This is a genomic window from Streptomyces sp. NPDC003635 (genome assembly GCF_053587635.1).
Map to the genome: position 1 here is coordinate 57,672 of NZ_JBSFOK010000007.1, position 56,557 is coordinate 114,228.

The 56,557-nt window shown below is 70.9% G+C and carries 53 protein-coding genes (2 of these 53 only partly in view); 10 read left to right on the forward strand and 43 right to left on the reverse strand.

The features are described from left to right. The 3 genes from pyrH to rpsB all read right to left on the reverse strand — a co-directional run. On the reverse strand, nt 1-244 hold the 5' portion of the coding sequence (gene pyrH, locus ACWDRW_RS09130) for a UMP kinase (protein ID WP_451721655.1). Its footprint begins 515 nt before the window's first position; 244 of the gene's 759 nt are visible here — the first part of the coding sequence; the start codon lies at nt 242-244; its stop codon lies off the left edge, out of view. A 185-nt stretch (nt 245-429) separates the two neighbouring features. Continuing rightward, entirely contained in the window at nt 430-1,266 is an 837-nt protein-coding gene (gene tsf / locus ACWDRW_RS09135; RefSeq protein ID WP_451721656.1) for a translation elongation factor Ts, read from the reverse strand. A 134-nt stretch (nt 1,267-1,400) separates the two neighbouring features. Beyond that, a complete protein-coding gene (gene rpsB, locus ACWDRW_RS09140; RefSeq protein ID WP_451721657.1) occupies nt 1,401-2,294 on the reverse strand; it encodes a 30S ribosomal protein S2 in 894 nt (297 codons plus the stop codon). A gap of 271 nt (nt 2,295-2,565) precedes the next feature. Here rpsB and ACWDRW_RS09145 point away from each other — a divergent pair, with 271 nt between their 5' ends. Next, on the forward strand, nt 2,566-3,144 hold the full coding sequence (locus ACWDRW_RS09145; RefSeq protein WP_451721658.1) for a M23 family metallopeptidase: 579 nt from the start codon (nt 2,566-2,568) through the stop codon (nt 3,142-3,144). Nucleotides 3,145-3,166: 22 nt separating this feature from the next. Here the strand turns inward: ACWDRW_RS09145 and ACWDRW_RS09150 are convergent, their stop codons facing one another. The 18 genes from ACWDRW_RS09150 to proS all read right to left on the reverse strand — a co-directional run bounded on the left by ACWDRW_RS09150 (nt 3,167) and on the right by proS (nt 17,841). Next, complete coding sequence (locus ACWDRW_RS09150; RefSeq protein ID WP_451721811.1) at nt 3,167-3,724, reverse strand: TetR/AcrR family transcriptional regulator; 558 nt, start codon at nt 3,722-3,724, stop codon at nt 3,167-3,169. A gap of 72 nt (nt 3,725-3,796) precedes the next feature. Next, a complete protein-coding gene (gene whiG, locus ACWDRW_RS09155) occupies nt 3,797-4,639 on the reverse strand; it encodes an RNA polymerase sigma factor WhiG (protein ID WP_451721659.1) in 843 nt (280 codons plus the stop codon). Nucleotides 4,640-4,921: 282 nt separating this feature from the next. Further along, nucleotides 4,922-6,082 carry a DNA-processing protein DprA gene (gene dprA / locus ACWDRW_RS09160; RefSeq protein WP_451721660.1) on the reverse strand — a complete coding sequence of 387 codons (1,161 nt, stop codon included), beginning with the start codon at nt 6,080-6,082 and terminating at the stop codon, nt 4,922-4,924. Then, nucleotides 6,079-7,704: a YifB family Mg chelatase-like AAA ATPase gene (locus ACWDRW_RS09165; RefSeq protein ID WP_451721661.1), complete on the reverse strand. Its 1,626-nt coding sequence runs from the start codon at nt 7,702-7,704 to the stop codon at nt 6,079-6,081. Before ACWDRW_RS09165 ends, dprA begins: the two co-directional genes overlap by 4 nt. Next, the gene (locus ACWDRW_RS09170) at nt 7,704-8,066 is read right to left on the reverse strand and encodes a YraN family protein (protein ID WP_451721662.1); all 363 of its coding nucleotides are present in this window, start codon (nt 8,064-8,066) and stop codon (nt 7,704-7,706) included. The genes ACWDRW_RS09165 and ACWDRW_RS09170 overlap by 1 nt, the downstream gene beginning before the upstream one ends. 116 nt (nt 8,067-8,182) lie before the next feature. Continuing rightward, nucleotides 8,183-8,491: a DUF2469 domain-containing protein gene (locus tag ACWDRW_RS09175; RefSeq protein ID WP_003965949.1), complete on the reverse strand. Its 309-nt coding sequence runs from the start codon at nt 8,489-8,491 to the stop codon at nt 8,183-8,185. Nucleotides 8,492-8,547: 56 nt separating this feature from the next. Continuing rightward, on the reverse strand, nt 8,548-9,078 hold the full coding sequence (locus ACWDRW_RS09180; protein ID WP_451721663.1) for an NUDIX hydrolase: 531 nt from the start codon (nt 9,076-9,078) through the stop codon (nt 8,548-8,550). Between the two features lie 43 nt (nt 9,079-9,121). Then, a complete protein-coding gene (lepB, locus tag ACWDRW_RS09185) occupies nt 9,122-9,895 on the reverse strand; it encodes a signal peptidase I (RefSeq protein ID WP_451721664.1) in 774 nt (257 codons plus the stop codon). Nucleotides 9,896-9,959: 64 nt separating this feature from the next. Continuing rightward, nucleotides 9,960-10,928 carry a signal peptidase I gene (gene lepB, locus ACWDRW_RS09190; protein ID WP_451721665.1) on the reverse strand — a complete coding sequence of 323 codons (969 nt, stop codon included), beginning with the start codon at nt 10,926-10,928 and terminating at the stop codon, nt 9,960-9,962. Next, nucleotides 10,810-11,910 carry a signal peptidase I gene (gene lepB / locus ACWDRW_RS09195; protein ID WP_451721666.1) on the reverse strand — a complete coding sequence of 367 codons (1,101 nt, stop codon included), beginning with the start codon at nt 11,908-11,910 and terminating at the stop codon, nt 10,810-10,812. The genes lepB (ACWDRW_RS09190) and lepB (ACWDRW_RS09195) overlap by 119 nt, the downstream gene beginning before the upstream one ends. Then, entirely contained in the window at nt 11,903-12,619 is a 717-nt protein-coding gene (gene lepB / locus ACWDRW_RS09200) for a signal peptidase I (protein ID WP_451721667.1), read from the reverse strand. The genes lepB (ACWDRW_RS09195) and lepB (ACWDRW_RS09200) overlap by 8 nt, the downstream gene beginning before the upstream one ends. A 45-nt stretch (nt 12,620-12,664) precedes the next feature. Next, complete coding sequence (gene rplS, locus ACWDRW_RS09205) at nt 12,665-13,015, reverse strand: 50S ribosomal protein L19 (protein ID WP_128435180.1); 351 nt, start codon at nt 13,013-13,015, stop codon at nt 12,665-12,667. Between the two features lie 132 nt (nt 13,016-13,147). Next, nucleotides 13,148-13,981 carry a tRNA (guanosine(37)-N1)-methyltransferase TrmD gene (trmD, locus tag ACWDRW_RS09210; protein WP_451721668.1) on the reverse strand — a complete coding sequence of 278 codons (834 nt, stop codon included), beginning with the start codon at nt 13,979-13,981 and terminating at the stop codon, nt 13,148-13,150. Beyond that, nucleotides 13,981-14,532, reverse strand: a complete 552-nt coding sequence (rimM, locus tag ACWDRW_RS09215; RefSeq protein ID WP_451721669.1) for a ribosome maturation factor RimM — start codon at nt 14,530-14,532, stop codon at nt 13,981-13,983. Before rimM ends, trmD begins: the two co-directional genes overlap by 1 nt. Before the next feature lie 93 nt (nt 14,533-14,625). After that, nucleotides 14,626-14,865: an RNA-binding protein gene (locus tag ACWDRW_RS09220; RefSeq protein WP_003973401.1), complete on the reverse strand. Its 240-nt coding sequence runs from the start codon at nt 14,863-14,865 to the stop codon at nt 14,626-14,628. Between the two features lie 2 nt (nt 14,866-14,867). Then, nucleotides 14,868-15,290 carry a 30S ribosomal protein S16 gene (gene rpsP, locus ACWDRW_RS09225; protein ID WP_451721670.1) on the reverse strand — a complete coding sequence of 141 codons (423 nt, stop codon included), beginning with the start codon at nt 15,288-15,290 and terminating at the stop codon, nt 14,868-14,870. A gap of 276 nt (nt 15,291-15,566) precedes the next feature. After that, entirely contained in the window at nt 15,567-16,169 is a 603-nt protein-coding gene (locus tag ACWDRW_RS09230; RefSeq protein ID WP_451721671.1) for a hypothetical protein, read from the reverse strand. A 259-nt stretch (nt 16,170-16,428) separates the two neighbouring features. Next, nucleotides 16,429-17,841, reverse strand: coding sequence for a proline--tRNA ligase (proS, locus tag ACWDRW_RS09235; protein ID WP_451721672.1), 1,413 nt, complete (start codon nt 17,839-17,841; stop codon nt 16,429-16,431). Between the two features lie 198 nt (nt 17,842-18,039). Between proS and ACWDRW_RS09240 the strand changes: the two genes are divergently transcribed. Both ACWDRW_RS09240 and ACWDRW_RS09245 read left to right on the forward strand, forming a co-directional pair. After that, nucleotides 18,040-18,897, forward strand: a complete 858-nt coding sequence (locus tag ACWDRW_RS09240) for an SAM-dependent methyltransferase (protein ID WP_451721673.1) — start codon at nt 18,040-18,042, stop codon at nt 18,895-18,897. A gap of 168 nt (nt 18,898-19,065) precedes the next feature. Continuing rightward, nucleotides 19,066-19,674 (forward strand): hypothetical protein, encoded by a 609-nt coding sequence (locus ACWDRW_RS09245; RefSeq protein WP_451721674.1) that lies wholly within the window; start codon nt 19,066-19,068, stop codon nt 19,672-19,674. 61 nt (nt 19,675-19,735) lie between these two features. Here the strand turns inward: ACWDRW_RS09245 and ffh are convergent, their stop codons facing one another. From ffh to nsdA, 5 genes are all read right to left on the reverse strand, one after another. Then, on the reverse strand, nt 19,736-21,286 hold the full coding sequence (gene ffh / locus ACWDRW_RS09250) for a signal recognition particle protein (RefSeq protein WP_451721675.1): 1,551 nt from the start codon (nt 21,284-21,286) through the stop codon (nt 19,736-19,738). Between the two features lie 83 nt (nt 21,287-21,369). Then, nucleotides 21,370-23,817: a [protein-PII] uridylyltransferase gene (locus tag ACWDRW_RS09255; RefSeq protein WP_451721676.1), complete on the reverse strand. Its 2,448-nt coding sequence runs from the start codon at nt 23,815-23,817 to the stop codon at nt 21,370-21,372. Nucleotides 23,818-23,853: 36 nt separating this feature from the next. Next, nucleotides 23,854-24,192: a P-II family nitrogen regulator gene (locus ACWDRW_RS09260; RefSeq protein WP_003997576.1), complete on the reverse strand. Its 339-nt coding sequence runs from the start codon at nt 24,190-24,192 to the stop codon at nt 23,854-23,856. Next, nucleotides 24,189-25,529, reverse strand: a complete 1,341-nt coding sequence (locus ACWDRW_RS09265; protein WP_451721677.1) for an ammonium transporter — start codon at nt 25,527-25,529, stop codon at nt 24,189-24,191. Before ACWDRW_RS09265 ends, ACWDRW_RS09260 begins: the two co-directional genes overlap by 4 nt. Nucleotides 25,530-25,842: 313 nt before the next feature. After that, complete coding sequence (gene nsdA, locus ACWDRW_RS09270; protein ID WP_451721678.1) at nt 25,843-27,324, reverse strand: transcriptional repressor NsdA; 1,482 nt, start codon at nt 27,322-27,324, stop codon at nt 25,843-25,845. A gap of 458 nt (nt 27,325-27,782) precedes the next feature. Here nsdA and ACWDRW_RS09275 point away from each other — a divergent pair, with 458 nt between their 5' ends. Continuing rightward, nucleotides 27,783-28,439 (forward strand): bifunctional DNA primase/polymerase, encoded by a 657-nt coding sequence (locus ACWDRW_RS09275; protein WP_451721679.1) that lies wholly within the window; start codon nt 27,783-27,785, stop codon nt 28,437-28,439. A gap of 295 nt (nt 28,440-28,734) precedes the next feature. Here the strand turns inward: ACWDRW_RS09275 and ftsY are convergent, their stop codons facing one another. Continuing rightward, nucleotides 28,735-29,946: a signal recognition particle-docking protein FtsY gene (ftsY, locus tag ACWDRW_RS09280; protein ID WP_451721680.1), complete on the reverse strand. Its 1,212-nt coding sequence runs from the start codon at nt 29,944-29,946 to the stop codon at nt 28,735-28,737. A 105-nt stretch (nt 29,947-30,051) separates the two neighbouring features. On the opposite strand from ftsY, the gene ACWDRW_RS09285 reads away from it, so the two are divergent. Continuing rightward, a complete protein-coding gene (locus tag ACWDRW_RS09285; protein WP_451721681.1) occupies nt 30,052-31,020 on the forward strand; it encodes an LLM class flavin-dependent oxidoreductase in 969 nt (322 codons plus the stop codon). Nucleotides 31,021-31,104: 84 nt separating this feature from the next. Here ACWDRW_RS09285 and ACWDRW_RS09290 read toward each other — a convergent pair whose 3' ends face one another. The 4 genes from ACWDRW_RS09290 to ACWDRW_RS09305 all read right to left on the reverse strand — a co-directional run bounded on the left by ACWDRW_RS09290 (nt 31,105) and on the right by ACWDRW_RS09305 (nt 37,394). After that, nucleotides 31,105-32,520: a sugar porter family MFS transporter gene (locus ACWDRW_RS09290; RefSeq protein ID WP_451721682.1), complete on the reverse strand. Its 1,416-nt coding sequence runs from the start codon at nt 32,518-32,520 to the stop codon at nt 31,105-31,107. Nucleotides 32,521-32,706: 186 nt separating this feature from the next. Continuing rightward, a complete protein-coding gene (gene smc / locus ACWDRW_RS09295) occupies nt 32,707-36,318 on the reverse strand; it encodes a chromosome segregation protein SMC (RefSeq protein ID WP_451721683.1) in 3,612 nt (1,203 codons plus the stop codon). Between the two features lie 213 nt (nt 36,319-36,531). Further along, nucleotides 36,532-36,735, reverse strand: coding sequence for a hypothetical protein (locus ACWDRW_RS09300; RefSeq protein ID WP_009327638.1), 204 nt, complete (start codon nt 36,733-36,735; stop codon nt 36,532-36,534). Between the two features lie 377 nt (nt 36,736-37,112). Next, complete coding sequence (locus tag ACWDRW_RS09305; RefSeq protein ID WP_451721684.1) at nt 37,113-37,394, reverse strand: acylphosphatase; 282 nt, start codon at nt 37,392-37,394, stop codon at nt 37,113-37,115. Between the two features lie 187 nt (nt 37,395-37,581). Between ACWDRW_RS09305 and ACWDRW_RS09310 the strand changes: the two genes are divergently transcribed. After that, the gene (locus ACWDRW_RS09310; protein ID WP_451721685.1) at nt 37,582-38,679 is read left to right on the forward strand and encodes a CAP domain-containing protein; all 1,098 of its coding nucleotides are present in this window, start codon (nt 37,582-37,584) and stop codon (nt 38,677-38,679) included. Nucleotides 38,680-38,740: 61 nt separating this feature from the next. Here ACWDRW_RS09310 and ACWDRW_RS09315 read toward each other — a convergent pair whose 3' ends face one another. Beyond that, a complete protein-coding gene (locus ACWDRW_RS09315) occupies nt 38,741-39,331 on the reverse strand; it encodes a flavodoxin family protein (RefSeq protein ID WP_451721686.1) in 591 nt (196 codons plus the stop codon). 108 nt (nt 39,332-39,439) lie between these two features. On the opposite strand from ACWDRW_RS09315, the gene ACWDRW_RS09320 reads away from it, so the two are divergent. Further along, entirely contained in the window at nt 39,440-39,841 is a 402-nt protein-coding gene (locus ACWDRW_RS09320) for a winged helix-turn-helix transcriptional regulator (RefSeq protein ID WP_451721687.1), read from the forward strand. On the opposite strand, the gene mutM is transcribed toward ACWDRW_RS09320, so the two are convergent. The 8 genes from mutM to ACWDRW_RS09360 all read right to left on the reverse strand — a co-directional run bounded on the left by mutM (nt 39,814) and on the right by ACWDRW_RS09360 (nt 48,002). Then, complete coding sequence (gene mutM / locus ACWDRW_RS09325; RefSeq protein ID WP_451721688.1) at nt 39,814-40,674, reverse strand: bifunctional DNA-formamidopyrimidine glycosylase/DNA-(apurinic or apyrimidinic site) lyase; 861 nt, start codon at nt 40,672-40,674, stop codon at nt 39,814-39,816. The genes ACWDRW_RS09320 and mutM overlap by 28 nt on opposite strands. 78 nt (nt 40,675-40,752) lie before the next feature. Continuing rightward, the gene (gene rnc / locus ACWDRW_RS09330; RefSeq protein ID WP_451721689.1) at nt 40,753-41,553 is read right to left on the reverse strand and encodes a ribonuclease III; all 801 of its coding nucleotides are present in this window, start codon (nt 41,551-41,553) and stop codon (nt 40,753-40,755) included. 7 nt (nt 41,554-41,560) lie between these two features. Then, the gene (rpmF, locus tag ACWDRW_RS09335; RefSeq protein WP_003951102.1) at nt 41,561-41,734 is read right to left on the reverse strand and encodes a 50S ribosomal protein L32; all 174 of its coding nucleotides are present in this window, start codon (nt 41,732-41,734) and stop codon (nt 41,561-41,563) included. 2 nt (nt 41,735-41,736) lie between these two features. Further along, complete coding sequence (locus ACWDRW_RS09340) at nt 41,737-42,381, reverse strand: YceD family protein (RefSeq protein WP_451721690.1); 645 nt, start codon at nt 42,379-42,381, stop codon at nt 41,737-41,739. Nucleotides 42,382-42,513: 132 nt separating this feature from the next. Then, a complete protein-coding gene (locus ACWDRW_RS09345) occupies nt 42,514-43,596 on the reverse strand; it encodes a cell division initiation protein (protein WP_451721691.1) in 1,083 nt (360 codons plus the stop codon). 58 nt (nt 43,597-43,654) lie between these two features. Further along, nucleotides 43,655-44,134, reverse strand: a complete 480-nt coding sequence (gene coaD / locus ACWDRW_RS09350) for a pantetheine-phosphate adenylyltransferase (RefSeq protein WP_451721812.1) — start codon at nt 44,132-44,134, stop codon at nt 43,655-43,657. A gap of 26 nt (nt 44,135-44,160) precedes the next feature. Beyond that, entirely contained in the window at nt 44,161-44,748 is a 588-nt protein-coding gene (rsmD, locus tag ACWDRW_RS09355; protein ID WP_451721692.1) for a 16S rRNA (guanine(966)-N(2))-methyltransferase RsmD, read from the reverse strand. Between the two features lie 107 nt (nt 44,749-44,855). After that, nucleotides 44,856-48,002: a helicase-related protein gene (locus ACWDRW_RS09360; protein ID WP_451721693.1), complete on the reverse strand. Its 3,147-nt coding sequence runs from the start codon at nt 48,000-48,002 to the stop codon at nt 44,856-44,858. Between the two features lie 188 nt (nt 48,003-48,190). Here ACWDRW_RS09360 and ACWDRW_RS09365 point away from each other — a divergent pair, with 188 nt between their 5' ends. Both ACWDRW_RS09365 and ACWDRW_RS09370 read left to right on the forward strand, forming a co-directional pair. Next, the gene (locus ACWDRW_RS09365; protein WP_451721694.1) at nt 48,191-50,026 is read left to right on the forward strand and encodes an HSP90 family protein; all 1,836 of its coding nucleotides are present in this window, start codon (nt 48,191-48,193) and stop codon (nt 50,024-50,026) included. Then, on the forward strand, nt 50,026-52,959 hold the full coding sequence (locus ACWDRW_RS09370; RefSeq protein WP_451721695.1) for a tetratricopeptide repeat protein: 2,934 nt from the start codon (nt 50,026-50,028) through the stop codon (nt 52,957-52,959). The genes ACWDRW_RS09365 and ACWDRW_RS09370 overlap by 1 nt, the downstream gene beginning before the upstream one ends. A gap of 51 nt (nt 52,960-53,010) precedes the next feature. On the opposite strand, the gene ACWDRW_RS09375 is transcribed toward ACWDRW_RS09370, so the two are convergent. Further along, on the reverse strand, nt 53,011-54,672 hold the full coding sequence (locus ACWDRW_RS09375) for a DAK2 domain-containing protein (RefSeq protein ID WP_451721696.1): 1,662 nt from the start codon (nt 54,670-54,672) through the stop codon (nt 53,011-53,013). Between the two features lie 256 nt (nt 54,673-54,928). Between ACWDRW_RS09375 and rpmB the strand changes: the two genes are divergently transcribed. Beyond that, nucleotides 54,929-55,114 (forward strand): 50S ribosomal protein L28, encoded by a 186-nt coding sequence (rpmB, locus tag ACWDRW_RS09380; protein ID WP_003993230.1) that lies wholly within the window; start codon nt 54,929-54,931, stop codon nt 55,112-55,114. A gap of 92 nt (nt 55,115-55,206) precedes the next feature. On the opposite strand, the gene thiD is transcribed toward rpmB, so the two are convergent. Next, nucleotides 55,207-56,001 (reverse strand): bifunctional hydroxymethylpyrimidine kinase/phosphomethylpyrimidine kinase, encoded by a 795-nt coding sequence (gene thiD, locus ACWDRW_RS09385; protein ID WP_451721697.1) that lies wholly within the window; start codon nt 55,999-56,001, stop codon nt 55,207-55,209. Next, nucleotides 55,998-56,557: the 3' portion of a thiamine-phosphate kinase gene (locus ACWDRW_RS09390; protein ID WP_451721698.1), read on the reverse strand. The gene runs 409 nt beyond the window's last position; only the last 560 of its 969 coding nucleotides appear in the window; the start codon falls outside the window, past its right edge — the gene reads right to left on this strand; its stop codon occupies nt 55,998-56,000. Before ACWDRW_RS09390 ends, thiD begins: the two co-directional genes overlap by 4 nt.

Here is a 56,557-nt window from a genome sequence, read left to right on the forward strand (position 1 = left end):
CGGAGCGGGCGCGGTCCATGCCGCGCTGCTGGAGCTCGGCGCCGCGGAAGAAGTTGCCGCCGCCGATGACGACCGCGATCTCGGCCCCGTCGCGCACGACGGCCGCGATCTCGCGGGCGATCTTGTGCACCACGTCCGGGTCCACGCCGAGGCCCCCACCGCCGGAGAAGGCCTCTCCGGACAGCTTCAGCAGATACCGGCCGCGTACTTTGCCGTCGTCGCTCTTCTGGGCCTTGGTGGTCATCGGATTCTCACTTCTTTCAACGGGTCGCACATACGAGAAGGCCATTGCCGTTGGGAACTGGTTCGCATCCCATGCGCGGCAATGGCCTCCTCGTCAGATCTGCTGTCGTCCGCCAGCCCTGTGACGGCGTACGCGGACGACTGCTGTCGACCCTATCGGGGTCGTGCGTCGATCGCGGTACGGACTCAGATGCCGACCTTGATGCGCGTGAAGCGCTTCAGGGTGACACCGGCCTCTTCCAGGACCTTCTGGACCGACTTCTTGTTGTCGAGCGCGTACGGCTGACCGAGCAGCGTGGCGTCCTTGAAGAAGCCGTTGAGGCGACCCTCGACGATCTTCGGCAGGGCGGCCTCGGGCTTGCCCTCGGCGCGGGTGGTCTCCTCGGCGACGCGACGCTCGGACTCGACGACCTCGGCCGGCACGTCCTCCTTGGAGAGGTACTTCGGCGCGAAGGCGGCGATGTGCTGGGCGACACCCTTGGCCAGGTCGGCGTCGGCCTTGTCCAGCTCGACCAGGACACCGATCTGCGGGGGCAGGTCGGGCATGGTGCGGTGCATGTAGGAGTACACGAAGCCGTCGGCGTACTGCGCGAAGCGGTCGAGGACGATCTTCTCGCCGAGGTTGGCGTTGGCCTCGTCCACGAACGCCTGGACGGTCTTGCCGGCCTCGATCTCGGAGGCGAGCAGCGCCTCGATGTCGGCCGGGGAGGTGGCGGCGACGTGCTGGGCGATCTGGTTGGCGACGGCCTGGAACTTCTCGCCCTTGGCGACGAAGTCCGTCTCGCACTTCAGCTCGACCAGGACACCGGAGGTGTTGTCGTCGGCGATGAGGGACACCACGGCGCCGTTCTCGGCGGAGCGGCCCTCGCGCTTGGCGACGCCCTTCTGGCCCTTGATGCGGAGCGCCTCGACGGCCTTGTCGACGTTGCCCTCGGCCTCGTCCAGCGCCTTCTTGCAGTCCATCATGCCGGCGCCCGTGAGCTCACGAAGCTTCTTGACGTCGGCGGCGGTGTAGTTCGCCATGAGTCGTTAAGTCTTTCTCGAAGTCGGAAGATCTACCCGATCCACGAACCACATGTGGATGTGGAGACGTGGACCTATGGGTGAACGGCGGGGGCGAACCGGATGTCGCCGCCCCCGCCGTCAACGCTTACGGGTCAGGCCTGCTCGGCGTCCGCGGCCTTCTCGCCCTCGGCGGCCGGAGCCTCGGCGGCCGGCGCCTCAGCAGCGGGGGCCTCAGCAGCGGGGGCCTCGGCAGCCGGGGCCTCCTCGGCCTTCTTCTCACCCTCGAGCAGGTCGCGCTCCCACTCGGCGAGCGGCTCGCCCGCGGCCTTCTCGCCCTTGCCCTCCGTCGCCACGCCGGAACGGGCGATGAGGCCCTCGGCGACGGCGTCGGCGATCACACGGGTGAGCAGGGTGACGGAGCGGATCGCGTCGTCGTTGCCCGGGATCTTGTAGTCGACCTCGTCGGGGTCGCAGTTGGTGTCGAGGATGGCGACGACCGGGATGTTGAGCTTCCGGGCCTCACCGACCGCGATGTGCTCCTTCTTGGTGTCCACGATCCAGACGGCGCTGGGCACCTTCTGCATCTCGCGGATACCACCGAGGGTCTTCTCGAGCTTGGCCTTCTCACGCGAGAGGACCAGGAGCTCCTTCTTGGTCAGACCCGAGGCGGCCACGTCCTCGAAGTCGATCTGCTCGAGCTCCTTGAGGCGCTGCAGACGCTTGTAGACGGTGGAGAAGTTGGTGAGCATGCCGCCCAGCCAGCGCTGGTTGACGTAGGGCATGCCGACGCGGGTGGCCTGCTCGGCGATGGCCTCCTGCGCCTGCTTCTTCGTGCCGACGAACATGACCGTGCCGCCGTGGGCGACGGTCTCCTTGACGAACTCGTAGGCGCGGTCGATGTACGACAGCGACTGGAGCAGGTCGATGATGTAGATGCCGTTGCGCTCGGTGAAGATGAAGCGCTTCATTTTCGGGTTCCAGCGACGGGTCTGGTGACCGAAGTGGACGCCGCTCTCCAGCAGCTCCCGCATCGTGACGACGGCCATGGCCGTATCTCCTTGAATTTCTCGGTTGTGCCGCGGGTGCCGGACGGCTCCCGCGCCTGACGCCCACATGCGCCGTGCCACGAAGGACCGAGGAGCGCTGACACAGGTCGTTTTGTCGACCCGAGTCGGGGCGTGCGAAGTCGACCCGGTGACCCGGATCGCCAGAAGAAGTGTACGGGACCGAGAAGGCACCGGGTGACGCCGCTGTCCACAAGCGGGGCGCGGTCCACAGATCACGCCATGATCAGCGGCTTGCCGGAACGCTGGGCGCATGCGAGCGAAACGATGCGCGAGTACGGCGGCACTGACGCTGGCGGCGGCACTGGTACTGCCCGCCGCGCGCCCGCAGGCCCCCCTGTCCCCCGCCCACACGGCCACGACCTCGGTCCCACCGGTGGCCGAAACCTGGCCGGTGCCCCACCCCAGGATCCTCCGCGGCTGGGACCCTCCGCCGACGCCGTACGCCCGAGGCCACAGAGGAGTGGACCTGGCGGCCCCCGAGGGCACACCAGTACGGGCGGTAGCCCCGGGCCTCGTGTCCTTCGCGGGCAAGGTGGCGGGCAAGGACGTCGTGTCGATCGAACTGACGAACACCGGCACACCACCACTGCGCACGACGTACGAGCCGATCACGGCGGAGGTGAGGAAGGGCGACGAGGTCAAGGCAGGTCAGACGGTCGGAACCGTCGGCACGTTGTCCGCCACCACGCCCCACTGCCCGACGAGCTGCCTGCACTGGGGCGCCCTGAGAGGCGAGACCTACGTGAACCCCCTGTCCCTGCTGCCCCCGCACCTGCTGAACAGGGGCCCGTCGAGACTGCTGCCCGTACTGGGAGTACCGCTCCCGTAGAAGATGCGCGAGCCGCGGGCGGTCAGCCCCGAACCCCCCGGAGCGCCATCGACACCGCCGCGTCCGTGATCGCCGAAGGCTCCTCCGCCGCCCCCAGCTCGATCCGCCGCACAGCCGCGTCCACGACCCCCTGCAAAAGCATCGCCGCCAGCCGGGGCTCCGCGTGCCCCAACGCCCCCAACGCCTCGACGATCATCGCGACCAGCCCACCGTGCGCGGCCCGGATCTTCTCCCGGGCCCCCGCGTCCAGCTCGCTCGCGGAGATCGCGACCACGGCCCGATGCCGCCGGTCCCCCACCAGCGCCAACTGCGCCCGCACATAGGCCTCGATCTTGGCCTCGGCCCCGTCCGCCGCGGCCATCGCCGCCGAGACCTCCGCCGCCCAGACCGGGAAGTCGACCTCGCACAGCTCCTCGACGACAGCGGCCCGGGACCGGAAGTACTCGTACACGGACGACCGCGCGAGCCCCGTCCGCTCGGCGAGGGCCGGGAACGTCAGCGCCTCCGTACCACCCTCGGACAGCAGAGAACGAGCCGCGTCCAGCAGGGCGGCTCGCTGCATCGACCGGTGCTCGGCCACGGAGGCCGCTCGAATCCTTGGCACGCCGTCCACTCTACGGACGCGCCACCCCGGACGGGAGTCACCCGGTGCTCACCGCCCGAAACTGGCCAGCTTCGCGCGCAGCTGAAGCACCGACTTGGTATGGATCTGACTCACCCGGCTCTCGGTCACCCCGAGCACGTTCCCGATCTCGGCGAGCGTGAGCCCTTCGTAGTAGTAGAGCGTCACCACGGTCTTCTCCCGCTCCGGCAGGGTGTTGATGGCCCGGGCCAGAAACCGCCGCAGCTCCCGGTCCTCGGCCACCTCCACGGGGTTGTCCGCGGCGGTGTCCTCCAGGGTGTCCATGACGCTCAGGCCGTCCCCGCCCTCACCCCCCACATGCAGCAGTTCCTCCAGCGCCACCACGTTGGCCAGCGACAACTGGCTGAAGACCGAGTGGAGTTCGTCCACCGCGATCCCCATCTCGGCGGCCACCTCCCCCTCCGACGGCGTCCGTCTGAGCCGCGCCTCCAGCGTCGCGTACGCCCGCTCCACGTTCCGCGCCTTCTGCCGTACCGACCGCGGAATCCAGTCGAGGGCCCGCAGCTCGTCGATCATCGCGCCCCGGATCCGGGTGATCGCGTACGTCTCGAACTTGATCTCCCGGTCGATGTCGAACTTCTCGATCGCGTCGATCAGTCCGAACACGCCCGAGGACACGAAATCGGCCTGCTCCACATTGGGCGGCAGCCCGACGCTCACCCGTCCCGCCACGTACTTCACGAGCGGCGAGTAGTGCAGGATCAGCTGCTCGCGCAGCCGCTCGTCCCCCGTCGCCTTGTACGACCGCCACAGCTCGTCGAGTGTCGAGGGAGCCGGCGGCCGCACGCTGCCACCGTCGCGGGCGGCTGGGGGGATCGCCGCCCGGTCGGACCCGGAGGTGTGCTGGGGCATTCGTCGCCTTGTGCCGTTCTGCCGTGAAGTGCGGGTGCCTGGGTGAGCTGTCGGTCTGGTACGGGTCTGGTGCCGAGGTGCCGTTCTGCACCGGAATTCACGTGAGCGTAGCGTGACTGGAGTGTCGCGGTGTGCGAAGGCCGGGGCGGGGAGGCGCCGCAGATACGTTCCGCTGGGCGTCCCCCCGAGGCATGGCGGTCGCTCTGTGTGATCACCCCGAGACACCAACTGCGGGAATTTCCAAGGGCGTCGCTGTTCCCCCGGACGGCCGAACACGCTCGGTCAGCATGGACTCCGACCGCCGCGCACCGAGATCAACGCCTGGCGTGTCAACTTCCAGCCGTCGCCGTGTCGTTCGACGTAACCGAGTGCTCGTAGCTCGTACAGCCGGGCGACGGCGTCGTCCACGGTCGTCTGCGCCCCGCGGGCGATCTCGTCCGGCTCGGCGGCGCCGCTCCCGGGCAGCGCGGCCAGTACCCGGCGGGCACCCGGCGCCAGCAGATCGCGGGGCAGGACGGGTCCGCGCCGGTCGGGGGCCAGCTCGCCCATGTCCCCGACGAGCTCGACGACGTCCGCGGCGTCGGTGACCAGGACGGCTTCCCCGCGCAGCAGTTCGTGCACCCCCGCGGAGAGTGCACTGGTCGCCGGACCCGGTACCCCTATCGTGTGGCGCCCCAACCGCTGGGCAGCCCGCGCCGTCGCGAGCGACCCGCTGCGGTGCGCGGCCTCGACGACGACGGTGCCCCTGGTGAGGGCGGCGATCACCCGGTTGCGGACGATGAATCTGCTCGGCGTCGGATGATCCCCGGGTGGCAACTCCCCGATGACCAGGCCCTGTTCCGCGATTCTGGTGATCAACTGGGTGTGTCCTCGCGGATAGGCCCGATCGACCCCGCAGGCGAGGACGGCGGCGGTGGCGCCGCCGCAGGCGAGGGCTCCGCGGTGGACGGCGCCGTCGATGCCGTAGGCCCCGCCGGACACGACCACCCACCCCCGCTCGGCGAGCCCCGCGGCGAGGGTGGCGCCCATGTGAGCGCCGTACTCGCTGCAGGCCCGGGCGCCGACGAGGGCGACGGAGCGCAGCGCCCACATCCGCAGACTGGGCCTCCCGCGCACCCAGAGCCCCAGGGGCCGGGCGTCCCCCAGATCGTCGAGCTGCCGGGGCCACTCCCCGTCCCCCGGGCGGACGAACCGAACCCCGGCCTCCCGGGCGACCCCGAGATCCCGCTCGGGCTCGGCCCGCTCCGCCCGAGCCACCAGCCCGGCCCACCGCCGCTCGGTCACCCCGGGAGGCCGCTCCCCCGCCTCCCGCAACCGCCGCACGACCTCCCGAGCCCCGAACTCCCGAACCCACCGCCCGCCGACCTCGTCCCCTGGCTCCAAAACCCGAGCGAGGAAGACGCGGGCGTACAGCTCCCCGTCCGGATCGTCGCCACTCCTCATGTCAACGCACCGATGGCCATGGGAACCCCTCGGGGGACCCCGGTCCGCAGTTGCAGCGCCAGGGCGACGTCGGTCGCGTCGGGCCGGTCGTGGCCGACGAGGTCGGCGACGGTCCAGGCGACGCGGAGGACACGGTCCAGGCCGCGGGCCGTCAGCACGCCACGCTCCAGATTGCGCTCCGCCTCGTCCATCGCACCGGGCTCGGCGTGCCAGCGGCTGCGCAGTTCCCTGCCCGGCACCTCGCTGTTCGTCCGCCACGGCGTACCGGACAGACGGGCCGCCGCCCGCTCCCTGGCCCCTCGTACCCGGGCGGCGACCGTCGCCGTGGACTCGCCCCGGGCGCCGCGCTCGGCGAGTTCGGCGCGCGTGACCCGGTCCACCTCGACCCGCAGGTCGACCCGGTCGAGCAGCGGCCCGGAGAGCCGGGCCTGGTAGCGCCGGACCGCGGTGGGCGGGCACTCGCAGAAGTCGTCGTTGAGGGAGAACCTTCCGCACGGGCAGGGGTTGGCCGCAAGCACCATCAGGAACTTCGCCGGGAACCGGACGACGCCGGCACTGCGTGCGATAACGACGTGCCCGGACTCCAGCGGCTGCCGGAGCGCGTCGAGGGCCTGGCTGCTGAACTCCGGTGTCTCGTCCAGGAACAGCACGCCTCGGTGGGACAGCGACACGGCACCGGGACGCGCGATGCCGGGGCCGCCGCCGACCAGTGCCTGCATGGTCGCCGAGTGGTGCGGGGCACAGTAGGGCGCCACGTCGATCAGGGGCTTGCCGGGAGGCAGCAGACCCGCCACCGAGTGCACGGCCGTGACCTCCAGCGACTCCTCCCTCGCCAGCCGGGGCAGGATGGCGGGCAGTCGCTCGGCGAGCATGGTCTTGCCCGCTCCGGGAGGCCCCTCGAGGAACAGATGGTGCCCGCCCGCCGCCGCGACCTCCACGGCCGTACGGGCCGAGAGCTGGCCCACGACGTCGGCGAGGTCATGGCCCACGTCGTGCTGAGCCGCTCCGGCACTGTGCATCCCCGTGGCCGCGCCGGTGCCCGGCACCCGCAGTCCGGCGAGCAGCGGATCGGGGCGGCCCGGCTCGTCCGGTTCCTCCTCGGGCACGGGTTCGTCCGCCAGTACGGCGATCAGCTGGCGCAGACTGCGCACCCCGAGCACGGAGACTCCCGGCACGAGCGAGGCCTCGGCGGCGGCGCAGTCGGGCACGACCACCTGTTCGTAGCCGGCGTTGGCCGCGGCCAGCACCGCCGGAAGGATGCCGCGCACCGGCCGCACCCGGCCGTCGAGGCCCAGTTCCCCGATCATCACGATGTCGGCGAGCACCCGGGGATCGATCCGCTCGGCCGCCCCGAGGACCGCGCAGGCCACGGCGAGGTCGAAGCCGCTGCCCGCCTTGGGCACCGACGCCGGACTGAGCCCCACCGTCAGCTTCTTCTGTGGCCATTCGGCCCCCGAGTTCACCACGGCCGCCCGAACCCGGTCCCGGCTCTCCGTCAGGCTCTTGTCGGGCAGGCCCACCAGGGTGAAGGCGGCGACGCCCGGCTCCAGGTCCGCCTGGACCTCGACGACCACTCCCTCGACGCCCACCAGGGCGACCGAGCAGGTGCGTGCGAAACCCATCACGCCACCCCCCGGACGTGTTCCACCACGGGGGCGCCCCGCCCGGGAAGCAGGACTCCGACCACGTCGATGCGGACGCCGCCGGGTGGTGCTCCTCCGTGGGACTGGATCCAGCGTTCGGCCAGGTGTCGCAGGCGTTCCGCCTTCTCGGGGGTCACCGCGGCCATCGGGTGCTCGAAGCAGTCGCCCCTGCGGGTCTTCACCTCGCAGACGACCAGCGCGTCCCCGTCCCGCGCCACGATGTCGATCTCACCGGTCCGGCCACAGCGCCAGTTGCGCTCCAGGACCGTCATCCCGGCCTCGGCCAGCCGCCTCGCGGCCAGCCCCTCGCCGTACCTGCCCAGTGCACTGCGTGCGTTCATGTCGGCACCACCTCCGGCACCGACGATCACGCATCCGCCCCCAAGAAAAGGATCTTGGTGGACAACCCGCTACCTGTGGACAACTCCGTCACCCGGCAGCGGGGCGGTCAGCCACCTCACCCGCCCGGGAGCTCCAGATCGCTCTTGTTCAGCTCCTCAATGTTCACGTCCTTGAACGTGAGCACCCGCACCTGCTTCACGAACCGAGCCGGCCGGTACATGTCCCAGACCCACGCGTCGGCCATGGACACCTCGAAGAACACCTCTCCCTGGACCGAGTGCACCTGCATCTCGTAGTCGTTGGTCAGGTAGAAGCGCCGCTCGGTCTCGATCACGTATTTGAACAGACCGACGACATCGCGGTACTCCCGGTAGAGCTTGAGCTCCATCTCGGTCTCGTACTTCTCGAGGTCCTCGGCGCTCATGGCATGTTCCCCTTCAGCCGTGCGATCCCACCATTGTGCGCCAGTCCCGCGAGCCCCTAGACGATTTCGGTGTCAAGGGTCACGGGCCCGGCCGGGGGACCTTCGTCGAGCAGCCTGCGCAGCAGCTCGGCGAGTCTGGTCGGATACACCGTCTCATGTGCCCGGGTCAGTTCCTGACACGTCCACCAGCGCGCTCCGGCGACACTGCGGCGCTCCAGCTCGGTGAGGCCCTGGGCCTCGACGGCCGTCTGCGTCGTGCGGGCCAGGTAGTACCACTCGTCCTGGTCCCAGCGGCGTCCCGCGAACGGGAACGAGCACCGCCGTCGCCACAGCACCGGCCCGAGCTCGACCTCGGTGATGCCGGTCTCCTCCGCGAGTTCCCGCAGAGCGGCCTCTTCGCGCGTCTCGTCGCCCTCGATGCCACCACCGGGCGTGAACCACCAGTCGTCGCTCACGTCGTCCGGCTCATGACCGTGCAGCAGGAGAATCCGGTCCGAGGGATCCAGGAGCACGACCCGGGCGACCTTGCGCACCTCACCCGCCGCGTCCGTCTCAACAGCCGCACCCGAACCCACACCCGCATTCACGCGTGTACCCGCGTCCGCCTCCACACCCGTGCCCCCCGCGTTCTCAGCGAGCACCCGCGGGCTCCGTCCGCACACGCGACCGCGACCGCGCCAGCACCTTGGCCACAGGCCCGTACGCCCCACCGCCGAGCACCAGCACCGCACCCACCACGATCAGCGCGATCATCGTCCGCAGCGGCCCCGGCGAGGAGAGCGCGCCCAGCTTCTCGAACCCCGTGGGGCTCTCCAGCATGCCGTCCATCGGCCAGACCACGGCGTCCACCCGGGCCGTCACCGCGTCCCGCGCCACGGTGCCGTTCGCCGCGTCCGTGAGGTGCGCCGTGGAGTCCAGCGAGCCGGACCGCTCGTCACCGAGCAGGAACAGGCGCCCCTCGGGCACGGTCACCGTCGGGAAGTTCTGGATCTCGGCCAGGCTGCCCTCGGGCAGATACGGTTCGTCGATCTTCTTGCCGTCAACGGTCAGCTTGCCGTCCGTGCAGCAGGCGACGGTGTCACCGCCGACGGCCACGACCCGCTTGACCACGGGCGCGTTCGCCCAGTTCGCGTCCTTGAACACCACGACGTCCCCGCGGCGGATGTCGTCGCCGTCGATCCGCTCGGCCAGCACCCGCTCACCGGCATCGATGGTCGGCGTCATGGAACTGGTGGGCACGGTGTACGGCCGGTAGACCACGGCAGCCCAGGCGAAGCCGCCCAGGAACAGCACCAGGCCCAGCGCCACGGCAAGTCCGGACAGTCGCTGTCCGGTCCTGCTGCCCGCCGGGCCGTTGCCTCCCCCGCTCTGCGGGGCCGTACGCGTCGTGCTCTCGCCACCCATGGGTCCGCACCCTACCCGGGGGTACGCCCCCGGGTCAGCCCATGGTCTGGATCACTCGGCCGGATCAGCGGGCGTCCTGACGGGCCCGCTTGCGGCGCCACAGGGCGAGCGGGACGACGCCGGCGAGGGCGAGTCCCTCGGGCGCGACGGCCACCGCCTTGGCGCTGAGGTTCTGGTCGAAGGTGTCCGGAACCGGCAGGGTGTCCCAGCGGTTGATCGGCCAGGCGACCACGATGGCGCGTCCGACGACCTTGTCGACCGGCACCATGCCCTTGTTGGCGTCCGCCTGGTTGTAGCGCGAGTCCCGGGAGTTCTGCCGGTGGTCGCCCATGACCCAGATGAAGCCCTCGGGCACCTTCACCTTGAACTGGCCGCCCTGGTCGTCGACGCTGCACGGTGTGTTGCCGGGGTAGACGTAGGACGACTCGTTCAGCGCCTTGCCGTTGACCTTCAGCGGTCCGGTGCCCTTGCACTCGACGGTGTCGCCGCCGACACCGATGACCCGCTTGATCAGGTCCTTCTCCTCCGCGGAGGGCATCAGGCCGATCCAGCTGAGGAAGGTCTGCAGGGCGTTGGGGTCGGCGGTGGGCTCGCCGGCCAGCCAGTTGTCGGGGTCGTGGAAGACGACGACCTCGCCGCGCTCGGGCTCCGAGCCGAACCAGGGCGTGAGCTTGTCGACCAGGACCCGGTCGCCCTGCTGGAGGGTGTTCTGCATCGAGTCGGACGGGATGGAGAAGGCCTGCACCAGGAAGGTCTTGATCAGCAGCGCCAGCACCAGCGCGATACCGATCAGGATGGGCAGCTCCTTCCAGAAGGAGCGGGGCTTCTTCGCCTGGGGGGTCGCGTCGCCGGGCCCCTGGCCGTCCGTGCGGCTCTGCTCCCCGGACGTCGTGCCCTCCTCGCCCGGGGTGGAGTCACTCCCGGAGGTCCCGGAGGTCACGGCGCCGTCCACGGCCGGGTCGGCCGCTCCCGCGGGGCGTCCGCGGTCCTCGCCGTCGTGCCCGGATCGTGCGCCAACCGCCACATCCCCCACGCCAACTCCTTACTCTGTGCCGCTGCCTGCCCCAGAGACGGTGCAGGCCCACCACTCCCATAACGAGCGGGAGTTCCGCAGGGCTCGGGAGTCGGACGATTCCGTTCGGATCGTCGGAGGCAACCCTATGCGACAGGCGGGGAGCCGCGGTCGACCCGGTGGCCGAGTCGGAGACGGATGCGTAGGTTTCCGGTTCGTCCAGGGCACCCCAGCGGCCCAGGGGCCAGGCGATGACCATGGCGCGGCCCACCACCTCGTCCTCGGAGACCGTGCCGCCGTTCTGGTCCTGGTGCACGCGGGAGTCCGCGGAGTCGGCCCGGTGGTCGCCCATGACCCACAGCCGCCCTGGGGGAACGGTGATGTCGAACTCGGTCTGGGAGGGGGCGTTGCCGGGGAAGAGGTAGTCGGTCTCCTCCAGGGGGACCCCGTTGACCGTGACCCGTCCCTGCGTGTCACAGCACTTGACCCGGTCACCGCCCACCCCGACGACCCGCTTGATGAGGTCCTTCTCGTTGTCGGACGGCAGCAGACCGATGAAGGTGAGCCCTTCCTTGATCTGCTTGACGACGACGGGGTCCTCCTTCTTGGCGACGGGCTGCTCGTCGTTGAGCCAGCCGCCCGGGTCCTTGAAGACGACGACGTCCCCGCGCTGCGGCTTGGACCCGAACCAGGGGGTGAGCTTGTCGACCAGCACCCGGTCGCCGACCTGGATCGTCTGCTCCATCGAGCCGGACGGGATGACGAAGGCCTGGACGAGGAAGGTCTTGAGGACGAGGGCTATCAGCACCGCGACACCGACGAGGAGCGGTATCTCCTTGATCGCGCTGCGTCGGCGGCGCCGCTTGACCTTGCGCTGGAGCTTGCGCCGGTCGGCGCGGCTGCGGCCGCCCGCCGGTCCGACGGAGGCACGCCGGATCCCGGTGGGGAGCAGGTCCTCGGCCGCGCTGCTGGGCGCCCCGCGAGGCTTTCCGCGGTTACCCATGGGCACCGTCCGGTGCCGGCACACGCGCGTACGCGGCGGGACGCTCCAGGCGGGTCCAGTGGGAGGCGGGCCAGAGGATCCAGTCGGCCCGGCCGACGACCTCGCCGACGGGGATCATGCCCCCGCCCGGGGAGCCCAGGTGGTCGCGTGAGTCGCTGGAGGCGCCGCGGTGGTCGCCGAGGACGAAGAGGGTGCCCTCGGGCACGGCGACGTCGAAGGAGACGCGGGACGCGCCGTCCCCCGGGTACAGGAACGCCGACTCGTCGACCGACCGGCCGTTCACCTGGATCCTCCCCTTCTTGTCGCAGCAGACCACGTGGTCTCCCCCCACACCCACAACGCGCTTGATGTAGTCCGCGTCCCCGAAATACCCGGTTCCGTCGAACACCACGACATCGCCACGCTGCGGCTGGGCACCGAAACGGTACGCCAACTTATTTACGAGAACACGGTCCCCGATCCTCAATCCGCGCTCCATGGATCCGCTGGGGATCTGGAAGGGCTGCGCCACGAAAGTGCTGAACAGCAGCAGGAACAGCAGGCAGACCAGCAGGGTCAGGGTGATCCGTCCGCCCGGCAGCCAGGCGGAGATCCGCGACACGATCCCAGGACGCGACGGGTCCAACGCGAAACGCGACCGGCCCTCCGTACCGCGCTGGGCGGGTTCGGAGGAGCGGTCGCGTTCCGGCTGCTGTGCTTCGGTGTCCATCGGAGCCAGATGCTATCCGGCTCCGCCATGACCACCCGAGAGCGCTCAGTTCTCGCGCTTCTCCTTGATCTTCGCGGCCTTGCCGCGCAGGTCACGGAGGTAGTACAGCTTGGCGCGGCGCACGTCACCCTTGGTGACGAGCTCGATCTTCTCGACGATCGGGGTGTGCACCGGGAAGGTGCGCTCGACGCCGACCGAGAAGGAGACCTTGCGGACCGTGAAGGTCTCGCGGACACCGGCGCCCTGGCGGCGGATCACAACGCCCTTGAACTGCTGCACACGGGAGCGGTTGCCCTCGATGACGCGGACGTGGACGTTGACGGTGTCACCCGGGCGGAAGGCCGGGACGTCGCTGCGCAGCGACGCGGAGTCGACGGAGTCGAGCAGGTGAGACATTTCGTCTGCTTTCTTCGCCCATGCCACAGGTCATAGGCGGGAGCTGGTTTCCAAAGGGATGCTGTTCGCGTCGGGGCGGGCGTCGTGTCCCCCTGTGGCAGGGGCGCACGCCGGACGGCGCACAACAGCGACCTATTCTTCCACGGCGTCCGGCCTGCGCCAAAATCGGCCGTGGGGCTCCCCCTCCGGATCGGGCGACCAGCCCAGGATGGAGAGCATCTCGCGGTCCTTCTTGTCGAAGGCCTTGGGGTCGCAGCGCTCGATCAGGTCCGGTCGGTGGGCCGTGGTGCGCTTGAGGGCCTCGTCGCGCCGCCAGCGGGCGATCTTGCCGTGATGGCCGCTGAGCAGCACGTCCGGGATGTCGCGGCCGCGCCACTCGGGCGGCTTGGTGTACACGGGCCCTTCCAGCAGATTGGCCATGGCGCCGGGCGCGAAGGAGTCGTCGCGGTGGGACTCGGCGTTGCCGAGGACCCCGGGCAGCAGCCGGGCCACGGCCTCGGTGATCACCAGGACGGCCGCCTCGCCGCCGGCGAGGACGTAGTCGCCGATGGACACCTCGTAGACCGGCATCCGGGTGCCGTACTCGTCGATGACCCGCCGGTCGATGCCCTCGTAGCGGGCCGGGGTGAAGATCAGCCAGGGGCGCTCGGAGAGCTCCACGGCGAGTTCCTGGGTGAACGGGCGGCCGCTGGGCGTGGGCACGATCAGCGCGGCTGCGTGGGAACCGGTCTCGTAGCCCTCCGCCAGTACGGAGTCCAGCGCGTCACCCCAGGGCTCGGTCTTCATGACCATGCCGGGACCGCCGCCGTAGGGCGTGTCGTCGACCGTGTTGTGCCGGTCGTAGGTCCAGCCGCGCAGATCGTGCACCTGGACGTTCAGCTGTCCACGCGCGCGCGCCTTGCCGACCAGGGAGACGTTCAGGGGCTCCAGGTACTCGGGGAAGATCGTGACGACGTCGAGGCGCATTACGACGCGTCCCCCGAGTCCCGCGAGGAGGCGATCTCGGCCTGGTCGTCGATGAGCCCGGGCGGTGGGTCGATGACCGCCCTCTGCTCCTCCAGGTCGATCTCGACGACGATCTCCTGGACGAAGGGGACGAGCACCTCGCTGCCGTCGGCCCGCTCCACGATGAAGAGGTCCTGCGAGGGCAGATGGGAGATCTCGGTGATCCGCCCGACCTCCACGCCGTCCTTGGTCACGACGTCGAGGTCCATGAGCTGGTGGTCGTAGTACTCGTCCTCTTCCTCCGGCAGCTCCTCCGGATCGACCTCGGCGATCAGGAGGGTGTTGCGGAGGGCCTCGGCGGCGGTGCGGTCCTTCACGCCCTCGAAGCGCAGGAGCAGACGACCGCTGTGGACCCGGCCGGTCTCGATGGTGAGCGGGCCTGTGGAGGCGGGGTCCGTCAGCAGCACGGCACCGGGCGCGAGCCGCAGTTCCGGCTCGTCGGTGCGGACCTCGACGGTGACCTCGCCCTTGATGCCGTGGGCACGGCCGATACGAGCGACTACCAGCTGCACTGTGCTTGTTCTCCAGGACGACGAGTGGATACGACTACGGGCCGGGGACGGCCCAGTGGCCCTCCCCGGCCCGAGCCGGTGCTGCGTTCGGCGTCAGCGGACGTGGTCCACGTCGACGAGGTCGACGCGGACACCGCGACCGCCGATGGCGCCCACGACGGTACGCAGAGCGCGTGCGGTGCGGCCGTTGCGGCCGATCACCTTACCGAGGTCGTCGGGGTGGACCCGGACCTCGAGCACGCGCCCGCGGCGCAGGTTGCGGGAAGCGACCTGCACATCGTCAGGGTTGTCGACGATGCCCTTCACGAGGTGCTCGAGAGCCTCCTCGAGCATGCTCAGGCCTCGGCCGACTCGGACTCAGCCGCGGGGGCCTCGTCCTTCTTCTCCGCCTTCTTCTTCTGGGTGATGGCCTCACCCTTGCCCTCGTCGTCGCCACCGAGGGCCTCGAACGAGGGGCGCGCCTTCTTGGGCTCGGCGACGAGCAGCGGAGCCGGGGCGGGCTCGCCCTTGAACTTCTGCCAGTCGCCGGTCTTCTTCAGGATGGCGAGCACGGGCTCGGTCGGCTGCGCGCCGACACCCAGCCAGTACGCGACGCGCTCCTCGTCGACCTCGATGACCGACGGGTTGTACGTCGGGTGGTACTTGCCGATCTCCTCGATCGCACGGCCGTCACGACGGGTGCGGGAGTCGGCGACGACGATGCGGTAGTGAGGCGAACGGATCTTGCCCAGACGCTTCAGCTTGATCTTGACTGCCACGGGAGTGGGTTCTCCTGGATTTGACGTGGTTGGGCACGGCGAGAATGCCGCGTGGGGTTGCGGTACCCGAGTGCCCGATGGACGCGTCAGCCGGAGGAGAGAGGGGTCCTGTGCGGCTGTCGAGTACAGCTAGCCATTGTGCCACACCCCGCGCCTGCCCTCGGACCGAGGGCAGGCGGGCATGGCGGAGGCGCACCCGGCGCGGAGGTGAGGTACGTCGGGTGCGCTGTGCGGCGCCCGCCGAGGAGGGCACGGCTGCCACGAGCAGCCGTGGCCTCAGCTCGCCGCCGCGCCCACCACCTCGGGGATCCGGAACGGCTTCCCGCAGCCGCCGCAGACAATCGGGGCCTGGGCCAGGACGGACGGGACGACCCGGACGTTGCGTCCGCAGTCGCAGACCGCCTTGACCCGGACGCCGCCGCCGGAGGAGCCGTGCCGGGCCGCCGGACCGCGGAAGCTGCGGGCCGTGTCCGCCGATGTCGCCGCCGTGTGCGCCTTCAGCGCGCGCTGGAGGCGCTCGATCGTCGGACGGTAGCGGCGCTTGGCCTCCGGGTTGAGCGTGACCAGCGAGAAACCGCTGCTGGGATGCGGTTCGTCGGGGTGGTCCAGCCCCAGCTCCTCGGCGATGGCGAGGAACCTGCGGTTGTGGTAGCGGCCGGCACGGGAGGTGTCGCGCACTCCACGGGCGGCGGCGATGCCGTGCACCGCCTCGTGGAGAAGGCGTTCGAAGGAGAGCTCGTGCCCGCACGCGGACGACGACTCTCCGATCAGGGACTCTGGCGCGGCGAGATCCGGCAGCTCGGGGTGGTGCCGCTGAATGTCGGCCCACGCCTGCGCCAGCTCTGCGGCGAGAACAGGTGGTGTCTGTGTCGTGCTCACGTAATGACAACGAGCCGGAGTGCCCGTGTGTTCCGATTCCGGGCCATCCCAAATAATTTGCACGTACCCGTCAGTTGCCGCTGATGCGTCCTGACGAGGGCGGGTGCGCTGATCTGCGGAGAAGCCGCACAGCTCACCACAAGGTGGTGCGTAGTCTGACGTACGCACCGGCGCGTACGCCGTCTCCGCGCCACGGGGTACCAGTGTCCCTCGGAGGCGCAAGAGGCCTTTCGGTCGCTCTCGCGCCTCCTGTCTCGTATCAGTAAGCGCGCGCGACGATCGCGACGTTACCCGGCGCGTCCTCGTCCGCCGGCACCGACCCGTCCTCGGCGAGCAGACACCGTACGGTCACCGAGTGCTCGGCGAGCCTGGCCTCGCCCGCCTCGCCGAGCACGGCCCAGGGGATCCGCGCCCACCCGCTCGCGGCGGCCTCGACGGCCTCCTCGATGCTGGACACCTCGGCCGTACGGGCCTCCCGCCGCTCCCGGGACTGCTTCAGCAGCAGCGCCTGGTCGTCCTCCAGCATCCCCGGCAGCAGGTCCATGAGGGACTCGACGGCCACCGGCGCCTTGCCGCCCGGGATCCGGCGGGCCACCATCGCGGTGCCGTTCTCCAGGTCGCGCGGCCCGATCTCGATCCGCACGGGCACGCCCTTGAGCTCCCAGTCGACCGCGCGCCGCCCGAAGGGGGTGTCCGTACGGTCGTCGACCTGCACCCTCAGGCCCGCCGCCCGCAGCCGGTCGCCGATCTCGCGGACCTTGGCCAGAACCGGCTCGTCACCCTTGATCGCCAGGACGACGACCTGGGTCTGCGCGAGGCGGGGCGGGACCCGCAGGCCGTTGTCATCTCCGTGAGTCATCACCAGGGCGCCGATCATGCGGGTGGTCGAACCCCAGGAGGTCTGCCAGACGAGTTCCTGCCTGCCGTCCTTCGACAGGTACGAGGTGTTGAAGGCCCTGGCGAAGTTCTGGCCCAGCTCATGGCTGGTGACCATCTGGAGCGCCTTGCCGTCGCCCATCATGCTTTCGAGGGTCAGGGTGTTGATGGCCCCCGCGAAGCGCTCCTTGACCGTCTTGCGACCGGAGACGAAGTCCATCGCGAGGACGTTGCGCAGGAAGTCGCCGTAGACCTCGCTCTGGATACGGGAGGCGAAGTCCCGGGCCTCCTCGTAGGTGGCGTGCGCGGTGTGGCCCTCCTGCCAGAGGAACTCCGTCGTCCGCAGGAAGAGACGGGGCCGCAGCTCCCAACGGACCACGTTGGCCCACTGGTTGATCAGCAGGGGCAGGTCGCGGTAGCTCTGCACCCATTTCGAGAAGTAGTCATTGATGATCATCTCGGAGGTGGGCCGGACGACCGCCGGCTCCTCCAGCTCCTTGCCGCCGCCGTGCGTGACCACCGCCAGCTCGGGCGCGAAGCCCTCGACGTGGTCGGCCTCCTTGGCGAAGTACGACTGCGGGATCAGCAGCGGGAAGTACGCGTTCTGGGTGCCCGTCTCCTTGATGCGGGCGTCCATCTCCGCCTGCATCCGCTCCCACAGCCCGTACCCGTACGGTCGGATCACCATGGTGCCGCGCACCGGGCCGTTGTCGGCCAGCTCGGCCTTGTTGATCAGATCCTGGTACCAGCGCGGGAAGTCTTCGGCCCGCGGGGTGAGAACGGGTGCTTTCGCCATGGCGCGATGGTACGGGCGGACGTTGCCGGAATGTGAATTCTCGCCACAGGCGCGGTCCAGCCACAAGCAGGGCCCGACGACCCCTGGACGCGGGGTCGAGCGCGGAGTTTCCTGGCATACGGGGGGAGAGCGAGCGCACGTCACGGGGGCTACGGAATACGGCACAACGGCAACTCTCGGCGGATTGGGGCGCTTTCGATGACACCTACGCTCGTGCGGCATCACCTGTCTCACACGGGATCCACGCCCCGTGTGGACCTGTGGGCACGCGCGCGTGACTGGTCGGAGATCCAGGAGCGGATGCTTGTCCCGCTCTACGAGGCAGTCCATGAACGGCTCGAAGTGGGCCCCGGCACGCGGCTGTTGGGCCTCGGCTGCGGCTCCGGGCTCGCCCTGCTGATGGCGGCGGCCCGGGGGGCCGCGGTGACCGGTGTCGAGCCGTCCTCCCCGGAACGGCTGGCCCTGGCCCGGCAGCGGCTGCTGCCGGAGGCCGGGGGCGCGGGCGGGCGGGCCGGCATCCGGCTCACGGACGGCTCACCGGGGGACGCGGCCGACGCGGAGACGCCCGCGTACAGCCTGGTGACCGCTTTCGAGCCCATCGGGTGCCTCGCGGGCGACTCGGAGGGACTCGGTGAACTGCTGCAAGGGGCGAAGCCACTCGCCGAGCGGGGGGCGCCCGTGGTGCTGGCCGGCTGGGGTCCGCCGGAACGCTGCGCCACGTCGTCCGTGCTGCGCGTGGCCACCAAACTGGCCGAACCGCTGCGCAGCGCGGGCAATTGGCGGCCCGCTCTTCGTGACGACCTGGAGGAGGTCGCCCTGCGGGCGGGCCTGCGCCTCGACGGCTCCGGACGCGTGGCGTGCCCCTTCGGGTACGCCGACGTCGACAGCGCCGTACGGGGGCTGCTGTCGACCGGGCTGTTCGACCCGGCGATCTCCGCGACCGACCCGGCGCAAGTGGACAAGGAGCTGACGGAGGCACTGCACCCGCATCAACGGCCCGACGGGACCGTGTGGATGACGAACATCTTCCGGTACCTCATCGCCCGGGTCCCCTAAGTCGCGTGCCCTGACGCCACGTTCGGGGCACAAGAGTTCCTGGCAATGCACGTGTGAATGGTGTGAAGAAAGCGAAGCGGGACCCCTCTCGCTTCGCTGAACTGCACGCCCTCCCCTTAGCCTGACGAACCGCTCGGGGGAACTACACATCTGCATACAGGAGCTGTTGTGCTGTACCGCAAGACCGCGCTGCGTCTGGCCGCGCCCGTCGCCGTCCTCGCCCTGGCGCTCACCGCCTGCTCGGGCGGGGACGACGAGGCCGACGCGAAGAGCCCGGCCACCTCGCAGGCGAAGGCCTCGCCGTCGACTTCGCCGGAGCCGTCCTCCGGCGGCGCGATGAAGACCGGCGAGAGCGCCACGGGGACGTACGAGGAGGACCCGGGGAAGGTCACGTACGAGATCCTCGCGCAGCGGGTCGACGTGGGCACCGAGGCCGAGGCCGCGCGGGCGGTGTCGGACCCGAAGGACGCCGAGGGGCTCGTCCTGGCCGTCGCCCACGTGAAGTTCACGCACAAGGGCGGTCCGACGCTGCCCGACTCGCCCCAGGTCGGCGACGAGACCACGGTCTGGGCCGACGGACAGCGCGGCTCGATCCTCATCGGCGCCGCCGAGGACGCGGCCGGCTGCGAGGACCCGTACGACGTGGAGGGCTGGAAGCAGGGCGAGAGCCACACCTTCTGCGAGACCTACCTGGTGCCCGCCGACGCGAAGAACGTCGAGGTGCACTGGCAGGAGGCCGAGGGCGAGCCGTACGTCTGGACGTTCCCGAACAGCTAGCCGGAACGGGCGAGGGCGCCCCTGGTGACCAGGGGCGCCCTCGTTGCCGTGGAGCCGGATGTCAGCCCATGAACTTCTTGAACTCGTCCGGCAGTTCGAAGTCCTGCGGAGCCTGCTGACCGGGCACGCCGAAGGCGCCGCCCTGGGCCGCCGCCGCGCGCCGCGCCGCCTCCTCCTGCTCCTGCTGCTTGCGCTTCATCGGGTTGCCGGAGCGCTGCTTGCCCTTGGCCTTCTTCGGCTGCTTCTTCGTCCGGCCGGGACCGCCACCCATGCCCGGCATCCCGGGCATACCCGGCATACCGCCACCCTGGGCCATGCGGGACATCATCTTGCGGGCCTCGAAGAACCGTTCGACGAGGTTCTTCACCGCGCTGACCTCGACACCGGAGCCCTTGGCGATACGGGCGCGGCGGGAGCCGTTGATGATCGTCGGTTCCTGGCGCTCGGCCGGGGTCATCGACTTGATGATCGCGGCGGTGCGGTCGACGTCCCGCTCGTCCAGGCTGTTGATCTGGTCCTTGATCTGACCCATGCCGGGGAGCATGCCGAGCAGCTTGCTGATGCTGCCCATCTTCCTGACCTGTTCCATCTGGGACAGGAAGTCGTCGAGGGTGAAGTCCTGGCCCTTCTTGGAGGCCAGCTTCTCCGCCATCTTCTGGGCTTCGGCCTGGTCGAAGGTCTTCTCCGCCTGCTCGATCAGGGTGAGCAGGTCACCCATGTCGAGGATGCGGGAGGCCATCCGGTCCGGGTGGAAGGCGTCGAACTCGTCGAGCCTCTCGCCGTTCGACGCGAACATGATCGGCTTGCCGGTGATCTGCCGGATCGACAGGGCGGCACCACCGCGGGCGTCACCGTCGAGCTTGGAGAGCACCACGCCGTCGAAGCCGACGCCGTCGCGGAAGGCCTCGGCGGTGTTGACCGCGTCCTGACCGATCATCGCGTCGACGACGAAGAGGATCTCGTCCGGCGAGACCGCGTCCCGGATGTCCGCGGCCTGCTGCATCATCTCCTGGTCGATGCCCAGGCGGCCGGCGGTGTCGACGATCACGATGTCGTGGACGCGGGACTTCGCGAACTCGATGGAGTCCTTGGCGACCTTGACCGGGTCACCGACGCCGTTGCCCGGCTCCGGCGCGTAGACCGCGACCCCGGCGCGCTCGGCGACGACGCTCAGCTGGTTCACGGCGTTCGGCCGCTGAAGGTCACAGGCGACCAGCAGCGGCGAGTGGCCCTGCTCCTTCAGCCACCGGCCGAGCTTGCCCGCGAGGGTGGTCTTACCGGCACCCTGCAGACCCGCCAGCATGATCACGGTGGGCGGCTGCTTGGCGAAGCGCAGGCGCCGGGTCTCACCGCCGAGGATCGTGACGAGCTCGTCGTTCACGATCTTCAGGACCTGCTGCGCCGGGTTCAGCGCCTTGGAGACCTCGGCACCGAGGGCCCTTTCCTTGACGTTCTTGATGAACGTCCGCACGACCGGCAGGGCGACGTCGGCTTCGAGGAGCGCGATGCGGATCTCGCGCGCGGTGGCGTCGATGTCCGCCTCGGAGAGCCGTCCCTTGCCGCGCAGGTTCTTGAAAGTCGCTGAGAGGCGATCGGAGAGAGTATCGAACACGGCGCTCGCGGTCCTCGGGGTCGGTGGCAGCTGGGAATCGCCCTCAAGGGTATCCCGGCGGCACCAGTCGCCGGGATCCCTGTTCAGCCCCGCAGGGTTTCCTCCAGCTTCCGGGCCACCGCCGAGGCCTCCTCACGCGGGAGCGGGGCGCCTTCCGGGCCTGTGACATAGAACGCGTCCACGGCGTTCGCGCCCAGCGTGCTCACGTGCGCGCTGCGGACCCGCACGCGGGCGTCCTCCAGGGCCCGCCCGATCCGGAAGAGCAGTCCGGGGGCGTCCTGGGCGCGGACCTCGATGACCGTGGCCAGGCGGGAGGCGGCCGGGTGGACCGTCACCCTGGGCGGCGGCGCCACCACGCCCCGGCGGCGGGGATAGGCCGCGTCCCGCTCCGCCAGGCGGCCCGCGATGTCCAGGCTGCCGTCCAGGGCCCGGACCAGGTCCGCGCGCAGCCGGGCGGCCTGCGGCAGGGAGCCGTACTCAGCGGCGACCCGCCAGTTCAGCAGCAGGACCGAGCCCTCGACGCCGTCGGGGAGGTCCAGGGCGCGCAGTTCCGCGGTGCGCACGGTGAGGCGGTGCACGGCGAGGACCCCGGAGACCGCGGGCAGCACGCCGGGCTGGTCCGGTACGGCGATCAGCAGCTCCACGCCGAGCGGTTCCGGGTCGCCGGCCGGCTGGTCGTCCGCCGGGGGCTCGGTCTGGGCGCGCAGGGCCAGGACCGGGCTGCCGGTGGCGACGGCCTCGATCGCGAGCCGCTCCTGCTCGGCGGTGGGCGCGGCGGCCTCCGGTTCCGCCGGGGCGTCCCCGGAGAGCACGGCCGAGACCCGCTTGACCAGGTCGGCGACGAGGGATCCGCGCCAGGTCGACCAGGCGGCGGGACCGGTCGCCAGCGCGTCCGCCTCGGTCAGCGCGTGCAGCAGCTCCAGCGTGGACTGGGTGCCGACCGCGTCGGCGACCGCGCGGACCGTGGCCGGGTCCTCCAGATCACGCCGGGTGGCGGTGTCGACGAGCAGCAGGTGATGCCGTACGAGAGCGGCGAGTACGGCGACGTCCTCGCGGTCGAAGCCGATGCGGGCCGCGACATCGCGCGCGATGATCTCCCCGGCCACCGAGTGGTCGCCGGGCCAGCCCTTGCCGATGTCGTGCAGCAGCGCGGAGACCAGCAGCAGGTCGGGGCGCTGGACCCGCCGGGTGAACTCGGAGGCGCGCACCGCGGTCTCGATCAGGTGCCGGTCGACGGTCCAGATGTGCACGGCGTTTCGCTGCGGGCGGCAGCGCACCCGCTCCCAGTCCGGGAGAAGACGGCTGATCAGCCCTTCCGCCTCCAGCGCCTCCCAGACCTCGATCGTGGGGCGCCCCGAGCCGAGCAGGGTGACGAGCTGTTCGCGGGCCTCCGCGGGCCAGGGCGTGGGCAGGGCGCGGGTGGTGGCCGCCAGGCGCCGTACGGCGTGCAGGGAGAGCGGGAGTCCGGCCTGCGCGGCGGCGGCCGCGGCCCGCAGGGGCAACACCGGGTCGCGCTCGGGGCGCGCGGCGCGGGCGAGCACCACCTCGCCGTCCTGTTCGACGACGCCCTCGGCCAGCGGGGAGCGCTCGGCGACCGGCTTGCCGCCGCCCAGCATGGCGCGCAGCCGCGGTCGCACGGCGCGCGACCGCAGCACACGCCCTACTTCACGCCAGGTGACGTCACTGGCGTACGAGATGACCCGCGCCGCCTCGTAGACCTGCCGCAACAGGGTGTCGGCGTCGAGCAGGCCCAATTCGGCCGCGACCTGGTCCTGTTCCTGGAGCGCGAGCCGGTCGGTCGCGCGCCCGGTGGCCAGGTGCAGGGCGTCCCGCACGTCCAGCAGCCGGCGCCGGGCGTCGTCGAGGCCCTCACGCGGGGCGTCGGCCAGCCAGGACGCGGCGACGGCGCGCAGGATCGTGGCGTCCCGCAGTCCGCCCCGGGCCTCCTTGAGGTCGGGTTCCAGCAGGTACTGCAACTCGCCCTGACGCTCGGCGCGTTCGGCGGTGAGTTCCTGGAGTTCGGGCAGCCGTTTGGGGGCCTGGTTGCGCCAGTCGGCCAGGACCGCCGTCCGCAGTCCCGCGGTCAGACCGAGGTCGCCCGCGATATGGCGGGCGTCCAGGAGGCCGAGTTGGACCTTCAGGTCGTCCCCGGCCGTCTTACGGGCCTCGGCGGGCGTCCGTACCGAGTGGTCGAGGGCGAGCCCGAGGTCCCAGACGGGATACCAGATCCGGTCGGCCAGGGCGGCGACGTCGTCCGCGTCGGCGCCGTCGTGCAGCAGGAGCAGGTCCAGATCGCTGCGCGGCGACAGCTCGCCCCGGCCGTAACCCCCGACGGCGACCAGGGAGACCCCGCGCAGCCCCTCGGCTCCGGCGGCGAACAGGCCGGTGAGCCAGTCGTCGGTGAGTTGCGCGAGGGCGGTACGGCGCGGCGGCCCGGACCGCGCCTCCTCGGTGAGGAGGCGCAGCCGGGCCGCCGCATAGCCGCTGGGTCCCGAGTCCTCTGCATCGTGCTGTACGTCCGTACTCGTCACCCAGCAACTCCTGTTCCTGTTTTTACGCGCGTCCGATCAGAGCGCGTCAGGCCCGCGCTCGCCGGTACGGACCCGTACGGCCGTCTCGACCGGCAGGGACCAGACCTTGCCGTCACCGATCTTGCCGGTGCGGGCGGCCTTGACGATGACGTCGATCAGCTGCTCGGCGTCGTCGTCCTCGGCCAGCACCTCGATACGGATCTTCGGGACCAGGTCGACGGTGTACTCGGCGCCCCGGTAGACCTCGGTGTGGCCCCGCTGCCGACCGTAGCCGCTTGCCTCGGTGACCGTCAGGCCGTGCACGCCGAAGGCCTGGAGGGCTTCCTTGATCTCGTCGAGCCGGTGCGGCTTGACGACGGCGGTGATGAGCTTCATGCGTCCACCTTCTTGCTCGCAGTGTCGGCGACCGGGGCCTGGGCGGTGGTCCGGGCCGCGCCGCCGCCGGCACCGCTGAAGTCGTATGCGGTCTCGGCGTGCTCGGCCTGGTCGATGCCGGCCACCTCGTCGTCCTCGGGGACCCGCATGCCGAGCGTCTTGTCGATGACGAAGGCGAGGAGTGCGGAGACCACGAGGGAGTAGGCGAGGACGGCACCGACACCGGCGCACTGCTTCCAGAACTGCTCCAGGCCACCGCCGTAGAAGAGGCCCTCGACCTCGGACTGGCCCTTGCCGCTGGCGAAGAAGCCGACGAGCAGGGAGCCGACGATGCCACCGACCAGGTGGACGCCGACGACGTCGAGCGAGTCGTCGTAACCGAGCTTGTACTTCAGGCCGACCGCCATGGCGCAGAGGAGACCGGCGATGGCACCGACGAAGATCGCGCCGACCGGGGACACCGCACCGCCGGACGGGGTGATGGCGACCAGACCGGCGACGGCGCCGGAGGCCGCGCCCAGCGTGGTGAAGGCGCCGTGCCGGATCTTCTCGTAGGCGAGCCAGGCGAGCATGGCGGCGGCGGTGGCGACCTGCGTGTTGACGAACATCAGCGCGCCGACGCCGTCGTCGTTGCCGAGCCAGGAACCGGCGTTGAAGCCGAACCAGCCGAACCACAGGAGCCCGGCGCCGAGCATGACCAGCGGGAGGCTGTGCGGGCGCATCGGGTCCTTCTTGAAGCCGACGCGCTTGCCGATGACCAGGATCACGCCGAGGGCCGCGGCACCGGCGTTGATGTGGACGGCCGTACCACCGGCGAAGTCGATGACGCCGAGGTCGAAGGCCCAGCCGCCGGAGGGCGCCCAGACCCAGTGCGCGACCGGGAAGTACACGATGCAGGCCCACAGCGTGATGAACAGCGCCCAGGCGCTGAACTTCACCCGGTCCGCGAGCGCACCGCTTATCAGGGCGGGGGTGATGATCGCGAACATCAGCTGGAACACGGCGAAGACGTAGACCGGGATGTTGTAGATGTCCCACAGTTCGGCGTTGCCGACCCCGCTGAGTCCGACGTAGTCGGAGGTCCAGCCGATGAGCCCGCCGTGCGAGTCACCGAAGGCGAGGGAGAACCCGAAGAGCACCCACAGGATGGTGATGATCCCCAGGCTGATGAAACTCATCATCAGCATGTTCAGGGTGCTTTTGACGCGGACCATGCCTCCGTAGAAGAAGGCGAGTCCCGGTGTCATGAGCATCACCAGGGCGGAGCAGATGAGCATGAAGCCTGTGTTGGCGGCAGAGAGCTCCGTCTCTGCGGCAAGCGTGATGGCTGGTGCCATCGGCGTCTCCTCGTCGTTGGTACGGCCCCGTGCGGGCGAAGCCTGAGCGGATTGAGGGGTGGGCCGGTTATGCGCCATGAGATTGGCGCAGCGCGGTTTCGGTGGAAGCCCCTCGTTGTTTCGCCGCCGTGACGAAGGCGCCGTGGGTGTTACGCATCGATGAACTGCCGGATTCAGCGCCCGTCGATCGTTATCGTGGCGCAACCTTCGCAAGGAGGTATGGGCCGGCCGCGGACGGCCTTCCGATGACCTGGCATGGGGGAGCCGAGTCGGGCAGTTCGGGAGGGCCGGCCGCGGCCGGGGTTCAAGGGATTCAGACGGCTTCCGCGGTCTCCGGGAGTTCCACGGCGAGCCGGTCCGTCAGGTCCACGACCTCGTGCAGATCACCGAAATCGCGTACGGCCGTGTCGACCGTCTTCCGGATCCGGGTGTTGACGCGCTCCGAGCGCACCTTCTTGGCGATCTGCATGGCCTCGGTCGCGTACTGCGCGCTGCGCTCGGGCTCGCGCCGGAGCAGATGGACGGTGGCCATGCCGATGAGGTTCAGCGCGTAGGACCGCTGGTGCTCGGAGTCCTTGGCGAACAGGTCGACCGCCCGCTGCATCAACGGCTCGGCGAGCGAGGCGTACGTCGGGCTGCGGCCCGCGACATAGGCGAGATCGCGGTAGGAGTGGGAGTTCTCGCCGTACAGCTCGGCCTCGGAGAAGAAGCGGATCCAGTCGGGATCGGGCTCGTCCCATTCCTCGGCCTCGCCGAAGGTGTCCTCGGCCATCCGCACCGCCCGCTTGCACTTGCCGGGCTGCCCCATGTTGGCGTACGCGCGGGCCTCCATCGCATACAGCATCGACTGGGTGCGCGGGCTCGCGCAGTCACGGCTGCCGTACTGGGCGAGGTGGACCAGTTCCAGGGCGTCGTCGGGCCGGCCGAGGTGGATCATCTGGCGGCTCATGCTGGAGAGGATGTACGAGCCGAGCGGCCGGTCGCCGGCCTCCTTGGCGGCGTGCAGGGCGAGCACGAAGTACTTCTGCGCGGTGGGCTGGAGCCCGACGTCGTACGACATCCACCCGGCCAGCTCGGCGAGTTCGGCGGCCACCTTGAACAGCTTGCGGGTGGTGGAATCGGGCTGGGGTTCCTGGAGGAGGTCGGTCACCTCGTGCAGTTGTCCTACGACCGCCTTGCGGCGCAGGCCGCCGCCGCACTGGGCGTCCCACTGCCGGAACATCACGGTGGTGGACTCCAGCAGCTCCAGCTCGGGCTTGGAGAGCCGACCGCGGCGGGGCTGGGCGGGGGGCTCGGGCTCGGCGCGCCCGGCGGTCGGGGACGGGACCAGCCAGCGCTGCATCGGCTCGACGAGGGACGGGCCCGCGGACAGGGCCAGCGAGGTCCCGAGGAAGCCGCGCCGCGCCAGCATCAGGTCGCTGCGCGAGAACTCGCTGAGCAGGGCCACGGTCTGCGGGCCCGTCCAGGGCAGGTCCACTCCGGACACCGACGGTGACTGGCGGGCGGCGCGCAGGCCGAGGTCCTCGACGGAGACGACACAGCCGAACCGCTCGGAGAACAGTTCGGACAGGATCCGCGGGATCGGCTCGCGCGGGTTCTCGCCGTCCAGCCAGCGGCGCACCCGGGAGGTGTCGGTGGAGATGTGGTTGGCGCCCAACTGGCGCGCGCGGCGGTTGACTTGGCGGGCGAGTTCGCCCTTCGACCAGCCGCTGCGCACGAACCAGGAAGTGAGCAGTTCGTTCGGCCGCTTGTCAGCGTTCGTAGCGCTTGTGCCGCTTCCGCTGTTGCCGCTCACTGGAACGCCCCCATCCCTTGGACCACTTGTCACCGAGTGCGCCAAGCCCTATCAGAATGCCGGTAAATACGGCTCCCCGTCCGGAAGTTCTCACCCTTCGAACGGAAAGCCGAGTTGCCTCCGGCATACCCGCAAGTGCATGTGCCCCCAGGACTCGTGCACTCAAAGTAATCCTACGATCACGGGTCCAGCCACGGCGATCCCGGAAACGCCACCATTCGCCACCCCTTCGAATGAACTCACGTACGCCTCCGCACGATTCACTTGACATAGACCGGCCTGGAGTGGGCGGAGCGATGCACTCAGGGGCGCGCACCGCCGGGCGCGCGACCCGGGGCGCTTCCGAGCGCCGCCCGGAATGCGTGGAGCCAGGCGTGAGAAGACCGAAGGTGGACACAGAGGGTCACGACCCGCATCCGCGCCGTAACCACTGGCGCGCCGGACCCGTTGGAGGGGGCATGGGCTTCACGATCGCCGGCATCCGCGAGATCCGCTCCGGCACGCGTCGACGCGGCCGGTCGTCCGAGTGCACCGCCGTCGCCGAGTTCACCGGGCTGTGGGGCTGGGACGTGGTGCCGGGCGCGCGGGCGACGGCGGGCGCGTGCTCCTGCGGCCGGGCGGACTGTCACGAACCGGGCGCCCACCCCCTGCACTTCGCTCCCCGGGTCCCGGCCGGCGCCACCCTCGACGAGGTGAGCCGGACCTGGGCCGAATACCCGGGCGCCGCGGTGATGCTGGCGGTCGGCCGGGCGTTCGACGTGATCGAGGTGGCCGAACCGGCCGGGCGCCGCGCGCTGGCCCGCCTGGAGCGCATGGGCCTGCCGCTCGGCCCGGTCACCGCCACACCTGACGGCCGCGCCCACTTCTTCGTCGCCCCCGGCGCCGCCGCCGAGCTTCCCGAGCTGCTCTACCGCATGGGCTGGGACGACCCGACCTCCCTCGACCTGCGCGGCCTCGGCCCCGGCACCTTCGTCACCGCCCCGCCGTCCGACCGCGGCGGCCGGGGCCCGGTCCGCTGGCTGCGCTCCCCCGCCCTGGACTCAGCGACGAAGCCCCCGGCGGCACGGCTGCTCCTGGGCACACTGGCGTACGTGGCACACCGCTCGCGGGCATAGCGAAGCACTGGCTCCGGGCATGACGAAGGGCACCTCCCTGACACAGGGAAGCGCCCGGCATCGACCCATCGGAGCACCCGGCACCGACTCAGCGGCGCACCTGACGCCGGCCCGTCGGACCAACCACCTGGCGCCGGCACAGCGAAACACCCGAGGCCGCCATGCAACGCACACGTGGTCGACGCAGCGAAGCACCGGCCCCGGCACAGCAAGGCACCCACCGCCGACATGCAACGCACACGGCGAAGCGCCCGTCTCTTCAGGAGGCGGGCGCTTCTTCGTGGGTGGTGGGGTGTCACTCTCCGATAAGCGCATCCACGAACGCCTCCGGCTCGAACGGCGCCAGATCGTCCGCGCCCTCGCCCAGACCGATCAGCTTGACCGGCACGCCCAGCTCGCGCTGCACCGCGATCACGATGCCGCCCTTGGCCGTACCGTCCAGCTTGGTCAGCACGATGCCGGTGATGTCGACGACCTCGGCGAAGACGCGGGCCTGCACCAGGCCGTTCTGCCCTGTGGTGGCGTCCAGGACGAGCAGTACCTCGTCGAGCGGCGCGTGCTTCTCCACGACCCGCTTGACCTTGCCGAGCTCGTCCATGAGACCGGTCTTGGTGTGCAGACGCCCGGCGGTGTCGATGAGGACGACGTCGGAGCCCAGCTCCTTGCCCTCCTTCACCGCGTCGAAGGCGACGGAGGCGGGGTCGCCGCCCTCCGGACCGCGCACGGTGTGGGCGCCGACCCGCTCACCCCAGGTCTGGAGCTGATCGGCGGCGGCGGCCCGGAAGGTGTCCGCTGCGCCCAGGACGACGGTGTTGCCGTCGGCGACCAGCACCCGGGCGAGCTTGCCGGTGGTGGTGGTCTTGCCGGTGCCGTTGACCCCGACGACCATCACGATGCCCGGCTTGCGGTCCTCCGGCTCGGTCCGCACGGTGCGGTCCAGGTCGGTGCCGACCAGCTTGAGCAGCTCCTCGCGCAGCAGGCCGCGCAGCTCCTCGGGGGTCCGGGTGCCGAGCACCTTCACGCGCTCGCGCAGCCCGTCCACCAGCTCCTGGGTGGGCAGCACGCCGACGTCGGCGGTGAGCAGCGTGTCCTCGATCTCCTCCCAGGTGTCCTCGTCCAGGTGCTCGCGCGACAGCAGCGTGAGCAGGCCCTTGCCGAGGGCGTTCTGGGAGCGGGACAGACGGGCCCGGAGTCGGACCAGGCGGCCCGCGGTGGGCTCCGGGACCTCGATCTCGGTCGGCGGGAGTTCCTCGACGACCGGCGGTTCCTCGACGGCGACCCCGGTCGATCCGTCGGGAAGATCCACCTCCTCTATCGTCCGGCGCGGTTCGTCGCGCGGCGTCTCGGCCTCGTCGCCGACATGCGGCTCGGCCGGAGGGGCGGTGATGTCGGGCGCTGCGGGGGGCGGCGGGGGCAGCTGCTTCTTGCGCCGGCTGCCGACGACGAGCCCGCCGAGCGCGCCGAGCACGACCACGGCGATGACTACAGCAAGGATGACGATGTCCATAACGGGACCAGTATCAGCCATGGAGTACGGCGACACCCCTCTGGATCTCTGACACACCGTCAGCTAACGTCCTCCCCCACACCCGCCCGGTGAAGGGGGACCCCCATGCCCGTCACGGTCGTCCGCTTCAACCTCGTCGCGCCCGGCGCGACCCCCGCCTCGCTCGCCGCGCGCTACCGGACCGCCCTGGAGATGGCCGCGTACGCCGACGAGCACGGCGTCACCACGGTCCAGACCGAGGAGCACCACGGCGCCGACAACAACTGGCTGCCGTCCCCGTTCGCCTTCGCGGCGGCCGTGTTCGGCGCGACGAAGCGCCTGGCGGTCACCGTCTCGGCGATCATCGGCCCGCTGCACGACCCCCTGCGACTCGCCGAGGACATCGCCGTACTGGACCTGATCAGCGGCGGACGGCTGGTGACGGTCGCCGGGATCGGATACCGCCCCGAGGAGTACGCGCTCTTCGACGTCGACTGGAAGCGGCGCGGCAGGCTCCAGGACGAACTGCTGGAGACCCTGCTGAAGGCATGGACCGGCGAGGATTTCGAGTACCGCGGCCGTACGGTACGGATCACCCCGCGCCCCTTCACCGAGCCGCACCCCCTGCTGTTGGTCGGCGGCTCCTCGAAGGCCGCCGCACGCCGGGCCGCCCGCCTCGGCCTGCCGTTCTTCCCCAGCGCGCATCTGCCGGAGCTGGAGGCGTACTACAAGGAGCGGCTCACCGAGTACGGAACCGAGGGCTGGACGATGATGCCGGCCGCCGAGACGCCGCTGCTGCACCTCGCCGAGGACCCGGACCGGACCTGGGCCGAGTACGGCGAACACTTCCTGCACGAGGCGCGGACGTACGCCTCCTGGCAGTCCGGCGACATCCGCTCGGCGGTCCGCTCCGGCGCCGGCTCGGTGGCCGAGCTGCGCGCGGAGGGCGTGTACCGGGTGCTGACGCCCGAGGAGTGCGTGGCGCGGGGGCTGGACAACCTGGTGCTGCATCCGCTGTGCGGGGGCATGCCGCCGGAGGAGGGCTGGCGGAGCCTGCGGCTGTTCTGTGAAGCCGTACTGCCCCGGCTCACCTGACTGAGCCGGGGCAGTACGTATTTTCACGAAACGAGGAGGAGGGCAGCGGGGACTGGGCCCTTCTCCCCGAGTCCGGGGCGGGGGTCAGCCCATCTCCTCCAGCTTCTTGCCCTTGGTCTCGGGCACGAACTTGAGGATGAAGGGGATGGAGAGGAAGGCGAACACCGCGTACATGACGTAGGTGAGCGACAGGTTCCACTCCGACAGGTCCGGGAAGGTGATCGTGATGACCCAGTTGGCGATCCACTGGACCGAGGCGGCCACACCGAGCGCGGCGGCGCGGATCTTGTTCGGGAAGATCTCACCGAGCATGACCCAGACCACGACACCCCAGGACAGGGCGAAGAAGAGCACGAACGCGTTGGCGGCGATCAGCGCCACGGCACCCTGTGCGGTCGGCAGCGGTTCGTTGCCGTTCTGGTAGGAGAAGGCCCAGGCGGCGAGCGCCAGCGAGATGCCCATGCCGACGGAGCCGATCAGCGCGAGCGGCTTGCGGCCGATCCGGTCGACGAAGATCATCGCGATGACCGTACCGATGATGTTGATGATCGAGGTCTCGAACGAGTAGAAGAACGAGCTCGACGGGTCGACTCCGACCGACTGCCACAGCAGGTTGGAGTAGTAGAAGATGACGTTGATGCCGACCAGCTGCTGGAAGACGGACAGGCCGATACCGATCCAGACGATGGGCAGCAGGCCGAACTTGCCGCCGAGCAGGTCCCGGAACGTCGACTTGTGGTCGCTGCGCATGGCCTCGTCGATCTCGGCGACCCGGGCGTCGAGGTCGACGTCGCCCTCGACGTCGGCGAGCACCTTCTTGGCCTCGTCGACGCGGCCGACGCTGATCAGGAAGCGCGGGGACTCGGGGATGGCGAAGGACAGCAGGCCGTAGACGAGGGCCGGGACGACCATCACGCCGAGCATCCACTGCCAGGACTCCAGGCCCGCGATCTTTCCGCGCTCCTCGCCGTCGGCCATGTTGAGGATGGCCCAGTTGACGAGCTGGGAGACCGCGATGCCGATCACGATGGCGGCCTGCTGGAAGGAGGCGAGCCTGCCGCGGTAGGCCGGCGGGGCGACCTCGGCGATGTACGCGGGGCCGATGACCGAGGCCATACCGATGGCTATACCGCCGAGCACACGCCAGGCGGCGAGGTCCCAGGCGGCGAAGGGAAGACCGGAGCCGACGGCCGAGACGGCGAACAGCACCGCCGCGATCTGCATGACGCGGATACGGCCGATCCGGTCCGCGATCCGGCCGGCGACGGCCGCGCCGACCGCGCTGCCGAGCAGGGCGCAGGCGGCGACCGTGCCGGTGGCCCCGGAACTCAGGTCGAACCTGTCCTGGATGCCGCCGTTGGCGCCGTTGATGACGGAGCTGTCGTAGCCGAACAGGAATCCGCCCATGGCGGCTGCGGCCGTGATGAAGACGACGTGCCCGAGGTGTTCGGGGTGCGCCGCCTTCGCTCCTGACTGGGGTGCCTGCGCTGTGCTGGTCACGTAGTACTCCTCGGACACCGGCAACGCTGCCGGGTGGGTCAGCACCTCCAAGCCGAGAGACCTGAAGGTAAAAGCAACGTTGCAGACCCTATGCCTTCAGGTTTCGAAGTCAAGAGGCAATAGATGTGACCTTTGAAGCGAGAGATGAAGGAGTTGTGTTCAAGTCTTGAATGGAGTGGGGCGATGTCAGCGCAGGCGCTGGCTGATGACCTTCGACACACCGTCCCCCTGCATGGAGACGCCGTACAGCGCGTCCGCGACCTCCATGGTCCGCTTCTGGTGGGTGATCACGATCAGCTGCGAGGCCTCCTGCAGCTCCTGCATGATGCGGATCAGCCGCTGGAGGTTGGTGTCGTCGAGGGCGGCCTCGACCTCGTCCATGACATAGAACGGGCTGGGCCGCGCCTTGAAGATCGACACCAGCAGCGCCACGGCCGTCAGCGACCGCTCGCCGCCGGAGAGCAGGCTGAGCCGCTTGACCTTCTTGCCCGGCGGACGCGCCTCGACGTCGACGCCGGTGGTGAGCATGTTGTCGGGGTCGGTCAGGATCAGCCGCCCCTCGCCGCCCGGGAAGAGCCGGCTGAAGACGCCCTCGAACTCGCGGGCGGTGTCCCGGTAGGCCTCGGTGAAGACCTGCTCGACGCGCTCGTCGACCTCCTTGACGACCTGGAGCAGATCGGCACGGGTCTTCTTCAGGTCCTCCAGCTGCTCACTGAGGAACTTGTGCCGCTCCTCCAGCGCCGCGAACTCCTCCAGCGCCAACGGATTGACCTTGCCGAGCTGCTGGTACGCCCGCTCGGCCGCCTTCAGCCGCTTCTCCTGCTCGCCGCGCGCGAAGGGCCTGGGCCGGTTGCGCGGATGCTCCGGGTCCTCGGGCAGCTCCTCGCCCTCGGCGGGCGGGGACGGCGGTACGAGCTGGTGGGGGCCGTACTCCTCGACGAGCCCGGCGGGCTCCACGCCGAGTTCCTCCAGCGCCTTGGTCTCCAGCTGCTCGATCCGCATGCGCTTCTCGGCGCCGAGCACCTCACCTCGGTGCACGGAGTCGGTGAGCTTGTCCAGTTCGGCCTTGAGGTCGCGGCCGCGGTTCCGCGCCGCGGTCAGCTCCTGCTCCCGCTGGGCCTTGGCGGCCTCGGCGGCGGCCCGTTCCTCCTGGGCCCGGCCGAGGGACACCTCGACGTGCGCGAGGAGCTGCCGGGCGCCGGATGCGACGGCTTCCGCCACGGCGGCCTCGTGCCGGAGCCTGGCCCGCCGCTGCTCGGCACGCGCGCGAGCCTCACGTTCGGCGCGGGCGGCCCGGTCGAGCGAGTCCGCCCGGCCCGCGAGGCCCTTGACGCGTTCCTCGTGGGTACGGACCTGGAGGCGGGCCTCCATCTCCGTCTGGCGGGCGTTGGCTCCGTCGGCGGCGAGCCGGTCCCGTACGGCGGTGTCGGGCTCCTCCTCGACCGGCATCTCCTCGGCGACGGCGAGCCGCTCGGCGAGCACCTCGACCTCTTCGAGGGCCGTGTCGAGGGCGTCCTGCGCACGGGCCGCCGCCGCGGTGGAGCGCTCGGCCTCACCCGCGGCGCCTCGCGCCTGCCCGGCGAGCCGGCCGAGCTGCTGGGCCACGGTCGACTTCTCGCGGTCGGCGGCTCTGCGCCGCTCTCCGAGTTCCTCGACCAGGGCGGCGGCTTCCCTGCGCCGCTCGCCCGCCTCCTGCTGAGCCGTGGTGAGTTCCTCACACCGAACGGCCAGCTCTTCCAGCTCGGCGGCGGCCTCGTCGACGGACGCCTGCACTTCCAGGAGGCTGGGAGCGCCCGCGGAGCCGCCGTGCGCGAAGTGGGCGCCGAGGAGGTCCCCCTCCGCGGTCACCGCGGTGAGGTGGGGGTGGGCGTAGACGAGGTCTTCGGCGTCCTCGAGGGTTTGTACGACGACGATGTCCCGGAGGAGGCGTCGTACGGCCGGCACGAGCTCGGAAGGAGCGCGGACCAGATCTGCCGCGTGCTGGTGGGCGGCGGGTGCGGGTCCGCCCTGGCTGGCCGCGTCCCCCGGGGAAGCCGCGAATGAACGCGGCCCCGGGCCCCCCTCGACGGGCGTCTCCGGTGACCCGGCGAGCAGCAGCGCCGCCCTTCCGCCGTCCTGCTTGCGCAGCAGGCGGATCGCCTCCGCCGCCGCGGCCGGTGACGTTACGGCGATGGCGTCGGCCGCCGCTCCGAAGGCCGCCGCAAGGGGCACCTCGTAGCCGGGGGTCACCGTCAGGAGTTCCGCCGCCGGGCCCAGCAGTCCCGTCAGCCGGTCCTTCGCGCCCAGCAGCGCGCCCGTGCCGTCCTTGCGGCGCAGCCCCAGGGCCAACGCCTCGTGCCGGGCCTGGGTCGCCGCGCGCTTGCGCTCCGCCGCGGTGGCCGCTTCCCGGGCCGCCGACAGGGACGCCTCCGCCTCGGCCAGCGCCGTCTTCGCCGTCTCGTGCTGCTCGGACAAATCCGCGTCGCCCGCGTCGAGGCCGTCGACCTCGGCCTTGAGGGCCTCGTACTCCTCCTGCGCGGCGACGGCCCGCTCCTGGGCCTCGTCGCGTGCCGAGGCCAGCCGGTCGATCTCCGCCTGGGCCGACGCGGCGCGCGAACGGGCAGCGTTGACCTGGCCGTTCAGCCGCGCGAGCCCCTCGCGGCGGTCGGCGATGGCCCGGGCCACGTCCTTCAGGCGCCGCTCTTCGAGGGCGAGCTCACGTTCCAGTTCCGCGCGGTGGGCGACCGTGTCGTCGAGAGCCCGCTCGGCCGCCTCCAGGGCGGCTTCCAGCTCGGCCTCCTGCTCGCGGATCCGGGCGGCCTCGCGCTCCATGTCCTCGGGGTCGCGGCCGCGCCGCTCCTCGGGGGGCGCGGAATGGGCGCTCTTCACGCGGGCGTCGGCGAGCGAAATCGTGCCGCGGACCCGTTCGGCGAGCTGGGAGAGCTCGTACCAGGTCTGCTGGGCGCGCTGGAGGCGCGGGGTGAGCTGCCGTACCTCGTCCTCCAGGAGCGCCTCGCGCTGGAGCGCCTTCCTCAGCTCCTGCTCGGCGGCTTCCTTGCGCTCTTTCAGGGCGGCTTCGTCGGCGACCTCGGTCCGCAGGGCCTCGCGGAGCCGTACGAGATCGTCGGCGAGGAGGCGGAGGCGGGCGTCGCGGAGGTCCGCCTGGATCACCGCGGCCCGGCGGGCGACGGCGGCCTGGCGGCCGAGGGGCTTGAGCTGGCGCCGTAGTTCGTCCGTCAGGTCCTGTACCCGCGCGAGGTTGGCCTGCATGGCGTCCAGCTTCCGCAGCGCCTTCTCTTTGCGCTTGCGGTGTTTCAGGACGCCGGCGGCCTCCTCGATGAAGGCTCGGCGGCCCATCGGATCGGCGTGCAGGACGGAGTCGAGCTGACCCTGTCCGACGATGACGTGCATCTCGCGGCCGATGCCGGAGTCGCTCAACAGCTCCTGGATGTCCAGCAGACGACAGGTGTCACCGTTGATCTGGTACTCGCTGCCGCCGTTGCGGAACATGATCCGCGTGATGGTGACCTCGGCGTACTCGATGGGCAGCGCCCCGTCGGAGTTGTCGATGGTCAGCGACACCTCGGCGCGGCCGAGCGGCGGGCGCCCGGTGGTGCCGGCGAAGATGACGTCCTCCATCTTGCCGCCGCGCAGTGACTTCGCGCCCTGCTCCCCCATGACCCAGCTGAGCGCGTCCACGACGTTGGACTTGCCCGAGCCGTTCGGTCCGACGACACACGTGATGCCCGGCTCGAACCGGAGTGTGGTCGCCGAGGCGAACGACTTGAACCCGCGGAGGGTCAGGGCCTTGAGGTGCACGCCGCTGGACTCTACCCGCCGGGGGTGTCTCACTCCATGAACCCGCGGTTTCGCCCATGAACGCGCAGGGCACACCAGACGTTAAAGAGTCTGAAAGGATGCGCGGGGGAAAGAAAGAAGGGACGCCGAAGCGTCCCTTGCAACTTCTGACAACTTAGCGGTTGATACGGGCAGCCCAACCGCTGCGTGTGCTGTCGTGGAGCGATGCAGCGATCAGGTGAGCGCAGGCTCCGCCTGGTGTGCGTCGATGCTCTCCATGAGACTGTCGTGAGAAGCGGCAGCCGTCAGCGCGTCGTTCTCCGCCTGGATCCGTACGAGCTCCGATTCCAGGTCTTGTACGCGCTGCTGGAGCCGTCGCATCTCGGCGAGGAGTCGCGGGTCGGAGCCGCCGACGTAACCGAGAAGCGCCTTTGCCATGATGGATGGTCCTCCACAATGAGTGACCGACCGAAGCGGTGTGGGTCGTGAGGGATTCGCACCCACGGTGCTTGGCACTCTTGAGTTCTTGCTGCCGTTCTTACATGCCAAACAGCTAAGGTGCGCGGGGCTTTCAGCGTCTCACCAAAAAGTTTGACGGTCAACACGATCACGCCCCGTATTGACGGGCGTCCCGGGGGCACGCGGCCGAATCGGCGGCGCTGCGACTCCTGCGGGGCCCTGAGGGCGTGGCGATCATCCTTGCGTGCGGAGCCTGCCAGCGCAAGCGTTTCTCGGCAACCACCTGCTCCTTTCTGTTCCGGGCAGGGGCCGGCGACCGTCTCCTCGGCTTCGGCGGCGGCGGGCGGCGCCTTTGATCACCGGATGGCGAAGCCGTCGTAGCCGCCGCGAGGTGTGTCCCAGATCTCGGTGACACCGTCGACGCGTCCGGGCGTGTCGGCACCCTCGAGCCAGTCGAGGAGGCCCTGACAGCCGGGGCGAGGGCCCTCGGCGACCACTTGGACCCGTCCGTCGTCCAAATTGAGAGCAAAACCACTCAGGCCGCCGATCTCGAGTGCCTTGGCACGCGTGAACCAGCGGAAACCCACACCTTGGACACGTCCCCGCACCCAGGCGACCAGCCGAACATCCTCGCTCATGACTGCAACCTAACCGCCCAATGTCCCACTGGGCACTTCCACACCCAGCGCCATGCGGTACCGTCCCGACCCAATGAATCTCATATGAAACTCACGTGATCGAATCTTCACCCGATCGAGCGAGTTTCGGTGATCTTTGGTTGATCGCTAAGGACGAGTCGACCGCACGGACGAGGAAGGCCAGGACATGGGACGCCACCGACGCTCCGCCGCCGGCCGCGCCGCCACGGGCCGCGCCACGGGGGTCAATCACACGGACGGTTCCTCCGCGAGGAGCCACGACCCGCTGCACTCGTACCCGGAGACGGGCCCGGACGGGGCGGTGGGCATCGCCCCCTATCTCCACCAGGACGCCTACGCCGGCGCCTACGGGCAGACCGAGGCCTATCTCTTCTCGCCCGAGGACGACCGGTTCGCCGACACCGCGGTCTTCGCGAGCGAGGGCTTCACACCCGGCGACGGCCCCCGCGGCGAGCGCCCGAACCGCCGCAAGAAGAAGAAGGCCGTCACGCCGGTGCGCACCGGCCTGCTCGGCGTCTCCGCCGCCGTGGCCATCGGCACCGTCGCGGTCGCCACCGGCGTACTGCCCGGCGGTGACAACTACACCCTCGGCGGCGGCAGCGCCGACAAGGTCCAGTCCGCCGACTCCCCGACCAGCACGCCGAGCGAGCAGGGCGGTACCTCCGGCAGCGCCGAGAACCGCGACGACAGCACGCCGGCCAGCCGGGACCAGGAACGGTCCGCCTCTCCGTCGGCCGAGCCGACGAAGACCGCCTCGGCCACGCCGACCAAGGCCCCGTCGAAGGAGCCGGAGGCCACGCCGAGCAAGAAGCCCAAGGCCACGCCGTCGAAGACCGCCACCAAGGAGCCGGCGGCGCCCACCAAGGCTCCGGCGAAGCTCTCGGAGGAGGCCGCCGCCGCTGCCCAGGTGCTCAAGCTCGTCAACGACGAGCGGGCGAAGGTCGGCTGCAGCCCGGTCGCCGCGAACAGCGCGCTGTCCGATCTGGCCCAGGCCTTCAGCGAGGACATGGCCGCGCGGGACTTCTTCGACCACACCGACCCGGACGGCGCGAGCCCCTGGGACCGGGCGGCCACGGCGGGCATCACCAGTCTCGGCGGCGAGAACATCGCCCGCGGCCAGGCCGACGCGGCCGCGGTGATGGACGCCTGGATGAACAGCCCCGGCCACAAGGCCAACATCCTGAACTGCGACTTCAAGACGCTCGGCGTGGGCGTCCACATGGGGTCCGGCGGCCCCTGGTGGACGCAGAACTTCGGCTACTAGGCGCACGTACCCATGAGGGCTCCCATCCGGTGACCGGGTGGGAGCCCTCATGGCTGTTCGGCTACGCGGCGGCGGGGGTCCGGCCCCGCGTGAACGCCAGGGCCGCCTCCGTGACCCGGCGCCCCAGGTGCTCGGCGGTCGCCACGTCCGCCTTGTGGACGGCGTCGGGGCCCTCGTCGACGTTGGTCTGCGCGGCCGCGCCCGCGAAGACGCCGAGCCGGTTGAGGTCGTGCTCGGAGCCCTCGCTGTTGTTCCAGCCCGGGTGCAGGCCGAGGTTGATCCAGTGCATGCCGTGCTGCGCGGCGAGGATCTGGAAGAACTGCAGGGTGTGCAGCTTGTCGCCGCTCTTGGAGCCGGAGTTGGTGAAGCCGGCCGCCAGCTTGTCCTTCCAGTCCTGTCCGAACCAGCGCTTGGAGGTGGCCTCGGCGAAGACGTGGAAGGGGCCGGACGCGGTGCCCATGTAGGTGGGCGAGCCGAACACGATGGCGTCGGAGCGGTCGAGGACCGCCCACTGCTCGTCGGTGATCTCGGCGACGTTGATCAGATGCACCTCGGCCCCCGCATCGGCGGCGCCGGAGCGTACGGCCTCGGCGAGGACGGCGGTATGGCCGTAGCCGGAGTGGTAGGCGATGGAGACAACAGGGGTGGTCACGATGAGCGCTCCCGGAATGTGCAGGTAATGAGCGATGTGGAAATGAAAGCACTAACTTTTGGTTAGTGCAACCCATCGGTTAGCGCTGCGCTGGAGTACGCTGCGGGGATGGACACCACTCAGGAGCGCACGGCGGAGAGGGGCCTGCCGTACAACGTGTTCGCGAAGGCCTGCCCCTCGCGCGGCACGCTGGAGCACGTGACGGGTCGCTGGGGCGCGCTCACGCTCGGTGCCCTGCACGAGCGCTCGCTGCGCTTCAACGAACTGCGCCGGAGGATCGACGGCGTGAGCGAGAAGATGCTGTCCCAGACCCTGCACGCACTGGAGCGCGACGGCCTGGTGCACCGCGACGCGCAGCCCACCAATCCACCGCGCGTGGACTACGAACTGACGCCGCTGGGCCATGACGTGGCCGAACGGCTGCTGGGCCTGATCCAGCTGGTGGAGGGCCGGATGGACGACGTGCTCGCGGCTCGCGCGCGTTACGACGAGACGCGCGGCGGCCTCTGACACTTCGGGCAGAAGTAGCTCGACCGGTTCATCCACGGGCGTCGGCGCATCGGCGTACCGCACCGCTTGCACGGCAGGTCCTCGCGGCCGTACGCGTCCAGGGACCGGTCGAAGTAGCCCGACTCGCCGTTCACGTTCACATACAGACTGTCGAAGCTGGTGCCGCCCACCGCCAGGGCCGCGTTCATCACATCCCGTACGTGGCCGAGGAGTTCGAGGCTGCGCGGGCGGGTGAGGGTCGCCGTCGGGCGGTCGTAGTGCAGGCGGGAGCGCCAAAGGGCCTCGTCCGCGTAGATGTTGCCGACGCCGGAGATCAACGACTGGTCGAGCAGGGCCCGTTTGATGGTCGTGCGCTTGCGGCGCAGGGCCTGATGGAACGCCTCGTCGTCGAACAGCGGGTCGAGGGGGTCGCGGGCGATGTGCGCGATGACGTCGGGCAGTCCGTCCAGGGTGTTGTCGTGCAACGACAGTCCGCCGAAGGTGCGTTGGTCGACGAAGCGGAGTTCCGTTCCGAACGAGTCGGCGAACCGGATCCGGATCCTGAGGTGTTTCTCCGTCGGCGCCTCGTGCGGCTGGACGAGGAGCTGGCCGCTCATGCCGAGGTGGGCCAGGACCGACTGGTTGGTGTCCTCCAGCGGCAGCCACAGGTACTTGCCGCGCCGGCTGGGGACGCCGACGCGGTGCCCCTTCAGCCGGTGCGCGAAGTCGTCGGCGCCGGCGACGTGCCGCCGTACCGCGCGCGGATGCAGCACCTCGGCGTCGGCGACGGCCCGGTGGGCGACCCACCGCTCCAGACCGCGCCGGACGACCTCGACCTCGGGCAACTCGGGCATGGGATCCCCTGTACGAGCCGGTGTACGGCCCGAGCGCCCGCCCCGGGTTCCGGGTACGGGCGCTCGCGCATGTGTCTCTCAGGCGGAGGCGGACGCCTCGTCGGCGTCCGCCTCGGCGGCCTCGACGGCCGCCTTCTTGGCGCGCTCCTCAGCGGCGGCCTTGATGGACCGCCACGCGGATTCCGCGGCCTGTTGCTCCGCCTCCTTCTTGCTGCGGCCGGTGCCGGTGCCGTACGAGACGCCTCCGACGCGGGCGGCAGCAGTGAAGGTCTTCTCGTGGTCGGGACCGGTCTCCGTGACCAGGTACTCGGGCACGCCGAGCCCCTCGGTCGCGGTGAGCTCCTGGAGGCTGGTCTTCCAGTCCAGGCCGGCTCCGAGGTTCGAGGACTTCTCGATCAGGGGGTCGAACAGGCGGTGCACCAGCTCCGCCGCCGAGTCCAGACCCTGGTCGAGATAGACCGCGCCGATCACCGCTTCCAGGGTGTCGGCAAGGATGGACGCCTTGTCCCGGCCGCCCGTGCCCTCTTCACCACGGCCCAGCCGGATGAAGGAACCCAGGTCGAGCCCACGGCCGACCTCCGCCAGCGCACGCGAGTTGACCACCGCGGCCCGCAGCTTGGCCAGCTGGCCTTCGGGCAGGTCGGGGTGGGTGCGGTACAGCGTGTCGGTGACGACGAGACCGAGCACGGAGTCCCCGAGGAACTCAAGGCGCTCGTTCGTCGGCAGACCGCCGTTCTCGTACGCGTACGACCGATGGGTCAGCGCACGCACCAGAAGGGCGGACTCGAGCTTGTACCCGAGCCGCCCTTCCAACAGCGTGTGGGACGAGGCTGTGTTGTCCGCAGCGTTCTTCTTAGGCGTGGACACAGTGCCTCTCACCAGCCGCTCAGACCTCGAGGACCTGGCGCTTGTTGTAGGTGCCGCAAGACGGGCACGCGATGTGCTGCTGCTTGGGCTCGTGGCAGCGCTCGCACGCAACCAGGGTGGGGACCGCAGCCTTCCACTGCGACCGGCGGTGGCGCGTGTTGCTGCGCGACATCTTCCGCTTCGGAACAGCCACGGCTACTTCTCCTGCTTCTCGTCGACGCCCGCTTCGGCGCCGCTCATCTCGTCCTTCTCGCCGTCTTCGAGTGAACCGGCGAGTCCCTGCAGTGCCGCCCAACGGATGTCGACGGCGTCGTGGTGGTGGTCCGGGTCGTCCGCCAGCCGGGCTCCGCACTCGGAGCACAGGCCGGGGCAGTCGTCCTGGCACACCGGCTGCATCGGCAGTGCGAGCACTACCGCGTCACGCAGCACGGGTTCGAGGTCGAACAGGCCGTCCTCGAGAAAGAGCCTGTCCTCGTCGTCCTCAACGTCGTCGTCGGGCTCCGCCTTCGGGCGGCCCCGCTCATCGGCGTCAGGGTACGAGAACATCTCCTGGAAGTCCGCTTCGAGATCAAGCTGAAGCGGCTCCAGACACCTTACGCACTCCCCCTCGGCCTGTGCACGGGCGGTGCCTGTGACAAGCACCCCTTCCATGACCGACTCGAGCCGGAGTTCGAGCTCCACCGGGGCGCCTTCCGGCACTCCGATGACATCCTGCAGACCGAGGTCCTTGGGCGCGTCGATCGTGCGGGTCAGGCGCTGGAGCGCGCCAGGACGCCGCCCCAGCTCGTGTGTGTCGAACACGAGAGGGTTGCGGTGGTCGAGGCGGGCGTTCAGAGCCATTCCTGCTTTCGATCTTCTGAGCTCAGAGGGACGCTGCCCTCGGTGTCGCCGGGCAGCGCTGATCGCGGACGTACGCGCGACCGAAGAGCCAGGATACTGGACCTTTCGCCGACAGCCCAATCCGGCCGTCCCTCACTGGCCGCGACCCTGCTCGTAGGCCCGCAGCTGCTCGGCGCTGATCATGCTGGTGTCGAAAAGGCTGGTCTCGTCGAGGGCGTAGCCCTGCTGGGCCTGCTGGGCCTGCTGGGCCTGCTGGGGAATCTGCTGCGGGTCGTACGCCGGCTGCTGGGCGTCGTAGCCCTGGAAGGGGGCACCTCCCGCCGGAGCGTAGCCGGAGGTGGCGGAGTACGGATCGGCCTGCTGGTAGCCGTACGGGTCCTGCTGGGCGTAGGCAGGCTGCTGGTAGCCGCCGTAGGTGTCGTACGCCGGCTGCTGCGGGGCGTACTCCGGCTGCTCGGGCTGCTGCGGTACGGCAGGGGCGGCGGGGTTCTCGCGCTCGGCGAGGGCGGCCAGGTCGGCGAGGTAGTCGGCGTCGCTGGAGTGCTGGACGGTGCTGAGGTCGTCGGCGAGGGCGCCGAGGTCGTCGCTGGCGATCCGGCCGTGCAGCTTCTGGCGGCCGCGGCCGACCGCCTCCAGGGTCTTGGCCAGGACCGCCTCGAAGGCGCCGAGCTTGACGTCGACGTACTCGTCGGCGGTACGGCGCAGGGTCTCCGGGTCGTGGCTGCGCTCGGGGGCGTCCTCGTCCTCGTAGCCCTGCTCGTCGACGCCCGGTCCGGTGCCGAGGAGTTTCTCGCGGCCCCGGCCGACCGAGCCGAGGGTCTTGGTGAGGACGACCTCGAAGTTGGCGAGCTTGGAGTCGACGTAGTCGTCGGCCTCGGCGCGGATGTCCTCGGCGTCCTTGCGGGCCTCGGCGAGGATCCGGTCGGCCTCGGCCTGGGAGCGGCGGGCGACCTCCGTGTCGGAGATCAGCGAGCCGCGCTCGGCGTGCGCGGTGCGGACGATCCGCTCGGCCTCCTGGCGGGCCTGCTCGACCATCTGCTCACGGTCGCCGATCAGCTCCTGGGCCTGGGCGAGAGAGCCGGGCAGGGCCTGGCGGACCTCGTCGAGCAGCGAGAGCAACTCGGCGCGGTTGACCACGCACGAGGCCGACATCGGCATCGACCGGGCACTGGAGACCGCCGCGACGATCTCGTCGAGCTTCTTCTGCACGTCCACCGTGTGCTCGCCACTCTCTACAGCTGTGTTGGAGACGGACGGGACGACTGTAGCCCCATCAGTCCTTGCGCAGCCGCTCGTTCAGGGCTTCCAGCACGGCCGGCGGCACCAGGTGCGAGACGTCGCCGCCCCAGGTCGCGACCTCCTTGACGAGCGAGGAGGACAGGAAGCTGTAGGTCGGGTTGGTGGGCACGAAGAGGGTCTCGACGCCCGAGAGCCCGTTGTTCATCTGGGCCATCTGCAGCTCGTAGTCGAAGTCGCTGACCGCGCGCAGGCCCTTGACGATCGCGGGGATGTCGCGCTGCTTGCAGAAGTCGACGAGGAGCCCGTGGAAGGCCTCGACCCGGACGTTCCCGTACTCGGCGGTGACGCGGCGGATCAGTTCGAGCCGCTCCTCGACCTCGAACAGGCCCTTCTTCGACTGGTTGATCATCACCGCGACGTACACCTCGTCGTACAGCCTGGAGGCGCGGGCGATGATGTCGAGGTGTCCGTTGGTGATGGGGTCGAACGACCCGGGACAGACGGCACGGCGCACTTGAGGTCCCTCGCTCTCCGGTCCGGTCATCGTGCGTCTTCGCACGTAGAGGCGGCGCGACCGTACCAAAACGTTCCCTCGCCGTAGCGACGGGTCCTGATCGCTTCGAATCCGTCCGGCCAGCGGAACTCCCCACCTCGGGTGCTGCGCTCCACGGTGACGAGCGCGTCGTTCGCGAGCCAGCCCCCCGAGCGGAGTGTGAGGAGAATCTCCCGAAGATCGTCGTCCGTGACGGCGTACGGAGGGTCGAGGAAGACGAGGTCGTACGGCGCCTGCGGGGGCGCTCCCTGGATGACTTGTTCCGCTTTGCCCGCCCTGACCTCGGCGCCGGGGAGGCCGAGGTTCTTGACGTTCTCGCGGACCACGCGGGCGGCTCTCGCGTCCGCCTCCACGAGCAGGGTGTGGCCGGCGCCCCGTGACAGGGCCTCCAGGCCCACGGCGCCCGATCCCGCGTAGAGGTCGAGGACGCGCTCGCCCTCCAGTGGGCCGCCGAGCAGGGACTGCCAGGTGGAGAAGAGGCCCTCGCGCGCGCGGTCAGAGGTGGGGCGGGTGCCGGTGCCTGGCGGTACGGCCAGGCGACGGCCGCCGGCTGCGCCGGCGATGACGCGGGTCATCTTGGGTCCTTGGTCGTGGGCGGCTTCTGTTTCATTGTGGCTGGTCGCGCCCGCGCGGCGGTAGCCGCATACGGGTGCGGCGCCGCGCCCGCGAGGCAGATGTCCGTTCACCCCTTCTCCAGGTACTGCTCCCTCTCCTCGTCCAAGAGGGCGTCCAGGGCCGTGCGCAGGCCCGGCAGGCCCGTCAGCTCCGGATCCGCCGCCACCAGCCTCGCCGCTTCCTCCCTTGCCTCGGCGATGATCTCCTCGTCCTCGATCACCGCCAGCATCCTGAGGCTCGTACGAGCGCCGGACTGGGCCTGGCCCAGGACGTCGCCCTCGCGGCGCTGTTCGAGGTCGATGCGGGAGAGCTCGAAGCCGTCGAGGGTGGCGGCCACGGCGTTCAGGCGCTGGCGGGCGGCGCTCGCCTCGGGCATCTCGGTGACCAGGAGGCAGAGGCCGGGGGCGGAGCCTCGGCCGACGCGGCCGCGCAGCTGGTGGAGCTGGGACACGCCGAAGCGGTCGGCGTCCATGATCACCATGGCGGTGGCGTTGGGGACGTTGACACCGACCTCGATCACGGTCGTCGCGACCAGGACACCGGTCTCGCCCGCGGCGAAGCGGCGCATGACGGCGTCCTTGTCGTCGGGGTGCATCCGTCCGTGCAGGACCTCGACCTTCAGGCCCTGGAGGGGGCCCTTGGCGAGTTGGTCCGCCACCTCGAGGACGGCGAGCGGCGGGCGTTTCTCCGCCTCGTCCTCGGGGGACTTGCGGGCCTTCTTGGGGTCGTCCTCCTCGTCGCCGATGCGAGGGCAGACGACGTACGCCTGATGGCCGTTCTCGACCTCCTCGCGGACCCGCTCCCACGCGCGGGTGAGGAAGTGGGGTTTGTCGGCGGCCGGGACGACATGGCTGGCGATGGGCGAGCGGCCGGCCGGGAGCTGGTCGAGGACCGAGGTCTCCAGGTCGCCGAAGACCGTCATCGCGACCGTGCGCGGGATGGGCGTGGCCGTCATGACCAGCAGGTGCGGGGGCTGCTTGCCCTTGCCGCGCAGGGCGTCACGCTGCTCGACGCCGAAGCGGTGCTGTTCGTCGACGACGACCAGGCCCAGATCGTGGAACTGCACCTTGTCCTCGATCAGCGCGTGGGTGCCGATGACGATGCCGGCCTCGCCGGTGACGAGGTCGAGCAGTGCCTGACGGCGACCGGCGGCGCCCATGGAGCCGGTCAGCAGCACCACCTTGGTGGCCTGCTCCGCGCCGCCGAGCATCCCGCCCTCGGCCAGCTCGCCCATCATCTCCACGATGGAGCGGTGGTGCTGCTGGGCGAGCACTTCGGTGGGCGCGAGCATGGCGGCCTGGCCGCCGGCGTCGACGGTGGCGAGCATGGCGCGCAGGGCCACCATCGTGTTGTGGGTCACCGTGAAGTGATCCGTGACGTAGGCCTGACTGGGGTGGTCGACGCTGATGCACTGGACCGGCTTCCGCCCGACGTACTCCACCGCGCGGATGCCGCGGCGGAAGGTGCTGTCCTCCGGGTGTGGGCCGACGCGTTCGGCTTTGCGGGACAGGCGGAACGGCGGGTAGCCGTCGGGCATCTCCACCGAGACGTCGAAGGCGGCCTGCTGGGGCAGAACGCGCGCCTGACCGCCCAGGGAGCGAACGAGCCAGGCCACGTCGTCCGCCAGCGTCCGCGAGGCCGAGCGCAGGGACACACTCATACCCTTGTGATCCACCGTGCCCTCGGTGTCCATGAGCCCCTGCAGGAGAGCAAGGCGGTTCTTCACCGACGTGTTCTTGAATGCGGCGGGAATGAACTTGTCGTGCGACGCCAGCCCCCAAAGGCCCAGGTCACGCAGGGTATGGATGATCGGATGACGGGGACCGGCCGCCACGGCGTCGCGAAGCTCCTCGTCGACCGCGGAGAACCGCAGGTCGTGCCGGAACGACCCGGCCCCCAACAGGAGCCCGAACAGGTAGGGATCCAGACGGAGCCCTGAGTCGTCACCGAGGTCCACAGGAGTCGCCGCCGGGACGTACCACTTCGACGAGCCGTCGGCCTGGTGGAGGTCGTGTCGGATTTCCCTGGTGGTCAGCACTTCGGGGGACTGACCACGACCCCAGCCACAGCTCGTGCCGACGATCCAGAGGTGTTCGTCATCGCACTCCACCGAGCTCCCGTCGGAGAGCACAATGCGCCACACATCTCGCACACCTTGGGGAAAGATCCCCGCGATCGGAGCGATCTCTCCTGAGGGCACAACCACTTCGTCGCCCACGCCCAGGTCGCCCATCCGCCGGAAACCGCAGGGCGTGAGCACGAGCGAGTCCATCGGCTGGGCCTTGCCCGAACCCACTTCTCCCTGCAGCAGCCGGTGCATCGGGTGTTCGGTCGCCAGGTCGGCGAAGATCTCTCCGGAGACCCGCTGCTGGCCCTCGGTGAGGGTGAAGGGCAGGCGGTCGTCGAAGGCCGCGAGGAGGCCGGCAGGCTTCGGTCGGCGGGCCACCGCGGGGAGTTGGGCGTCGGCGTGGCGGCGGCGGGCCAGGGCCACCTGGAGGACGAAGGCCTCGTCCCACTTGAGGCGGGAGCGGGCGTCCTCGATGTCGGCCTTGGTGTGCGGGCGGTGGATCTTCAGCAGGGCCTCGGGGAGGGGGACCAGGCCGCGGCCCTCCCGCAGGCTCTCGGGCAGCGGGTCCACCGCGTCCTGGGCGGTCGGCAGGACCGTCTGGATCGCCTTGCCGATCTTCCAGGACTCCAGCTTCGCGGTGGCCGGGTAGAGGGGGATGAGGGCGCCGGCCCAGGTCTCGACCGTCTCCTCGCCGTCGCCGCGCAGCAGTTCGTAGGCCGGGTGGGCGAGCTGGAGGCGGCGGTTGAAGACGGAGACCTTGCCCGCGAACATCGCCCGGGTGCCCGGCAGCAGCTCCTTGTGGGGCTTGTGAACGCCGTTGCCGAAGAAGACCAGTTGGAGCCTGCCGCTGCCGTCGGTGATCGTGACTTCCAGGCGCTGGCCCTTGCCGCGCGGGGCCTTGGCGGAGGCGAAGGAGTGCAGCCGGGCGTCGGCGACCTGGGCGACCACGGTGACGTGCTCGTCCATGGGGAGGTCGGCGAGGTGGGTGAGCTGGCCGCGCTCCTCGTATCTGCGCGGGTAGTGGTGCAGGAGGTCGCCGACGGTGTGCAGGCCGAGGTGCTCGGCCATCACCTTCGCGGTGGCGGGGCCGAGCACCGACTTCAGTGGCTGCTGGAGGGGTTCTTGCAGTGCGGGCACGAGATCCATTGCACACCACGGCACTGACAATGCGGTGCCGATCCTGGTCACGGCTCTGCCAAACGTACCGGAATCCCCTGGTCAGGCGGCCGTTTGGGGCCTTAGGATGACGCGCCTCCGGCCATCCCTCGCGGTCACCGCCTCACCGGGACCGCCCGACCCCGCGCCGACGTACGTCCCCCACCGGCGCTGCGACGATGGACTCCCAGACCTCACAGTCATCCCAGCCGTCCCAGGATCCCCAGTCACCTCATACGTTCCAGGTCGACCTTCGCGGTCTGGTGGACCTGCTCTCCCATCACCTCTACTCCAGTCCCAAGGTCTACCTGCGCGAGTTGCTGCAGAACGCCGTGGACGCCATCACCGCCCGGCGGGCCGAGCAGCCGGACGCCCCGGCGCGGGTGCGGCTGTACGCGCAGGGCGGCGGGCTGCGGGTGGAGGACTCCGGCATCGGTCTGACCGAGTCCGACGTGCACAGCCTGCTGGCGACGATCGGCCGCAGCTCCAAGCGGGCGGACGGTCTGCAGGCGGCCCGTTCGGACTTCCTCGGCCAGTTCGGCATCGGCCTGCTGGCCTGTTTCGTGGTCGCCGAGCGGATCCGGGTGGTCAGCCGCAGTGCCCGTACGCCCGACGCGCCGCCAGTGGAGTGGACGGCGGCGGACGACGGTTCGTACACCGTGCGGACGCTGCCGGACGCGGAGCACCCGGAGCCGGGCACCACCGTGCATCTGGTGGCGCGGGCCGGTGCCGCGGAGTGGCTGGAGCGGGAGCGGGTGCTCGCGCTGGCCCGGGACTTCGGCTCGCTGCTGCCGTACGACGTCCGGGTGGGCGAGGAGGAGGTCACCGATCTGCCGGCGCCCTGGGACCGGGCGTACCCCTCCCCCGCCAACCGGCGGGTCGCGCTGGCCCGGCACTGTCACGACCTGTTCGGGTTCACTCCGCTGGACTCGATCGGGCTGAACGTTCCGCTGGCCGGGATCCGCGGGGTGGCGTACGTGCTGCCGTCCGCGGTCAGCCCGGCCCGGCGCGCGGGGCACCGGGTGCACCTGAAGGGCATGCTGCTGACCGAGCGGGCCGAACAGCTCCTGCCGGACTGGGCGTTCTTCGTGCGCTGTGTGCTGGACACGGACAGTCTGCGGCCCACGGCCTCGCGCGAGTCGCTGTACGAGGACGAGACGCTGGCGGCCGTACGGGAAGCGCTCGGGGAAAGGATTCGGTCCTGGCTGACCGGGCTCGCGGCGGGTGATCCGGAACGGCTCGCGGCCTTCCTGTCCGTGCATCACCTGGGCGTGAAGTCCCTCGCGCGGCACGACACGGAGATGCTGCGGACGATGCTGCCGTGGCTGCCGTTCGAGACGACGGACGGGCGGCTGTCCCTGGAGGAGTTCGCGCAGCGGCACCCGGTCGTGCACTTCACGCGCACCGTCGAGGAGTACCGACAGGTGGCGCCGATCGCCTCCGCGCAGGGCGTCGGGGTGATCAACGGCGGTTACACCTACGACAGCGAGCTGGTCGAGGCGCTGCCGTCGGTACGGCCGGGGACGGTCGTCGCCGAGCTGGACGCGGACACCGTGACCGCGCATCTGGACGCGGTCGACCCGGCGGAGGAGCTGGCGCTGTCCGGCTTCCTGGCGGCGGCGCGGGCCAAGCTCGACCCGCTGGGCTGCGATGTCGTCCTGCGGGCCTTCCATCCGCTGTCCGTGCCCGCGCTGCACCTGGACGACCGGGCGGCCCGGCACGAGCAGGCGCGGGCCGACGCCGAGGAGCGGGCGGACGACCTGTGGGCGGGCATTCTCGGCTCGCTGCGCGGCAGCGCCCCCCGCGCGCGGCTGGTGCTCAACCATCTCAACCCGCTGATCCGCAGGATCAGTTCCCTGGGCGACGCGGAGCTGATCGGCACGGCCACCGAGTCGCTGTACGGACAGGCCCTGCTGATGGCGCAGCGGCCGCTCAGGCCCGCGGACTCGGCGCTGCTGAACCGGGCCTTCATCGGCCTTCTGGAGTGGGCCACGAACGGCGAGGAGGGTCGCTGATGACCGGAATCGAGGGGACCGCGGCCTTCGACGCGCTGCGCCTGGCGATGGCGGAGAACGCCGAGCAGCCGGAGGGCCAGGCCCGCAACGCCCGCGCGGAGCACCTGGTCGCCGAGGCGGAGAAGCTGAACATCCCGCTCGCCGTGATCGAGGCGCTCGGGCACCAGCTGACGGTCTACAACTACAGCTCCGAGAAGGACAAGATGTTCGTCCCCTTCGCGCGGCTGTTGCGCATGTGGGACGAGCGGCCCGAGGACTTCGACGAGTACGAGGCGCACTCCCTGCACTGGGTGTTCAAGTGGATGACGTCCGGCATGCTCGACCAGCCGCACGTCCCGCTGGCCTCCATAGAGAAGTGGCTCGGCGAGATGGAGCACCGCTACCGGCTCGCCGGGCACTCCGAACGGGCCGTGCGCAGCAGCGAGTTCAGCGTGGCCGCGCACATCGGGGACGTCGAGCGGGCCGAGCGGGCGTACAGCGCCTGGCTGGCAGCGGACCGGGACTCCATGGCCGACTGCCACGCCTGTGAGCTGCACGGGCAGGGCTGGTGGCAGGCGGAGCGCGGCAGGGACGAGCGGGCGCTGGAGCTGTGGGCGCCGGTCCTGGAGGGCGAGTTCACCTGCGCCCACGAACCGCACACGGCGCTCGCCTCCTCGCTGACGTCCCTGCTGCGCCTCGGCCGCGTGGACGAGGCACGCGCCCACCACTTGCGGGGCTTCCGGCTCGTACGGCCCATGGAGAGCATGCGCGGGGCGTACGCGGACCACGTCGAGTTCTGCGCGCTGACCGGCAACGAGGCGCGCGGCCTGGAGCTGCTGGCGGAGCGGCCCGCGTACTTCACCGACACCGGGCATCCGCGCAGCAGGCTGGAGTTCCTGTCCGTGGTGACGCTGCTCATGGAACGGCTGACGGGTCTCGGACACGGCGGACAGCGGGTGCCGGGGCCGGCGGGCCGGTCCTGGACGGCACGCGAACTGGCCGCCCACGCGCGTGCGGAGGCCCTCGAGCTGGCCGGACGGTTCGACCTGCGCAACGGCACGTCCCACATCAGCGAGTCGGCACGCGCGCGTATGGCGCAGGAACCGCTGGTGGAGCGGCTGCCGCTCGGTGTGCGTTCGACGCGGCCCACAGTGGCTCCCGCCGCTGTTCCGGTGCCGGAGGTTCCGGCGCAGGATGAGTCCGTGGAGGCGGAACTGCCGACCCTGCTGGCCGAGGCCCGGCGGCTGTCGGACACCTTGCAGCCGAACGCCGTGGAGGCCTGGGCGGCGGTGGCGCGGGCCGCCGAGGGCGTCGAGCTGGACGCCCGGGACCGCGCGGAGATCATCGACCACCGGGCGATGGAGCTCGGCCCCGAGGGCGCCGAACTGTTCGAGCGGGCCGCCGAGCTGTACGCCGAGGCGGGCGACCCGGGCGAGGCGCTGGCGGCACACACGCGTGCGGCGTACGTCCGCGCGCTCAGCGGTCGTCTGGAGGAGGCGCTCGCGCAGGTCGCCGAGCCCTACGACCGGGTGCTGGCGCTGTACGCCGAGGAGGGCACGGGGCTGCGGCAGACGGCCGCGGTGCTGATGGGACGCGCGCGGGTGCTGATGCGGCAGGTCCACGAGGCCGACGAGCCGGTGGACCCGGCGGTGGCGGGTGCCGCGGAGGCGGCCGCGCGGGAGGTGCGCGCACTCGTGGAGGGGCGCACCGGGGACGACGTACGGCTGGCGTCGCGGGCCGCCGAGGCGCAGGCGATGCTCGCGGAGCTGGCGGCGCTGTCGGGGGACGTGGAAGCGGCGGCGGGGCTGTTCGCGAGGGCCGCGGCGGGCTTCGTCGGGGCGGGCCTGCCGTGGTTCGCGGTGGAGTACGAGGCCCGGCTGGCCGGGCTCGCGCATCATCTGGGCGACATGGCGGAGGCGGAGCGGGCGCTGCGGGCGGCCCTGGAGCACGGCGGGCCGCATCTGGAGCCGCCGGGCCGGGCACAGCTGCATCTCCAGCTCGCCGAGGTCCTCGGCGGCCGGGGCCGCTCGGAGGAGGCCGCCGAGCACGCCCTGGAGGCGGCGCACTGGGCCGACGAGGCGGGCGAGGGGCCGACGCTGGGCGCCTGGGCGCGGCATCAGCTCGGCGGGTTCCTGCTGCGGCAGGGGCGCTGGGCCGAGGCCGCCGAGGTGCTGGAGTCGGCGCTGCCCGACCTGTCCGCCGAGACGCACGGCGACGGGGCGGTCGTACAGACGCAGTGGTGGCTCGGCGACTGTCTGAGCGAGCTGGGCGAGCACCGGGAGGCGGCCGAACGGCGGCTCCAGGCGGCCGAGATCGCCCGGCACTGGCCCGAGCAGCACGACCACGCCACGCTGGCGCACCTCGCCGCCGAGTCCCTCGGCCAGGCGGGGCTGCACGAGGAGGCGGACCGGGCCTACGCCCGCGCGGGCGACCTGTGGCGGGAGCTGGGCAACGTCCACGGCCTCGTCCGTTCCCTGCGCGCCCGCGCGTGGCTCGCGCTGCGCGTCGAGGACGGCGCGGACGAGGCACGGGAGCTCATGGCGGCCGCGGTCCGGGAGTGCGAGGCGGCGCTGGACGCGGCGCCCGACGAGGAGGCGCGGACCCGGCTCACCGCCGAGCTCGGCCACACCCACCGCCAGTTCGGCGACCTGCTCGCCCGGTCCGCGGCGGAGGACGCCGCCGACGAGTCGATCCGGGCCGCCCTGGACGACGCGCTGGGCCGGATGACCCGGGCGGTAACGGTGTTCGCGGAACTCGGGGAGGACGGCCTGCACGCCCGCACCGGCGCCGAACTGGCAGCGGGCTGGCTCGCCGCTGACCTGGGGCGCCCGGCGGAGGCGGCGGCACGCGCGCGTGCGGTGCTCGCCGCGTACGCGGACGCCGACGAGGACGACCCGGCGGCACGGGAACGCCGCGCGGAGGCGGAACAACTCCTCCAGGCCGAGGAGGACTGAGCGTCGGTTCTTCCAGGGCCGAGGAGGACTGGGCCGACGGCCCAGGCCTTGCTACTCCACCCCGATGAGCAGCAAGGCTCCCTGTCGCCCGCCCCGGTACACGACCGTGTCGACGGCGAGGTAGCTCTCCCGCACCCGGGCTTCGAGGTGCTCGGCGATGCCGTCGGGCGCCTCGTCGCCGAGGACGAGGGTGACCAGCTCGCCGCCGGCCGCGAGCATGCGGTCCAGGACGGTCTCGGCCGTGGCCGCCACCTCCGCGCCGATGACGGCGACGTCGCCGTCGATGAGGCCGAGCACATCGCCGGCCTGGCAGATACCGGCCATGGTCCACGACTGGCGCTCGGCGAGGGCGACCTCGGCGTAGCGGGTCGCACCCGCCGCGGAGGTCATCGCCACCACGTCCTCGTCGAACCGGCGCTCCGGCTCGTGCACGGCGAGCGCGGCGATCCCCTGGACCGCGGACCGGGTGGGGATCAGCGCCACCCGGATGCCCTCGGCGCGGGCCTGCTCGGCGGCGGCCGCCGCGGTGTGGCGCAGCTCCGCGTCGTTGGGCAGCAGCACGACCTCCCGCGCGTGGGCGCGTCGGACGGCTTGGACGAGCTCCCCGCTCGCGGGCGGCTCCCCGGGGCGCGCGAGCACGGTGGTGGCGCCGGCCTCGGTGTAGAGACCGGCCAGGCCGGGGCCGGGGACGACGGCCACGACAGCGCGCTGGGCCCGCTCCCTGGGCGTCCGCTCACCGCCGGTGGTGTGCACGTCGCCCGCGGCGAAGTGCGTGATCCGGATCCGGTACGGCCGGCCGGCCTCCACGCCCGCCTCGACGGCGGCGCCGGCGTCGTCGACGTGCACATGGACGTTCCACAGCCCGTCGCCGCCGACGACGACCAGGGAGTCCCCGAGGGCGTCGAGCCGCTCGCGGAGCCGGGTGACGGCCGCGTCCTCGGCCTCCAGCAGGTAGATCACCTCGAAGGCCGGGCCGCCCTCGTCCGGCGGCACGGGCGCGCACTCGGCGGGACTGTCGGGCGCCACGCGCGCGTGGGTCGAGGTGACGGCGGGCCTCTCCCCCGTGAGCGTCTCCACCAGCGCCGCGAGCACGGTGACGAGCCCCCGCCCCCCGGCGTCCACCACCCCCGCGCGCTCCAGCACCGCCAGCTGGTGCGGGGTCGCGGCCAGAGCGGCGCGCGCCCCTTCGTAGGCGGCCCGCGCGACGGTCCCGCAGTCCCCCTCGGCACCGCCCGCCGCGTCGGCGGCGGCCGAGGCGACGGTGAGCACCGTGCCCTCGACGGGGTGGGCCACGGCCTGACGGGCGGAGTCGGCGGCCTGCCGCAGGGCCAGCCGGAGGTCTCCCGCCTCGGTGTGAGCCGTGTCACCGTCGGCGGCCAGCACCTGGGCCATGCCGCGCAGCAGCTGCGCCAGGATCGTCCCGGAGTTCCCGCGCGCCCCTATGAGCGCGCCGTGCGCCATCGCGCGGACGGCGTCGGTCAGGGACGGTGTGCCGCCCCCGGTGCTCGCCTCGTGCCCGATGAACACCGCGTCCACGGCCGCCGCCGCCGATTCCACCGTCAGATAGAGGTTCGTGCCGGTGTCCCCGTCGGCCACGGGGTAGACGTTGATCGCGTCGATCTCCTCGCGCGCGCGGCCGAGCGCCTCCAACGCGAGGCCGCACCAGGTGCGTACCGCGAGAGCATCGAAGAATGTCTGCGGCACCTGCGCCACCTGCGCCTCCTTGAGCTGCTGGACGTGGACGCAGCGTAGACCCAGGGACCGGGGCCGCCGGAAGAGGGCCGGGAGCGGGGCCCTGAGCAGGCATGGTAGTTTCGTTCTACTGGCGCAGTCGTTGTATGCTGCTCCGGTTGCCCGATCCAGATCGGGCCATTCCCCTGGCAACGCCACTCAGATCTCTGATCCTGCGATCTCGATCCCGGCCTGCCGGGATCAACCGTAAGTGCATCTGAAGTCTTTGGAGTGACCCGTGGCTGCCAACTGCGACGTCTGCGGCAAGGGGCCGGGCTTCGGCAACAACATCTCGCACTCGCACCGCCGTACGTCCCGTCGCTGGAACCCCAACATCCAGCGCGTCCGTACCGTGGTCGGCGGGACGCCGAAGCGCGTGAACGCTTGCACCTCGTGCATCAAGGCCGGCAAGGTCTCGCGCTGACGCACAGCTAAGCGCGCGGCCACTGCTGGTTCGCTGCACTGAGCCGGTCCACCTTCGAGTGGACCGGCTTTTTGCATGCCTTCACGCAGGTCTCAGCGCGCTCTCAGCGCCCAGGCGTGATCCACGGGCCCGATCCCGCCGCCGAGCGCGAACCCGGCCGCGATGGCCCCCGTGACGTATTCCTTGGCCGCCGTGACGGCCTCCGGCACCGACCGCCCCTTCGCCAGTTCCGAGGCGATGGCGGACGCCAGCGTGCAGCCCGTCCCGTGCGTGTGCCGGTTGTCGTGCCGCGGTGCGCGCAGCCAGTGCTCCTCGGAGCCGTCCGTGAGCAGATCCACCGCGTCCCCCGCGAGATGGCCGCCCTTGATCACGACCCACCGTGGCCCGTACCCCAGCATCGCTGCCGCGGCCCGGCGCAGATCGTGCTCCGACTCGACACGCACCCCTGTGAGTTGGGCCACCTCGTCGAGGTTGGGGGTCGCGACGGTGGCCACCGGCAGCAGCTTGGTGCGCACGGAGTCCAGCGCCGAGGCGGCCAGCAGCGAGTCGCCGTGCTTGGACACGCCCACCGGGTCGACGACGGCGGGCGCGTCGGTGCCGCTGATCAACTCGGCCACCGCCTCGACGAGTTCCGCGGAGGCCAGCATGCCGGTCTTCACGGCCTGGACGCCGATGTCGTCGACGACACTGCGGTACTGGGCCCGCACCGCCTCCACCGGCAGCGGCCACGCGCCCTGCACGCCCAGCGAGTTCTGCGCGGTGACCGCGGTGATCACGCTCATGCCGTGCACCCCGAGCGCCAGCATCGTCTTCAGGTCGGCCTGGATGCCGGCCCCGCCCCCGGAGTCGGAGCCCGCGACCGTGAGAACCCTCGGCGGCGCGCTCACGACTCGATGTCCCCGCCGAAGTGGTCCCAGCCGCCCTTGCTCGTCCACGGCGCCCCGTCGACCGTCACCTGGGGCAGCGCGGAGGGATTGAGGACCTCGCCGATCACCTTCCAGCGCGCGGGGAGCTTCACGTCCGGCGGGAAGGTCGCCACGATCGCGTGGTCCTCGCCGCCGGTGAGCACCCACTGCATCGGGTCGACGCCGACGGCCTGCCCGATGTCGTTCATCTGGGACGGGATGTCGATCGCGCCGGAGCGGATGTCGATCCGGACCTTGCTGGCCTCCGCGATGTGCCCGAGGTCGGCGATCAGTCCGTCGCTCACGTCGCACATGGCCGTCGCCCCGAGCCCGGCCGCCGCGGGACCCGCGTGATACGGCGGCTCCGGGCGCCGGTGCGCCTCCACGAAGGCGCGCGGCGAGCGGAAACCGCGGGACAGCACGGCGTACCCGGCCGCGGACCAGCCCAGCCAGCCGGTCACCGCGACGAGGTCGCCGGGCTGGGCGCCGGCCCGGGTGACGGGCTCCTGGTTGCGCAGATCGCCGAGCGCGGTGATCG

Excerpts from the sequence above, each read along its gene's own strand:
- tsf (WP_451721656.1), bottom strand. The coding sequence starts at position 1,266 with ATGGCGAACTACACCGCCGCCGACGTCAAGAAGCTTCGTGAGCTCACG.
- rpsB (WP_451721657.1), bottom strand. The coding sequence starts at position 2,294 with ATGGCCGTCGTCACGATGCGGGAGCTGCTGGAGAGCGGCGTCCACTTC.
- ACWDRW_RS09145 (WP_451721658.1), top strand. The coding sequence starts at position 2,566 with ATGCGAGCGAAACGATGCGCGAGTACGGCGGCACTGACGCTGGCGGCG.
- whiG (WP_451721659.1), bottom strand. The coding sequence starts at position 4,639 with ATGCCCCAGCACACCTCCGGGTCCGACCGGGCGGCGATCCCCCCAGCC.
- dprA (WP_451721660.1), bottom strand. The coding sequence starts at position 6,082 with ATGAGGAGTGGCGACGATCCGGACGGGGAGCTGTACGCCCGCGTCTTC.
- ACWDRW_RS09165 (WP_451721661.1), bottom strand. The coding sequence starts at position 7,704 with ATGGGTTTCGCACGCACCTGCTCGGTCGCCCTGGTGGGCGTCGAGGGA.
- ACWDRW_RS09170 (WP_451721662.1), bottom strand. The coding sequence starts at position 8,066 with ATGAACGCACGCAGTGCACTGGGCAGGTACGGCGAGGGGCTGGCCGCG.
- ACWDRW_RS09175 (WP_003965949.1), bottom strand. The coding sequence starts at position 8,491 with ATGAGCGCCGAGGACCTCGAGAAGTACGAGACCGAGATGGAGCTCAAG.
- lepB (WP_451721664.1), bottom strand. The coding sequence starts at position 9,895 with ATGGGTGGCGAGAGCACGACGCGTACGGCCCCGCAGAGCGGGGGAGGC.
- lepB (WP_451721666.1), bottom strand. The coding sequence starts at position 11,910 with ATGGGTAACCGCGGAAAGCCTCGCGGGGCGCCCAGCAGCGCGGCCGAG.
- lepB (WP_451721667.1), bottom strand. The coding sequence starts at position 12,619 with ATGGACACCGAAGCACAGCAGCCGGAACGCGACCGCTCCTCCGAACCC.
- rplS (WP_128435180.1), bottom strand. The coding sequence starts at position 13,015 with ATGTCTCACCTGCTCGACTCCGTCGACTCCGCGTCGCTGCGCAGCGAC.
- trmD (WP_451721668.1), bottom strand. The coding sequence starts at position 13,981 with ATGCGCCTCGACGTCGTCACGATCTTCCCCGAGTACCTGGAGCCCCTG.
- ACWDRW_RS09220 (WP_003973401.1), bottom strand. The coding sequence starts at position 14,865 with ATGCTCGAGGAGGCTCTCGAGCACCTCGTGAAGGGCATCGTCGACAAC.
- proS (WP_451721672.1), bottom strand. The coding sequence starts at position 17,841 with ATGGCGAAAGCACCCGTTCTCACCCCGCGGGCCGAAGACTTCCCGCGC.
- ACWDRW_RS09240 (WP_451721673.1), top strand. The coding sequence starts at position 18,040 with ATGACACCTACGCTCGTGCGGCATCACCTGTCTCACACGGGATCCACG.
- ACWDRW_RS09260 (WP_003997576.1), bottom strand. The coding sequence starts at position 24,192 with ATGAAGCTCATCACCGCCGTCGTCAAGCCGCACCGGCTCGACGAGATC.
- ACWDRW_RS09265 (WP_451721677.1), bottom strand. The coding sequence starts at position 25,529 with ATGGCACCAGCCATCACGCTTGCCGCAGAGACGGAGCTCTCTGCCGCC.
- ACWDRW_RS09275 (WP_451721679.1), top strand. The coding sequence starts at position 27,783 with ATGGGCTTCACGATCGCCGGCATCCGCGAGATCCGCTCCGGCACGCGT.
- ftsY (WP_451721680.1), bottom strand. The coding sequence starts at position 29,946 with ATGGACATCGTCATCCTTGCTGTAGTCATCGCCGTGGTCGTGCTCGGC.
- ACWDRW_RS09285 (WP_451721681.1), top strand. The coding sequence starts at position 30,052 with ATGCCCGTCACGGTCGTCCGCTTCAACCTCGTCGCGCCCGGCGCGACC.
- ACWDRW_RS09300 (WP_009327638.1), bottom strand. The coding sequence starts at position 36,735 with ATGGCAAAGGCGCTTCTCGGTTACGTCGGCGGCTCCGACCCGCGACTC.
- ACWDRW_RS09305 (WP_451721684.1), bottom strand. The coding sequence starts at position 37,394 with ATGAGCGAGGATGTTCGGCTGGTCGCCTGGGTGCGGGGACGTGTCCAA.
- ACWDRW_RS09310 (WP_451721685.1), top strand. The coding sequence starts at position 37,582 with ATGGGACGCCACCGACGCTCCGCCGCCGGCCGCGCCGCCACGGGCCGC.
- ACWDRW_RS09320 (WP_451721687.1), top strand. The coding sequence starts at position 39,440 with ATGGACACCACTCAGGAGCGCACGGCGGAGAGGGGCCTGCCGTACAAC.
- mutM (WP_451721688.1), bottom strand. The coding sequence starts at position 40,674 with ATGCCCGAGTTGCCCGAGGTCGAGGTCGTCCGGCGCGGTCTGGAGCGG.
- ACWDRW_RS09340 (WP_451721690.1), bottom strand. The coding sequence starts at position 42,381 with ATGGCTCTGAACGCCCGCCTCGACCACCGCAACCCTCTCGTGTTCGAC.
- rsmD (WP_451721692.1), bottom strand. The coding sequence starts at position 44,748 with ATGACCCGCGTCATCGCCGGCGCAGCCGGCGGCCGTCGCCTGGCCGTA.
- ACWDRW_RS09360 (WP_451721693.1), bottom strand. The coding sequence starts at position 48,002 with ATGGATCTCGTGCCCGCACTGCAAGAACCCCTCCAGCAGCCACTGAAG.
- ACWDRW_RS09365 (WP_451721694.1), top strand. The coding sequence starts at position 48,191 with ATGGACTCCCAGACCTCACAGTCATCCCAGCCGTCCCAGGATCCCCAG.
- ACWDRW_RS09370 (WP_451721695.1), top strand. The coding sequence starts at position 50,026 with ATGACCGGAATCGAGGGGACCGCGGCCTTCGACGCGCTGCGCCTGGCG.